This window comes from Ferruginibacter sp. (genome assembly GCF_028288465.1).
GTDB lineage: Bacteria > Bacteroidota > Bacteroidia > Chitinophagales > Chitinophagaceae > Ferruginibacter.
This window is the reverse complement of record NZ_JAQBNR010000016.1, coordinates 57,672-115,342: the sequence shown is the minus strand read 5'-3', so window position 1 is coordinate 115,342 and position 57,671 is coordinate 57,672. Positions and strand designations below refer to the sequence as shown.

Annotated in this window: 61 protein-coding genes (2 of these 61 cut by a window edge); 29 read left to right on the top strand and 32 right to left on the bottom strand. The window is 39.5% G+C overall.

Annotated elements, in window-relative coordinates; genetic code table 11:
- From JWR61_RS07415 to JWR61_RS07390, 6 genes are all read right to left on the bottom strand, one after another.
- A protein-coding gene (locus JWR61_RS07415; RefSeq protein ID WP_301927213.1) for a TolC family protein crosses the window boundary here: on the bottom strand, positions 1 to 591 show its 5' end (the start). 795 nt of this gene lie to the left of the window's left edge; the window shows 591 of its 1,386 coding nt (coding positions 1–591); its start codon is at positions 589 to 591; its stop codon lies off the left edge, out of view.
- Between the two features lie 11 nt (positions 592 to 602).
- Positions 603 to 824, bottom strand: a complete 222-nt coding sequence (locus JWR61_RS07410; RefSeq protein ID WP_301927212.1) for a hypothetical protein — start codon at positions 822 to 824, stop codon at positions 603 to 605.
- Between the two features lie 489 nt (positions 825 to 1,313).
- Positions 1,314 to 2,267: an NAD(P)-dependent alcohol dehydrogenase gene (locus tag JWR61_RS07405; protein ID WP_301927211.1), complete on the bottom strand. Its 954-nt coding sequence runs from the start codon at positions 2,265 to 2,267 to the stop codon at positions 1,314 to 1,316.
- 129 nt (positions 2,268 to 2,396) lie between these two features.
- Positions 2,397 to 3,224 (bottom strand): DUF5694 domain-containing protein, encoded by an 828-nt coding sequence (locus tag JWR61_RS07400; RefSeq protein ID WP_301927210.1) that lies wholly within the window; start codon positions 3,222 to 3,224, stop codon positions 2,397 to 2,399.
- A 111-nt stretch (positions 3,225 to 3,335) separates the two neighbouring features.
- Positions 3,336 to 3,950, bottom strand: a complete 615-nt coding sequence (locus JWR61_RS07395; protein WP_301927209.1) for a hypothetical protein — start codon at positions 3,948 to 3,950, stop codon at positions 3,336 to 3,338.
- A 45-nt stretch (positions 3,951 to 3,995) separates the two neighbouring features.
- Positions 3,996 to 4,820, bottom strand: a complete 825-nt coding sequence (locus JWR61_RS07390) for an alpha/beta hydrolase (protein ID WP_301927208.1) — start codon at positions 4,818 to 4,820, stop codon at positions 3,996 to 3,998.
- A 296-nt stretch (positions 4,821 to 5,116) separates the two neighbouring features.
- Here JWR61_RS07390 and JWR61_RS07385 point away from each other — a divergent pair, with 296 nt between their 5' ends.
- The 13 genes from JWR61_RS07385 to JWR61_RS07325 all read left to right on the top strand — a co-directional run bounded on the left by JWR61_RS07385 (position 5,117) and on the right by JWR61_RS07325 (position 15,913).
- Positions 5,117 to 5,566 (top strand): outer membrane beta-barrel protein, encoded by a 450-nt coding sequence (locus JWR61_RS07385; RefSeq protein ID WP_301927207.1) that lies wholly within the window; start codon positions 5,117 to 5,119, stop codon positions 5,564 to 5,566.
- A 335-nt stretch (positions 5,567 to 5,901) separates the two neighbouring features.
- Positions 5,902 to 6,969 (top strand): sensor histidine kinase, encoded by a 1,068-nt coding sequence (locus JWR61_RS07380; RefSeq protein WP_301927206.1) that lies wholly within the window; start codon positions 5,902 to 5,904, stop codon positions 6,967 to 6,969.
- Complete coding sequence (locus tag JWR61_RS07375; protein WP_301927205.1) at positions 6,962 to 7,657, top strand: LytTR family DNA-binding domain-containing protein; 696 nt, start codon at positions 6,962 to 6,964, stop codon at positions 7,655 to 7,657. The genes JWR61_RS07380 and JWR61_RS07375 overlap by 8 nt, the downstream gene beginning before the upstream one ends.
- Before the next feature lie 137 nt (positions 7,658 to 7,794).
- A complete protein-coding gene (locus JWR61_RS07370; RefSeq protein ID WP_301927204.1) occupies positions 7,795 to 8,445 on the top strand; it encodes a porin family protein in 651 nt (216 codons plus the stop codon).
- Positions 8,446 to 8,524: 79 nt separating this feature from the next.
- A complete protein-coding gene (locus tag JWR61_RS07365) occupies positions 8,525 to 9,256 on the top strand; it encodes a DUF4386 domain-containing protein (protein WP_301927203.1) in 732 nt (243 codons plus the stop codon).
- Positions 9,257 to 9,513: 257 nt separating this feature from the next.
- Positions 9,514 to 9,705 carry a hypothetical protein gene (locus JWR61_RS07360; protein ID WP_301927202.1) on the top strand — a complete coding sequence of 64 codons (192 nt, stop codon included), beginning with the start codon at positions 9,514 to 9,516 and terminating at the stop codon, positions 9,703 to 9,705.
- A 106-nt stretch (positions 9,706 to 9,811) separates the two neighbouring features.
- Positions 9,812 to 10,576: a hypothetical protein gene (locus tag JWR61_RS07355; protein ID WP_301927201.1), complete on the top strand. Its 765-nt coding sequence runs from the start codon at positions 9,812 to 9,814 to the stop codon at positions 10,574 to 10,576.
- Between the two features lie 81 nt (positions 10,577 to 10,657).
- A complete protein-coding gene (locus tag JWR61_RS07350; protein ID WP_301927200.1) occupies positions 10,658 to 11,506 on the top strand; it encodes an alpha/beta fold hydrolase in 849 nt (282 codons plus the stop codon).
- 503 nt (positions 11,507 to 12,009) lie between these two features.
- A complete protein-coding gene (locus JWR61_RS07345; protein WP_301927199.1) occupies positions 12,010 to 13,347 on the top strand; it encodes a S41 family peptidase in 1,338 nt (445 codons plus the stop codon).
- Positions 13,348 to 13,403: 56 nt separating this feature from the next.
- A complete protein-coding gene (locus JWR61_RS07340; protein WP_301927198.1) occupies positions 13,404 to 14,264 on the top strand; it encodes a CPBP family intramembrane glutamic endopeptidase in 861 nt (286 codons plus the stop codon).
- Between the two features lie 57 nt (positions 14,265 to 14,321).
- Complete coding sequence (locus JWR61_RS07335; protein ID WP_301927197.1) at positions 14,322 to 14,672, top strand: hypothetical protein; 351 nt, start codon at positions 14,322 to 14,324, stop codon at positions 14,670 to 14,672.
- Positions 14,673 to 15,013: 341 nt separating this feature from the next.
- Positions 15,014 to 15,538: a pirin family protein gene (locus JWR61_RS07330; RefSeq protein ID WP_301927196.1), complete on the top strand. Its 525-nt coding sequence runs from the start codon at positions 15,014 to 15,016 to the stop codon at positions 15,536 to 15,538.
- A 63-nt stretch (positions 15,539 to 15,601) separates the two neighbouring features.
- Entirely contained in the window at positions 15,602 to 15,913 is a 312-nt protein-coding gene (locus JWR61_RS07325; protein WP_301927195.1) for an OsmC family protein, read from the top strand.
- A gap of 142 nt (positions 15,914 to 16,055) precedes the next feature.
- Here the strand turns inward: JWR61_RS07325 and JWR61_RS07320 are convergent, their stop codons facing one another.
- The 10 genes from JWR61_RS07320 to JWR61_RS07280 all read right to left on the bottom strand — a co-directional run bounded on the left by JWR61_RS07320 (position 16,056) and on the right by JWR61_RS07280 (position 23,664).
- On the bottom strand, positions 16,056 to 16,394 hold the full coding sequence (locus tag JWR61_RS07320; protein WP_301927194.1) for a 2Fe-2S iron-sulfur cluster-binding protein: 339 nt from the start codon (positions 16,392 to 16,394) through the stop codon (positions 16,056 to 16,058).
- 2 nt (positions 16,395 to 16,396) lie between these two features.
- Complete coding sequence (locus JWR61_RS07315) at positions 16,397 to 16,786, bottom strand: group III truncated hemoglobin (protein WP_301927193.1); 390 nt, start codon at positions 16,784 to 16,786, stop codon at positions 16,397 to 16,399.
- 5 nt (positions 16,787 to 16,791) lie between these two features.
- Complete coding sequence (locus tag JWR61_RS07310) at positions 16,792 to 17,199, bottom strand: cytochrome C (RefSeq protein ID WP_301927192.1); 408 nt, start codon at positions 17,197 to 17,199, stop codon at positions 16,792 to 16,794.
- Position 17,200: 1 nt separating this feature from the next.
- Positions 17,201 to 17,461, bottom strand: coding sequence for a hypothetical protein (locus JWR61_RS07305; RefSeq protein WP_301927191.1), 261 nt, complete (start codon positions 17,459 to 17,461; stop codon positions 17,201 to 17,203).
- 37 nt (positions 17,462 to 17,498) lie between these two features.
- A complete protein-coding gene (locus JWR61_RS07300; RefSeq protein ID WP_301927190.1) occupies positions 17,499 to 18,503 on the bottom strand; it encodes a cytochrome c in 1,005 nt (334 codons plus the stop codon).
- A gap of 20 nt (positions 18,504 to 18,523) precedes the next feature.
- Positions 18,524 to 20,698 (bottom strand): cbb3-type cytochrome c oxidase subunit I, encoded by a 2,175-nt coding sequence (locus JWR61_RS07295; protein WP_301927189.1) that lies wholly within the window; start codon positions 20,696 to 20,698, stop codon positions 18,524 to 18,526.
- 45 nt (positions 20,699 to 20,743) lie between these two features.
- Positions 20,744 to 21,175 carry an Rrf2 family transcriptional regulator gene (locus tag JWR61_RS07290; protein ID WP_301927188.1) on the bottom strand — a complete coding sequence of 144 codons (432 nt, stop codon included), beginning with the start codon at positions 21,173 to 21,175 and terminating at the stop codon, positions 20,744 to 20,746.
- 324 nt (positions 21,176 to 21,499) lie between these two features.
- Entirely contained in the window at positions 21,500 to 21,667 is a 168-nt protein-coding gene (locus JWR61_RS28245) for a PDDEXK nuclease domain-containing protein (RefSeq protein ID WP_367881793.1), read from the bottom strand.
- A 366-nt stretch (positions 21,668 to 22,033) separates the two neighbouring features.
- Complete coding sequence (locus JWR61_RS07285; protein ID WP_301927187.1) at positions 22,034 to 22,558, bottom strand: hypothetical protein; 525 nt, start codon at positions 22,556 to 22,558, stop codon at positions 22,034 to 22,036.
- Positions 22,559 to 22,815: 257 nt separating this feature from the next.
- The gene (locus JWR61_RS07280) at positions 22,816 to 23,664 is read right to left on the bottom strand and encodes a universal stress protein (RefSeq protein ID WP_301927186.1); all 849 of its coding nucleotides are present in this window, start codon (positions 23,662 to 23,664) and stop codon (positions 22,816 to 22,818) included.
- A gap of 149 nt (positions 23,665 to 23,813) precedes the next feature.
- On the opposite strand from JWR61_RS07280, the gene JWR61_RS07275 reads away from it, so the two are divergent.
- From JWR61_RS07275 to JWR61_RS07265, 3 genes are all read left to right on the top strand, one after another.
- Complete coding sequence (locus tag JWR61_RS07275; protein ID WP_301927185.1) at positions 23,814 to 24,503, top strand: response regulator transcription factor; 690 nt, start codon at positions 23,814 to 23,816, stop codon at positions 24,501 to 24,503.
- Between the two features lie 152 nt (positions 24,504 to 24,655).
- Positions 24,656 to 25,879: a HAMP domain-containing sensor histidine kinase gene (locus JWR61_RS07270; protein ID WP_301927184.1), complete on the top strand. Its 1,224-nt coding sequence runs from the start codon at positions 24,656 to 24,658 to the stop codon at positions 25,877 to 25,879.
- Positions 25,880 to 26,055: 176 nt separating this feature from the next.
- Positions 26,056 to 26,217 (top strand): hypothetical protein, encoded by a 162-nt coding sequence (locus JWR61_RS07265; RefSeq protein ID WP_301927183.1) that lies wholly within the window; start codon positions 26,056 to 26,058, stop codon positions 26,215 to 26,217.
- 578 nt (positions 26,218 to 26,795) lie between these two features.
- Here JWR61_RS07265 and JWR61_RS07260 read toward each other — a convergent pair.
- The 9 genes from JWR61_RS07260 to JWR61_RS07225 all read right to left on the bottom strand — a co-directional run bounded on the left by JWR61_RS07260 (position 26,796) and on the right by JWR61_RS07225 (position 34,328).
- On the bottom strand, positions 26,796 to 27,818 hold the full coding sequence (locus tag JWR61_RS07260; protein ID WP_301927182.1) for an SLAC1 anion channel family protein: 1,023 nt from the start codon (positions 27,816 to 27,818) through the stop codon (positions 26,796 to 26,798).
- Between the two features lie 35 nt (positions 27,819 to 27,853).
- Positions 27,854 to 28,270 (bottom strand): nuclear transport factor 2 family protein, encoded by a 417-nt coding sequence (locus JWR61_RS07255; protein ID WP_301927181.1) that lies wholly within the window; start codon positions 28,268 to 28,270, stop codon positions 27,854 to 27,856.
- A gap of 32 nt (positions 28,271 to 28,302) precedes the next feature.
- The gene (locus tag JWR61_RS28240; RefSeq protein WP_367881794.1) at positions 28,303 to 28,419 is read right to left on the bottom strand and encodes a hypothetical protein; all 117 of its coding nucleotides are present in this window, start codon (positions 28,417 to 28,419) and stop codon (positions 28,303 to 28,305) included.
- A 259-nt stretch (positions 28,420 to 28,678) separates the two neighbouring features.
- Positions 28,679 to 28,984, bottom strand: coding sequence for a tautomerase family protein (locus JWR61_RS07250; protein WP_301927180.1), 306 nt, complete (start codon positions 28,982 to 28,984; stop codon positions 28,679 to 28,681).
- A 77-nt stretch (positions 28,985 to 29,061) separates the two neighbouring features.
- Entirely contained in the window at positions 29,062 to 30,066 is a 1,005-nt protein-coding gene (locus tag JWR61_RS07245) for a zinc-dependent alcohol dehydrogenase family protein (protein ID WP_301927179.1), read from the bottom strand.
- Positions 30,067 to 30,202: 136 nt separating this feature from the next.
- Positions 30,203 to 31,279, bottom strand: a complete 1,077-nt coding sequence (locus JWR61_RS07240) for an alpha/beta hydrolase (RefSeq protein WP_301927178.1) — start codon at positions 31,277 to 31,279, stop codon at positions 30,203 to 30,205.
- Positions 31,280 to 32,088: 809 nt separating this feature from the next.
- The gene (locus JWR61_RS07235; protein ID WP_301927177.1) at positions 32,089 to 32,607 is read right to left on the bottom strand and encodes a nuclear transport factor 2 family protein; all 519 of its coding nucleotides are present in this window, start codon (positions 32,605 to 32,607) and stop codon (positions 32,089 to 32,091) included.
- A gap of 20 nt (positions 32,608 to 32,627) precedes the next feature.
- The gene (locus tag JWR61_RS07230) at positions 32,628 to 33,434 is read right to left on the bottom strand and encodes an inositol monophosphatase family protein (RefSeq protein ID WP_301927176.1); all 807 of its coding nucleotides are present in this window, start codon (positions 33,432 to 33,434) and stop codon (positions 32,628 to 32,630) included.
- A gap of 57 nt (positions 33,435 to 33,491) precedes the next feature.
- A complete protein-coding gene (locus tag JWR61_RS07225) occupies positions 33,492 to 34,328 on the bottom strand; it encodes an oxidoreductase (protein WP_301927175.1) in 837 nt (278 codons plus the stop codon).
- Positions 34,329 to 34,769: 441 nt separating this feature from the next.
- Between JWR61_RS07225 and JWR61_RS07220 the strand changes: the two genes are divergently transcribed.
- Together JWR61_RS07220 and JWR61_RS07215 are read left to right on the top strand one after the other, a co-directional pair.
- On the top strand, positions 34,770 to 35,246 hold the full coding sequence (locus JWR61_RS07220) for a Dps family protein (protein WP_301927174.1): 477 nt from the start codon (positions 34,770 to 34,772) through the stop codon (positions 35,244 to 35,246).
- Between the two features lie 382 nt (positions 35,247 to 35,628).
- The gene (locus tag JWR61_RS07215; RefSeq protein ID WP_301927173.1) at positions 35,629 to 36,516 is read left to right on the top strand and encodes an AraC family transcriptional regulator; all 888 of its coding nucleotides are present in this window, start codon (positions 35,629 to 35,631) and stop codon (positions 36,514 to 36,516) included.
- A gap of 22 nt (positions 36,517 to 36,538) precedes the next feature.
- Here JWR61_RS07215 and JWR61_RS07210 read toward each other — a convergent pair whose 3' ends face one another.
- Positions 36,539 to 40,216 (bottom strand): sigma 54-interacting transcriptional regulator, encoded by a 3,678-nt coding sequence (locus JWR61_RS07210; protein ID WP_301927172.1) that lies wholly within the window; start codon positions 40,214 to 40,216, stop codon positions 36,539 to 36,541.
- A 528-nt stretch (positions 40,217 to 40,744) separates the two neighbouring features.
- A complete protein-coding gene (locus JWR61_RS07205) occupies positions 40,745 to 42,172 on the bottom strand; it encodes an aldehyde dehydrogenase family protein (RefSeq protein WP_301927171.1) in 1,428 nt (475 codons plus the stop codon).
- A 347-nt stretch (positions 42,173 to 42,519) separates the two neighbouring features.
- Between JWR61_RS07205 and JWR61_RS07200 the strand changes: the two genes are divergently transcribed.
- The 3 genes from JWR61_RS07200 to JWR61_RS07190 all read left to right on the top strand — a co-directional run bounded on the left by JWR61_RS07200 (position 42,520) and on the right by JWR61_RS07190 (position 44,224).
- Complete coding sequence (locus JWR61_RS07200) at positions 42,520 to 42,798, top strand: hypothetical protein (RefSeq protein WP_301927170.1); 279 nt, start codon at positions 42,520 to 42,522, stop codon at positions 42,796 to 42,798.
- Positions 42,799 to 42,936: 138 nt separating this feature from the next.
- Positions 42,937 to 43,857: an SDR family NAD(P)-dependent oxidoreductase gene (locus JWR61_RS07195; RefSeq protein WP_301927169.1), complete on the top strand. Its 921-nt coding sequence runs from the start codon at positions 42,937 to 42,939 to the stop codon at positions 43,855 to 43,857.
- Positions 43,858 to 43,882: 25 nt separating this feature from the next.
- Positions 43,883 to 44,224 carry a nuclear transport factor 2 family protein gene (locus JWR61_RS07190; protein WP_301927168.1) on the top strand — a complete coding sequence of 114 codons (342 nt, stop codon included), beginning with the start codon at positions 43,883 to 43,885 and terminating at the stop codon, positions 44,222 to 44,224.
- 145 nt (positions 44,225 to 44,369) lie between these two features.
- Here JWR61_RS07190 and JWR61_RS07185 read toward each other — a convergent pair whose 3' ends face one another.
- From JWR61_RS07185 to JWR61_RS07175, 3 genes are all read right to left on the bottom strand, one after another.
- The gene (locus tag JWR61_RS07185; protein WP_301927167.1) at positions 44,370 to 44,921 is read right to left on the bottom strand and encodes a DNA-3-methyladenine glycosylase I; all 552 of its coding nucleotides are present in this window, start codon (positions 44,919 to 44,921) and stop codon (positions 44,370 to 44,372) included.
- A 102-nt stretch (positions 44,922 to 45,023) separates the two neighbouring features.
- Complete coding sequence (locus JWR61_RS07180) at positions 45,024 to 45,938, bottom strand: AraC family transcriptional regulator (protein WP_301927166.1); 915 nt, start codon at positions 45,936 to 45,938, stop codon at positions 45,024 to 45,026.
- Positions 45,939 to 46,066: 128 nt separating this feature from the next.
- On the bottom strand, positions 46,067 to 46,873 hold the full coding sequence (locus JWR61_RS07175; RefSeq protein WP_301927165.1) for an SDR family oxidoreductase: 807 nt from the start codon (positions 46,871 to 46,873) through the stop codon (positions 46,067 to 46,069).
- 37 nt (positions 46,874 to 46,910) lie between these two features.
- On the opposite strand from JWR61_RS07175, the gene JWR61_RS07170 reads away from it, so the two are divergent.
- Together JWR61_RS07170 and JWR61_RS07165 are read left to right on the top strand one after the other, a co-directional pair.
- Entirely contained in the window at positions 46,911 to 47,075 is a 165-nt protein-coding gene (locus JWR61_RS07170; protein WP_301927164.1) for a hypothetical protein, read from the top strand.
- Positions 47,076 to 47,258: 183 nt separating this feature from the next.
- Positions 47,259 to 47,462 (top strand): hypothetical protein, encoded by a 204-nt coding sequence (locus tag JWR61_RS07165; protein WP_301927163.1) that lies wholly within the window; start codon positions 47,259 to 47,261, stop codon positions 47,460 to 47,462.
- A gap of 460 nt (positions 47,463 to 47,922) precedes the next feature.
- On the opposite strand, the gene JWR61_RS07160 is transcribed toward JWR61_RS07165, so the two are convergent.
- Positions 47,923 to 48,372, bottom strand: a complete 450-nt coding sequence (locus JWR61_RS07160) for a BLUF domain-containing protein (RefSeq protein ID WP_301927162.1) — start codon at positions 48,370 to 48,372, stop codon at positions 47,923 to 47,925.
- A 252-nt stretch (positions 48,373 to 48,624) separates the two neighbouring features.
- Between JWR61_RS07160 and JWR61_RS07155 the strand changes: the two genes are divergently transcribed.
- Positions 48,625 to 49,539: a DMT family transporter gene (locus tag JWR61_RS07155; RefSeq protein ID WP_301927161.1), complete on the top strand. Its 915-nt coding sequence runs from the start codon at positions 48,625 to 48,627 to the stop codon at positions 49,537 to 49,539.
- Between the two features lie 84 nt (positions 49,540 to 49,623).
- Positions 49,624 to 52,170, top strand: coding sequence for a glycosyl hydrolase (locus JWR61_RS07150; protein ID WP_301927160.1), 2,547 nt, complete (start codon positions 49,624 to 49,626; stop codon positions 52,168 to 52,170).
- Between the two features lie 77 nt (positions 52,171 to 52,247).
- On the opposite strand, the gene JWR61_RS07145 is transcribed toward JWR61_RS07150, so the two are convergent.
- Positions 52,248 to 52,427, bottom strand: coding sequence for a hypothetical protein (locus JWR61_RS07145; RefSeq protein ID WP_301927159.1), 180 nt, complete (start codon positions 52,425 to 52,427; stop codon positions 52,248 to 52,250).
- Between the two features lie 234 nt (positions 52,428 to 52,661).
- Between JWR61_RS07145 and JWR61_RS07140 the strand changes: the two genes are divergently transcribed.
- The 4 genes from JWR61_RS07140 to JWR61_RS07125 form a co-directional block, all read left to right on the top strand.
- Complete coding sequence (locus tag JWR61_RS07140) at positions 52,662 to 53,759, top strand: hypothetical protein (protein WP_301927158.1); 1,098 nt, start codon at positions 52,662 to 52,664, stop codon at positions 53,757 to 53,759.
- 16 nt (positions 53,760 to 53,775) lie between these two features.
- The gene (locus JWR61_RS07135) at positions 53,776 to 54,597 is read left to right on the top strand and encodes a universal stress protein (protein WP_301927157.1); all 822 of its coding nucleotides are present in this window, start codon (positions 53,776 to 53,778) and stop codon (positions 54,595 to 54,597) included.
- 16 nt (positions 54,598 to 54,613) lie between these two features.
- A complete protein-coding gene (ppsA, locus tag JWR61_RS07130; RefSeq protein ID WP_301927156.1) occupies positions 54,614 to 57,013 on the top strand; it encodes a phosphoenolpyruvate synthase in 2,400 nt (799 codons plus the stop codon).
- A gap of 135 nt (positions 57,014 to 57,148) precedes the next feature.
- Positions 57,149 to 57,671: the 5' end (the start) of a PAS domain S-box protein gene (locus JWR61_RS07125; protein ID WP_301927155.1), read on the top strand. 2,483 nt of this gene lie beyond the right edge of the window; 523 of the gene's 3,006 nt are visible here — the first part of the coding sequence; it begins with the start codon at positions 57,149 to 57,151; its stop codon lies off the right edge, out of view.

Sequence of the window (57,671 nt, the reverse complement as noted above, 5' to 3'; positions counted from 1 at the left end):
ATCCTGCAATAACTCACCGGCATTTTTATAAATTCCGATCAATTGCTGCGCCAGCAGATAATGATAATAAGCTACCTGGATATCTTTTATCAGTTCCCGCTTATACACATTTACCGCTGCCTGTTTTTCTGTAATTGCTTCTTTTCGTATCAGGTTAAAATACCTGATCTCCTGGTTTACCAGGGAAACATTTGTTTGAATCCTGGTATCCTGGAAAACAGGTTGCATCAAAGCGAATTGTTGATTCTGCACCATCTTAAAATCACTGGAAGCAGTTAATTTATTAAGACTTGCATAAGCACTGTTCAGCAAATCACCAAGGGGCAGATCTATTGACCGACCTCCTTTTGCTAAATTGTAATCACTTTGAAAACTAATGGTTGGTAAATAAAAACTCCTGGCTTCCCGGAGGGCAAGGTGCGATTTCTGAAGGTCGAACTGCTTCTCCTGCAAGGCTAAATTATTTTTTAAACCAAGCCTGATATATTGTTCCAGCGCCTTTCCAGGATTTGCTACTTGCTGGGCAAACAACATAAGGTAACCAGGCCAAAATAGGAGAATAATGACGCCCGTCAATTTTAAGGCTTTCATGATTTGTAATTTTAAAAGTGGAGTAAATCCGTTAAAAACAGCACCTTGTCAATATTTTCTTTCGGCGTTTTTACTTTGGACTGGGTGCTTGTTTTTGTTGGATCCTTAAAAAAATTCCCCGATGTATTATTTACAGGAACTGTTTCACTTCCGCGATTTAATTCAGCTGCAATACATACCGGGAACATTGCTAATAAACCCAAAACCTGGATTGCAAATACTACTTTTTTCATTTTTATTTTATTTAGTTGTTATTTTATGATGTAAAGGTAGAGCGGCTTTCAGCGGCCGGAAGGACAGGCTGATGTCAAAAACGGACAAAAAAAAATAAGCGTGTTGGGGAATAAAAAATATCCATTTTGAGATGGATATTTTTATGCAGATTGGATGGCAACTGGCAAATTGAAAAAGCTATTTATCGTTGGTACTAAGCGATGATATAAATCAGTGTAGATTAAATACAGGCCGGGGAAAAATAAAAAAAATCGAGGCGTTTATTATTGAATATTTCCTTCATTGCAGCTTTAATAATCCTTTCAATTTATTTTATCCAGACTGCACTTGTTGGTAAAAAATCACTTTTGGTTATTGATATTCTATATCGTTCCGGAGCTAGGAATATTGTTTTTAGCATGCACAATTATCTTAACACGAATGCCTGAAATTACTAATTGCACTGCTATGGTTTTTCTTCAGAAATAGATAGCGTATAGGTTTTTATATTAGACTTCGATTGCAACATTTCCTTTCTTATGTCCTTTGTCAACATAAGCGTGCGCTTCTGCAATTTGCTCCAATAAATAAGTCCTGTCAATTACTGGTTTCAATTTATCTGCTTCAATAAGCACCTTTAGAAAATTAATATCTGCTGCTGTATGACTGATTATACCGGTGATTACCTTTTTGCTACTTGTCATCGAAACCCAAAAGCCTTGCAGCATTTCTGACATTCCTGCGGCGCTAAGAATCATGATGCCATTTTTATTAAGTGATTTTAAACTTCGAAAAACAGGTATTGTTTTCAGTGTATCAAAAATGATATCATAAGTTTCCCCATCTTTGGTAAAATCCTCTTGTGTATAATCAATTACTTTATTTGCTCCGATCGATTTTACTAAAGCAATATTTGCAGTGCTGCAAACACCGGTAACATTGGCTCCAACTGACCTGGCCAATTGAACGGCGGCACTTCCCACTGCACCGGAAGCGCCTACTATAAGCACTTTTTGCCCTTTTTTTATTTTCGCTTTTTTTATAAAATGCAATGCTGTAACTCCACCAAAAGGAATTACTGCTGCTTCCTTGTGAGAAATGTGAGCAGGTTTTAAAGCCAAAGACCCATTTTCTGGCAGACATTTATACTCGGCATATGAACCAAAACTCATATCCGTATGACCAAACACAAAGTCACCGACTTTAAACTTTTTTACATCTTTCCCGATACTTTCAACTTCGCCTGAAAAAACACTTCCAAGAATATTAATTTTTGGCTTTATCAAACCGAAAAAAAATCTCACTGCAAATGGATCGGCTTTTCGCAATCTCACATCACCTGAATTGACTGCGGTGGCTTTAACCTTTAATAGAATTTCATTATCCTTTGGAGTTGGCTTTTCAACATCATTAACGTGGAGCACCTCTGGCGAACCATATTGAATGTAAACTGCTGCGTTCATTATTTTTGTTTTATTTAATTATTTAAATGGATTAAAGCAGATGAGTCATTTACTGCTTTCGTTGACATTGGTTAGAAAATATAAAATTACTTTTAGAGTCTCGCCAATCCCTATACGTTAGCTGAGATTTTATTGTAAGTAATCGTTTACTTTAAGCAATTTGTATTCCGGGGAAGCGTCGAAAAATGAATTCAGTAGGGTCATGTGTCCCGCACCAAAAATAACCAATACTCTATCCGCTGGTGTTGTGCTTATTTTTTGAATATTTCTGAAAATTCTCAAATTTCTATTGAACCACCAACCTGTAACAAAGTCTGGCCCAAAAAATTTATTGTCGGTGGTTTCATACTTGAAAATGCCAATCAAATAGGTTCCCAGATCTGAGTTGATATTTTTGGGATCATTTTTTTGTATGAGTTCTGCCTTGATCCCTTTTGTTTTGAAAATTGGTTTTGGAAAATATCGTTTTAAAGTATCCGCACATTGATTAAAATAGTTCATGAATTTTTTATTCTCCATGCTGTCCTTTCCGTCCAAAACTTTGTTCAGCGCCTCATAGTCTGTTCCCCAGGCGTTAACACAATTAAGTCTTTTCAGGTTCATCATTTTCGCAATCCTGAATCCAATTTGTTCTTCTTCACCCCGTTTTAAATTATAGTGACCTTGCAAATATTGATTATACAGTGAGTCATATTTAGCCTGCTTTTCCGGATCTTCTTCAATGGCGATAACGGTGGGTTTAAACTTAGCAATCCGTGCAACAATGTCTTCAATTTCCTTTTGATATTTAGGGTCAAGAACATCAATCTGGTCATCTGCGGTAGTTTTGATTAAGTCTAAATTGTGAAAAGCAAAATGGAATGACCCCAATGTCAATACCTCCACCTTTTTTTGTGGCTGTGCAAGTCCAGTAGCGATGAGTAGTGACAGTATCACAGTTAGATTAAGTTTCATCATGTTTTATTTAGAAGCGTTTTTAGAATTGGTTATAGTTACTCTTTCGGCAATTATATCAACAGGTAGTTTAGTTACTCAAATTCAGGCTCAACAAAATTGTTAGCACAGTTTTTATTTAATTTTTATGCCTGCACCAAACTCCAGAGCAATATTATTGATATTACCATCCACAGCTGAAATATTAGTGGCTTTAACAGGCCAGGGATAAAGAGGTACATACATGCGAAAACTGAAAAAATATTTTTTGACTCCCTTCTTCAGGCTGTACATCAATCCATAATCAGGACTGAAAGCATTTACGCCAGCACTTACATTTTTGTCATCGGGATTAACTAAACTTTCCTTGAAGGAAGTGTATTTTACACCAGCCATTAATAAAAATGTATTGGAGCTTCTTTTTGAATAGAATGTAGTACCTACGCCAAACTTTTGATTAACGGAATAATTGTGTTCGGTCTTGATACCATTAAAATTTCGCTGAAGTAAATTATTGATATTATAAGACGAATGTGAAGCAAAGGCAAGATGTTTCTTAGGATTCCATTGAACCAGGTTTGTGATGAGTAAATCTGTTCCAAAATTGGAATGGATACCAATGCCCGGCTCAATGGTTAATTGCTTTACTGCAAAGTGTTTTACTTTTATTGATTGTTTTTCGGTTTGGGCAAAACTATTGGTAAAGCTTAAAACTGAGAAAATGATGAATAATAATTTATGCTGTTTCATATAAATGATGTTTTGGAAATAAACTAAATGAATGTTGGCCTGGCGTTACCTGTTTTGAAAATAGAAATGGAGGCCTTTTTCTATATTGGGATTTCTTGACCCCAGGTGGTCTAAATTCCTTTCACGATTTTTTTCGAGTTTAATATCAAAATAGTTTTTTTGCAGTGCCTGGTAAAATGCCTCGAAAGGAGCTTGCATCCTTCCTGCATTTTCTGCTTCGCCGATGCCCATAAATACCAATTGTTTTCTTGTTTTGTTATCGTTCCGGTTATCCTTTTCCTGCCGTAAAGCAACAAGATCATCGAACCAAAATGAAGGGCTCAGTAAGATATAATTACCAAACAACTTATTATGAATACTGAAAGCATATCCACCAAATAAACCTCCATAAGAGTGACCAAGAATTACCCTGCTGGCTCTGGCAGTATCTACCTTATAATCCTGCTCAATTTTGGGTATCAATTGCGTTTCAATAAAATGCAGGAATTGGGGAGCACAGCCGCTTATTGAGTTGATTTTTGTTGGAGTGTAATCCAGGCTGCGGTCTTGCCCGCAGCCAATACCTACAACCAATACATTTTTAACACCAAGGTCATTTGAAATTTGTTGGCACTTGTTCGCTACGAAATCAAAAATTTCATCCCCGTCCAACACATAGATAGTTGCATATTTTTCCACCACGGGATTGTAATTGGAGGGTAACCCAACCTTAATTTGATAGGAGGCGCCGTTTGTAGCAGATTGTAAAATAAACTCTTTTGTTGCACCTGAGTTGAATGATTCTTTTTTGCATGAGCCAAGTAGAAAAAGCAACATAATTGCACATGCTGATGCAAAGATTTGTTTGAGTAACATTGCTTTATTTTTCATTTTTTATATTTAATTGGTTATCGTATGATGCAAAGCTACAGCGGCTTTCGTCCTTCGAAGGGACAGTTTGATGTCAAAAAAGGACATGCTGGAAAAATGCCGGTTGCAAACAGTAGATTATAAAAAATAGTGTTTGTGATGGAGCCTTTTTTTAATTTTTACCGGCGAGTAAGGGCAGTGGATTTTCCGTTTTCTGTTGGCACTGCTGTAAACGCAACTCCAGGCTAGCAGCAAAGCCTGCAACCTTTTCCTGCCGCAGAGGTACTTTAAACGCCTCTTCAAATTTTTATGTAAGCATGGGTTTAACAGCTGGTTCTGTAGTAACAACCAGCGGTCACGGCGTAAGCAAAGCGGTTTACCTGAATGATACTGCCAGCAATATCCAGTTTTATAACAAGGTCACGAGATACACCCGTTTATATTATGCAGACATACCTTTGCTGGCCTTCCTTAAAATGGGAAAACGATGGTCGGTTGAGGGTGGTCTCCAGGCATCGGTATTATTAAATACAAACAGTAAAGAGTCCATTGGTAAATATGATTTTCAGATGAGGGTGGCCAATGTGCCACAAAATACTTTTATCGGCGCCGCCGCGGCAGTACCTGAAAATAACTATCAGGTAACCCCGTTGAAAATGGATTATAGGTTTGCCGGAGGATTTAGATATCCGATGCATAAAATGGCGTTTGACCTGACTTATCAATATGCCTTCAGGCCTGCATTTCAAGGCAAACAAGTAACGTAGTTGACGGGGATTTTGTGCAAGAGTATTTGATTATTGAACATTGATTTTGAGGGGTTTGATTATATTGCAAAAAGAATCAATAAAAAAGTTTTTACTACGATATTCACTGGCTTGGCAGCATAAAAATATCTTTAAACAAGGCTTCCTGAAAGTTATACCTGCATCAGAGGCGGAGGCATTCAGGATATTTAAATGCTGAAAACCTTGCCCTATTTTGAACGGACCGGAGCCTTTTTGCAACAACTCATTTCGCAGACAAATACTGCCCGTTTGCATATCACTTGCGCTAAAGTGAAATTAAAAAGAGACCTTCATGTTCTTTAGGTACTTGAATTATGAAAAAGTCTTTTATTGTTTCATTACACATCGGCTTTTGGGCCTGCTATTTTATTTTGATTGTAATCATGCTAAGTGTTTACTACCGCAGCAGCCTGTATGCCAGTGCGCCAAACTCCCGCATGGTGATAGCTTTTAAAAATATCTTACTGTTTGCCTTTACACCTTCCTTTATTACATTTTATTTATACTATTTTATTTTGTTTCCCAAATACCTGCAGCAAAAAAAGTTTCTCCAGGCCATTGCTGTTGGTTTGCTTATATCCGTTTGTGCATCCATTGTAGCCTACATTTTCCACCGGTATTTAATTGAAACAGGCCGTGTGATCGACATGGACCAGGGTGGAAAAAACGGCCGGTCGACTGCTGTCAGGGTAATCATTATCATGACGTTTATTGGTTCGGTTTGTGGCATGGTTGCTTTGGTGATCAAGGGGTTTATCACGTGGTTCAACGAAATAAAATTAAAGCAGGCTTTAAAAGAAAAGAACCATGAAATGGAACTGGCGCTGATCAAATCCAAACTGGATCCGCATCTTCTGTTCAATACCATCAACAACATCGATGCACTCATTATAAAAGACGCTGTTGAGGCGTCCAACTATTTAAATAAGTTATCCGACATCATGCGGTTTATGTTGTACGAAACAATGGCCGACCAGATTCTGCTGTCGCAGGAAATTGAATACATCGAAAAATACATCGCCCTGCAAAAAATAAGAACAGCCAATCCCAATTATGTACGGTTTTTAGTAACAGGGCCAATTGGCAATAAGATGATTGCGCCGATGATTTTTATTCCATTTATTGAAAATGCTTTTAAGCATACCAATAATAAAAAACTGGCGAATGCCATCACCGTTCACATCGTTATAAATGATAAAACCATACAATTGGTATGTGAAAATAAATTTGATTCGAAACCGACCGTGCGGCCACCTGACAGCGGCTTAGGCAATGAGCTGATTCAAAAACGGCTGCAACTTATTTACCCGGAAAAACATGTGTTGGAAGTGCATAAAACAGCCGAATTGTACACAGTAAACTTAACGATAACCAATGGATAAATATACCTGCATCATTATTGAAGACGAACCGCTGGCGATGGAAAAAACAAAAGACTTTGTAAACAAAGTTCCCTTCTTAAATTTAAGCGCCACGTTCGACAATGCGCTGAGCGGCCTCACTTACCTGAACAACAACAAAGTAGATGTACTTTTCCTGGATATTAATATGGATGAACTATCGGGCATAGAATTGCTGGAAAGCTCCAAAATAACCAGCCAGGTTATTATCACAACTGCATACCAGGAATATGCTTTAAAGGGGTATGAGCTGCACATTACAGACTACCTTTTAAAACCATTTACATTCAATCGTTTTTTACAAGCCGTTAATAAAGCACAGGAAAATTTAAGCAAGCGGGTGGCTGAAAAATCATTGGATTTTATTTTTGTAAAAACAGAGAACCGGCTTGAAAAAATAATGATCAATGATATCCTTTACATAGAAGGCATGAGGGATTATTTACGCATTCATACGCCCGGTAAAAAGATCATGACCTTGCAGGGTTTCAGCGAGCTGGAGCAGCTGATACCAGCTCACCTGGTATGCAGGGTACACAAGAGTTTTATGGTGGCCATCAATAAAATAGAATCTATCGAACGCAGCAGGATTAAAATTGCAGATCAGTTGATTCCTGTTTCAGATACCTACAAAGAAGCCTTCCTTCAACTCATCAACAGCAAGCCCTAAAGCTTCCGGAATTTGGAAGATTAAAAAGCCCCGTTGGCAGACATCATTCTTCGCTTTGCATAGCTGAATTGCACGCCCACAGCCGTTCCTATACTTTTGCTTCAGTTAAATAATTAACCAACTTTAAAAAAATTATTATGAAGCAGAAATTACAAACAGTACTCGTAGCGGGTATGATTTTTTTGGCAGCAAATACATTTGGCCAAACCAACACTTACCTGGATTTGATGATCAATGTGGTAAGCACCAACCTCAATTATGGTGATGCCAACAAATCCCTGGCCGACTATAAAAAGTCAACCAATGGTATACAGGCGGGGGTATCATTCCAGGCAGGTATCACACCCGCATTTTCAATTGTTCCTGAGTTGTATTACATGAGGAAAGGTGGCAAATTAAAAGCAAACAATCCCATCACCACCAACGAGTCAAGCCTTCGTTTAAACACACTGGAATTACCGCTGCTGGCCCGTTTACACATGGGTAGATTTTACATGAATGCAGGACCATCTGTTGCTTATAACCTCAGTGGTAAAAACACCATGGGTGATCTGTCAACCAAACTCTCCTTTAACAATACCGGCGGAAGTTTTAAACGGTGGGATGCAGGTGTTCAGATGGGCGGTGGTGTTGAGTTTCCTTTCAAACAAAAAAGAATCGCCATTGACATTAGATACAGTTATGGTTTAAGCGACATTTCGTATGACAGGGAAATACACAACAGGGCAGTGATGGTGAGTGTGCATTTTTCCAAAGCATGGTTAACAAATCCATTGGGAAGAAATTAATATACCTCACAACCTCTTTTTATTCCAGTGTTGTCCATCGTTTCACAAAAAATAGTTGATCAATTTTTAAAATAGTAAAATGAATACTACTCAAAATATAGCCATCCGCATGGAAGCATCAACAGCAAGCGTGCCGATGACTTCGCTTTGGAAGAGGTCGCTCACTGCGGGCATATTATACATCCTCACTTTTGTATCTATCCCAACGCTGGCACTTTATGGCCCGGTGCATGCTGCGGATTACATCACGGGACCGGGCCCCGATACGGCCGTTATCATTGGAGCCATTCTCGAGATCATCGTGGCACTCGCCGGCATCAGCACCGCAGTGGTGTTGTACCCGGTGCTGAAGAAACAAAATGAAAGTGCGGCACTGGGTCTTGTTGCTGCACGCATCCTGGAGTCGGGTACCATCTTCGTTGGCGTGGCTTTTCTGCTGTCAATAGTAACCCTGCGACAAGCCGCATCCGGTACTGATGCGTTGGTCACCGGTCATGCACTTGCAGCGCTTTATGATCGTATCTTTTTACTCGGACAAAGTTTTATGCCGGCGATTTGCGATCTGTTGCTCGGTTTCATGTTGTACAAATCCCGCCTGGTACCAAAAGGACTTGCTGTGATTGGAATGGTGGGAGCTGTGCCGTTGGTGACAGGCTACGTCGCTATTCTATTCGGTGTAATCGGGCAACATTCGCCCCTGGCAGGATTGTCCGCAGTACTGGTTGCACTGTTTGAATTTTCGCTGGGCGTTTATCTGGTTGTAAAAGGTTTCAGGCCATCGGGAATCACTGCCAGCATGGAAAGTGAATGATATCATTTGTCTGTATCTGGCATCAGGCTGTCCCTTGAGGCGCTGAAATTTAGGGTAGTTTTGTATCATCAATTAGCGATCAAAAAACTTGAAAATAAACTTTAAAAAATATTCAACAATTGATAGTCATTATTGCAGGTTCCGGATCATTTGGATAAAACTTCAGCCGAATCCCATTCAACTGCCTGATTGTGCTATCGCTTGTATCCGGCTTTAAATAATTTTGTGACTTATAAAAAAATAAAAATAAACTCATCATGAAAAAAGTAACAAACTTTGATTTTGCCAACATAAGCAAAATACAATCAAATGAATTAACCACTACAGTAAAGGAAACTTTAGCTATAGATTTCGTTCCTGCTAAAAGCTTTACTGTGATTGATTTGTGGAATATCCGGCGCCACGGTAAAACCACAGTGAATAGCAGAAAGTTAGCTTCACTCCTTTGAGGCTGCAGCCGCAGTAATTATCATCCAGCACTTGTATTACCAACAACAATATATATTGTACCGATTATTTTAAAACGACTTTTTATTTTACGACAAATAATTTCCTATGACTGATAGCTTAGATAAAATAAAAAAGCAAATACTCTTTTTATCAACATATGCAATGGTGTCATCCGTTTTGCTAATAATTGCCCTGTTCTTAATTTTAAAAATGGACAGAAAGACAGAAAACTTAACAGTTGATGAACTAACCGCAAAGCGGATAAATATTGTTGAACCAAACGGGCATCCCAGGTTAGTTCTTTCCAATGTGGAAAAATCACCAGCAAATTTGAATCACGGAAAACCTTTTGGAATTCCGGGAGGCAACCGTGGTGGTTTAATATTTTATGATGACGAGGCCACTGAATGTGGGGGGCTTGTATTTTCAGGAAGAAAAGATAGTAGTGGAAAATATTTTGCATCAGGGCATTTTTCTTTTGACCAATACAATCAAAATCAGGTTCTGTATTTACAATATCTTGATGATAACGGGGACAGGAAAACAGGTTTATATGTAGATGATTGGCATAACAGTCCACCTTACCCGGAGTTTCGTCGTACATACAAGGAAGCAGAAAAATTACCAAATGGCCCCGAGAGAGATGCTAAACTCAAGCAACTACTGGAACCTGCTAATAGTGACCCTGCCTTCGCACATCGGGTTTTTATTGGCAAAGACGCAGCCAAATCGGCATTAATAAACTTAGCAGATAAAAAAGGCAAGACAAGGATTCAGCTTATTGTTGATTCTATTGGAGAAGCAAAAATAAATTTTCTCGACTCTACAGGCAAAATTGTTTATAGTTTACCCAATAAAGAGAATCACTAAAGAACAGCAGGCAATTTGCATACACCAACCTTTAAGTTAGCGGCAATTTTTGACATTCATTAATTTAAAAGAGGGAAAAACATGAAAAAAGAGAATAAAGAAAACTATAGGCAACTTCTAATCGACAAAATAGAAGGATTAGTTGAACAAAGAGAAGTAAATATTGGAACAATTAAAACCACCTACTTATTATGTGGAAATGGTAAACCTGTAATTTTCCTGCACGGAGCTGGTGCAGGCGCTGTTACCTGGTATCCATCAATTAATACTATCTCTAAAAATTTTCAAATAGTAGCACCAGATATAGTTGGATATGGAGAATCTGATAAACCTGATGCGCCTTATAATAGGCCATATTTTTCGAACTGGCTCAAAGATTTCATGAAAGAATTAAAAATATCGAAGGCTCATATTGTCGGATTGTCTCAAGGTGGCGCCATTGCGTTGAAGTTTGCCATAGACAATTCTGAAATGGTTGATAAACTTGTTTTAGTTGATTCTGCAGGTTTAGGAGCAAAAGTTTCTTTTTGGCCTTTAATTGGAACAATATGGATGAATAGTTTTCCATCATCAATGGCAAATTGTTTTAATTCGCGTTATATACTTCATAAACCCATAAACAGAGATCCGAACCATAGTAGCTACTCAATAGCCGTTCTCAAATATAAAGGAGGAAAAAATGCATTTAAGCAAGGACGTGGAACCGCAGTATCTAAAATATCAGAAGAATTATTAAAGCAAATAAAAAATGAAACACTTATCATTTGGGGGAAAGATGATAAGTTATTTTCTGCTGAATATGGTGAAGCAGCAGCTAAAATTATCCCAAATGCAAAGCTTCATTTAATTCAAGATGCTGGACATTTACCATTAATGGATCAACCCGAAATTTTCAATAAAATTCTTGATGATTTTTTAAAAAGCGAATAAAAAACGGCATACAATAAGCGTATTGCCAATAGTAGGAGTATACGTTGAAGTAATTGGCTGCATTTCGCTTTCAGCTTTGGTTCTGGCAGGTGCATTGTTTAAACTAAATATTGCAAACTATCCGGGAGCGGCAAATTGTTATGATGGGTTGGGAGATTGTACCTGGCAAAAGGGGATACATTAAATGCCATAGCAAGTTTCAAAAAAACGTTGTCGTTAAAGAACATTCCGGAGACAAAACAAAAGCTTGACACATTGTTAAAGGAAAAGAAATAGTCCCTTATAACAACAATATCGCCTGGCACATTTAAGTAAAACTTCAGATAAATCCGGTTCGACGACATTATTGTCCTACCCCTTTGTGTTCTGCTCCGATACTTTTAGAATTAATAAAATTTTAAAAAGAAGTCTGTAGAAACAGCTGCAAACAAGCCTCATAAAAGGTATGATTTACTTATACAGAAATACATTCAACCAGACAATAGTCACTAAAACTTATACAAATGAAACATTTTAAAATGGCCCGGCTGATTTTTCTGTTTGCTGTTACAATGCCATATACAGCCAGCGCACAAATCAGTAAACCGCAACCGGTTAACATCAGTGCGTTAATCAATTCCATCACAGACAGTTTAACCAGGCATTATATTTTTCCTGAAAAAGCGGTACTCATATCCAGCTATCTTCAATCGCAATTAAAGAAGAATGCTTATGCAGGCTTTTTGAATAATCCTGAAAAGCTTGCCGGACAAATAGGCCATGATATAAATGTTGTACACCACGATCCACACATGCAGGTAAAATTCGATCCCGGATTTATTCCGCAGCAGATTTCCAAATTGAGTCCTGAAGAAGTTCAGCATGTAAAAAAATACTGGAAAGAAAATAATTACACGTTCAAAAAAGTAGAAATACTTCCCGGCAATATCGGCTACCTGCCATTTGATTTATTTACAGACGATATAGAAGCTGCCAAGCCAACTATTAATGCTGCGCTTAAATTTTTAGCCAATACTGATGCGCTGATAATCGATTTAAAAAACAACATGGGCGGCAGTCCGCAAATGGTAGGTCAGCTCGAGAGTTATTTTTTTAAAGAAAAGACCCATATGAATGACCTGATTAACCGCACGAATATGGACACTACTTTTCTGTACGCAGACCCTGCCAAGTCTGACGGTATATATCTTTCTATGCCTGTTTATATTTTAACGGGCCAGCATACTTTTTCAGGAGCAGAAGATTTTAGTTACGGAATGCAGGTTGCGAAAAGAGCCATTGTGGTAGGCGAAACAACCGGTGATGGCGCAGATCCGCAAATGCCTTTTTCCGTTGGTCAGGGTTTCATTGTATTCATTCCATTCGCACGTTCGCTTAACCCTGTTACGCAAACAGACTGGGAAGGGAAAGGCGTAATACCGGATGCAAAAACTACAGCCCGTATGGCTTTCATAAAGGCGCAGGAAATAATATTCAGGAACCAGTTGTCATCAGCAACAGATCAAAAAGAGAAAAACAGATGTTTATACTACCTCAATGCGCTGTTGGTGGATGAGGCTGATCAGGGGCTTTCTTTAAAGGAATTACTGTCTTTTGCAGGAACCTATGGCGGCCTGGTAATTTACACGGACAAAAACAAATTGTATTGTAAAAATGATAATAACGGCGGTGCAGTTTCAGAGTTGAAATTTATAACCCACCATCTTTTTGTACTTGATAAAGATGCACAGGTAGAATTTGTGAAAAATAGCAAAGGAAAGTATGCTGATATAAAAATACTCGTGAATGATGGAAGCGTGTTTGAAGAAAAGAGAACCAATACTGCACATTTAATAAAGTAATTCTGGGTGACGGAGCCGAATTGCTGAACATATTTTAAACAACTAAAATGATAATCATGACAGCAACCATTTTCAAACAGCAACTATTACATTCTGCTTTAGTAAGAATAATTTTCGGCGTATTGATCTGCCTGGCAGCCGTAATTATCGGGCAGCAGCTATTTCAGCAAATACCCGGTATTCATTCGCTCAACACCAATCCGCGAAATCTGATCAAAGGTATCTTCGTATCCTTTTTGACAATCGGTAGCTATTGGCTTTTTTATCGTAAGTATGAAAGCAGAATTGTTACGGAGTTATCAACAAAAGGTATGGGGAAAAAATTATTGGCGGGCATCATCACTGGCAGCGGCTTACAATGCCTTACTATTTTAGTGGTGTATTTGTATGGAGGCTTCCGGGTGATTGCTGTCAATCCAGCGTCCACATTGATCATTCCTTTTACCGTTGCATTTACGGTGTCGATATTAGAAGAGATATTGCTTAGGGGAATTGTGTTCAGAATTACAGAAGAAAAATGGGGCAGCGTGATTGCCTTAACTATTTCGGGATTAATTTTCGCAGGATTGCACCTGGTTAATCCACATGTTACCCTGGTGTCTATTTTATGTATAACAGTGGTGGGTGTGTTGCTCGGTGCTGCCTATATGTATTACAGAAATTTATGGGTGCCCATAGCCATACACTTTGCCTGGAATTTTACACAGAACGGAATTTTTGGAGCCATCACTTCGGGCAATGAAAAAACCAGCAGTTTGTTAACAACAAAAATTACCGGATCCGAACTAGTGACCGGCGGACAGTTTGGACCGGAAGGATCAATACAAGCTGTGTCGCTCTGCCTTATTGCTGCCATCGTTATTATCAGGATACTTTATAAACAAGATAAAATAATTAAGCCGTCGCGTAACAACTAAGCGCTGTAAATTAGTTTGAACTTCGCAAGGCACTGCAAGTGCTGCAAAACTATCATCATGACAAATGAAATACTACTAAATCATTTTATGCAAAAAGTATGGAATAAAAAAGACATCAGTTCCATTGCTGAATTTGTGCATGATAAATATACCATTCACATCGACACCGGCGATCCATGGGAAGGCAAGGCGCTGAATCATGCTGAGTTTGAGACGAGGCTGCATTATTCCTTCAGTTCTTTTCCGGATATTCATTCCGCCATTCACATTTCCTTCAATATCCTGCCTGTATTGATGACCTGCAGAGGGTTTGCTTACGCAATCTGCTTGCCAGATAAATTACCGGCAGTTAATTTCATAAAACTACTATTCGTCGTTTTAAATGGTGTTAATAAGCCTTTAAGTTAATGTTAAGCAATGAGGCGTAAATAAAACTTGCGACGAGACTTTGGTAAAAGATCATCATGCATTGAACAGGTCGTTGCTATCGTACCGGAAGGAAAATAAGGGAACAGGAGATACCCGACACAACAATCGGATCTCTTATCATTGCTGTTTTTCAGCTAGTCTTTCCATAACTGCGTTTACAAGTTTTGTTTTTAAATTTGACTGTAATGGTTAAAGAATTTTCAAGTCTACCTGTACGAAAATTGCATCAGATAATGAAGCAAGTACTGTAAACAAATGTTACTTTAATATTTAGAAAAAAAGAAAAGCAGGGATGATTGCTGCCTTTTCGCCAAAAAAGGATGGTTGGTCCTTTTATCTATATCGATCACATGGGGCCTGTAAAATTAAATGAACGGGAGAATTTCGATGTGCTTCCTCAGCCGCATATCGGGCTATCAACTCTTACCTTTTTATTTGAAAACAGTATCATGCACCGCGATACGCCGGGAAATGCAGTTGAAATAAAGCCGGGCGGTGTAAACTGGATGACAGCAGGAAAAGGTATTGTCCATTCTGAACGTACACCCGGATACCTGCGCCATTCGGATAAAACAATGCCTGGCCTGCAAATCTGGATGGCATTGCCAAAAGAACTGGAACAGATGGAACCTGAGTTCTTTCATATTGACGCCAAACAGATTCCTGGATGGACACAGGATCAGCTGCAATTTAAATTAATAGCAGGGGAAGCATTTGGCCATCAATCTGCCGTTCCCGTGTACAGCGAGCTTTTTATGATAGAGATAAAAAGCAGCCAAAGGCAAACGGTAAATATTGGCCATAAATTATATGGCGAAGCACAAATGGATGGCGCAGACATTTGATAAAATAAAGGGTGACGAAAAAGAATTTGTTCCTTATCCATCATTCAATAAAAAATAACAAGTATGGCAAAAGTTACAACCAACAATGGCAAAGAAAATTACCTGATGGAAATACAAACACCATCCGGTATTAAAGTGGTAGCCGATGAACCTATAGAAAAAGGAGGCCAGGACAAAGGCTTCTCTCCAAAAGAATTGCTGGTTGCTGCTTTGGCAGCTTGTACGAATGCTACCGTAAGAATGTACTGTAATCGTAAAGGTTGGGAACTTAAAAATATAAACCCCGATGGAAACTTTCAAGGATTCTATTATCTTATCAAGGAAGAAGTTTTTAGGGCAGGTCACACCGGCAGCATAAAACAAAATATATCCTGACCCTATAAAACCAAAAAACCTTTATTGTCGGATTAAGTACTGTCTATTACAAATTACATTGATACTACCTTTAAGTTTACTTTCCCAGAGATCCGGGAGTAGATATCGCTTCATTTCTTTTTGATATTTTCTATTGATAAATTTAATACTCATCACCTGTAATCTCAATCACTGCTCCATTGAGGTCTTCGCTAATCAATATCTGGCAGGATAAACGGACAGCTTCATCCGCTAATCCTGCTTTGCCAATAGTAGCTGCTTCATTTCGCTCCATCGAATTGGCATTGCCTTTTAATCCAACTGCTTTAACCATGCAGGTGGCACAGCGTCCCTGGCCGCCACACTCGCCAAAATTTTCCAGATAGATGGTATTGTTAAGCAGCATCATCAGGTTCCTGTATTGGTGCAAATAAGTTTTTACAACATGTGCTTCACCTGCATTTATGAGGGTAATTGCTATTTCTTTTCTTTCATCATTCATTCCTACACCAGGTTTTTAATACCAACCTTTTTATAATGTGCTATTTTTATTTCAAACATTTCTGCCATTTTTTCCGCACGCCATTTTGCTTCTGCTGCTTTTTCGCCGGTAAATAATTCGTCCACAGTTGGAACAAACAACTCCATCCATTTTAAAAAATGTTCGTGACCAACAGGTAATTGGGCATGTGGGGGAAAGGGGCTACCAAAATAAGTATGTTCTCCCAGTAAAACGGTTTGCCAAAAACGGTACATTTTTTCAAGGTGTTCCGGCCAGTGATTTTGAATGCGTTCATTAAAGATCGGACCCAACAGTTCATCTATCCTTATTTTTTCATAAAAACGATCCACCAATAATGTTACATCTTCTATAGTAAGTATATCTTGCTTCATTGTGATTAAGGTTTCAGTGATAAATAGGTGAATAGATAATATAATGCCCACCCCGCAAAACCAATAATCAGTATCCATACCCAGGAAGGAATACTTTTAGGTGTTTCACTACCCTCTATTAAAAATATTTTCTGGTCGCCTTTACCGTAAGCATTTATCATGATGGGCAACACTCCATCCACCACCGCATTTTCCCGGATGCCCTCCACTTCAATAGCAGGGCCGTTTCTTACTTCAAAAGGTATTAGCCTGATGCCTTCTTTACCACTCGGGTCTTTGCTTACAATTTTAAGCGTATGCTTACCATCAACTAATTTTCTGGTATCCAGTTCAAAATTTACCGGTGAAGTAAAGGCTGCAACGGGCTGTTCTTCATCATCTATAAAAACAACTATTTTGCTTTTATCTTCCATGTTAGTCAATATTTAATATCAAATGTTTGATGTGTGTAACTGATTTCTCGCCGGGCTTTACCAACCATTTTATCGAATAGAAAAGCGTGGCGATAACGATAATAGTTGTTACCGAAATGATCAGGAAATCCCAATTACTTTGGGGACCTGTACCATGTGTAATGCCTCTTAAATATCTTGGCTGGGCTATTTCACAAGCAGGGCAGGCGAAAGCCAATAACCCTGTTATCAACATAGAAACGATCAGCAGTATCTTTTTCATTATAATCAATTTAATGTTATGTACTTATTTGCTGCTTTTACTTAGGAGCCTGTAATTTCACAAAATCCATGATCTTCTTTATTTCTTCTTCCGTTACTTTTTTAGCATTGTTACCCCAGGTGCTACGTTCGTGATTCACAATGGCCGTTACTTCTGCAGAACCTAAACTGGCATTTGTGCCAACTGGTGGCATCACGCCAAAGCCTGGTCGTCCACTGTAGCCGTTCATGATGATACCGACATATAATTCCAGATTATCCCCATTAACAACAGGGCTGCCTTTTAATGGAGGAAATGCACCGGGCAATCCTTCACCATTTGGCTGATGACAACTCTGGCAATTAGAAGTGTATAATGTAGCGCCATTCAGTTCTTTTGGAGCTGCATTTGCACCTGCCGGCTTTTCTTCCCGTTTATACAAAAAATCGGGTGGGGGCGTACCATCGGGCAGTTTAACCTGTTTAAGTGATTGCAGGTAAGCAATCAAATAAAGTACATCTTTTGTAGCTACTACTTTCCCTTCCTCACCGTTCATGTAAGCTGCCGGAACATTTACTATTATATCGCTTTTTAGAGGTTGTTTTTTAATAGTAAATAACCATGAATAAGCCGGCATGATGGACTCTTTTACAACGGTTCTCGGATTAAATAAATGCACTAAATTCCAATCCTTACTTGGTTGCCTGTTACCTACATCTGTAAGGTCGGGCCCGGTGCGTTCAGTGCCCATCAATGTAGCCGTATTGCGCCAAATATCTGTACGATGTATGTCTGCATAATCTGCTGCTAAACCCGGCCTCGCTGCCCACATTTTATCCATATCCACATTGCGTACCTGCTGCGTATGGCACGCTACGCAACCATTGGCAATGTAAATATTTTTACCTTTTACTGCATCTGCACTAAGGGGCACAGCGCCTGGTAAGGGACTGTTGTTTTTCTGATTATTCAGCGCAGGGAGAATGGCTACTAACACCGTTAGTCCTGCGAAAAACAGGAAAGCGGTTCTGAAAAGCTTTTTATGATTATTGAAAAATTCCATTTGTACTGTATAAAAATTGATTAATCATTTTGTGTTTCGGCCGGAATTATTTGTACTAATTTTTTCAGCGCTGCTTCTTTTACATCAACCGCTTCATGCCTGCTGATCATCTTATAAAAATTATAAGCAAAGAAAATATGGGATAACCACATCAGGCTGCCGCCAATAGCCCGCCACAACCAGTAGGGAGCCATGTGTACTACCGAGTCAATAAATGGTTTCCCTGCAATCCACATTTGTCCTCTAAGTGTGCTGCCAATCATGAGTGGTACGGTGTAAAACATCAGGCCAATTAATGCTAACCAAAAGTGAGCGCCCACTGTTATTTGCGGAGCTTCTTTGCCGGTGAGCCTTGGGATCACTGCATACATGCCTGCCCAGAGAAAAAAGCAAATGATGCCATACATGGTAAGGTGAGAATGGGCTACTGTAAAGTCTGTGAAATGCCACATCAGGTTGGTAGAACGAAATGCTTCTGCAGTGCCCTGTAGCGAACCGGTAAAGTAAAATATGATACCCACCAGGAAAAAGGGTAGGGTATAACTGCCGGCAATTTTATGCCAGGCTCCTTTAAAGGTCATAATAAAATTAGTGGTTCCTGCTACTACAGGTATTACCATACCAACGCTGCCCACAATAGCTACAGTTTGCAACCACCATGGGATAGAACTGAAAACAAAATGGTGGGTACCTATCAGCGTATAAAATAAAATTTGTGTCCAGAATGCAAGGATACCAAGACTGTAAGAATAGATAGGCCTGTTTAATTGCTGCGGAAGCATATAGTAAACGATGCCTAATGTAAAAAGCATAAACCACATACCCACGCCCTGGTGCATGTAATAGCCTTGAATGATTGTTTCTCCAAGGCCATCCTGCCAGATGGGAACATAGGCTACAACAGTAATGGTTAATGCAAACATGATAGCAGAAACGATATACCAGTTGGAAATGTAAATTTCTTTCGTTTGTCGTTTTGCAATGGTTTGAATAAAATTGATCAGGGTGAGTATTAGCCCAATTCCAAATAATAACATTACCGGCCAGATGTATTCCCGGTATTCGCCCCCGCCATTATTGATACCTGCCATTAAAAAGGTGGTTCCCAAAATAACCGCGGCATTAATCAGGCAGAGGGCATACCACCCTTTTTTGATACTTGCCAGGGGCGCATTGCTTACCATGGGAACAATATAATAACCAAGCCCGAGCATTCCCAGCGATGCCCAACCCCAAAACACTGCGTTGGTATGAACAGGACGAAGCCGGCCAAAACTTAACCAGCTTACATGGTCAACATCTGGTGCAACAAATTTAATACCGACGTATTCACCAATGGTGGTGCCGAACAACAGCCACAACGCGGCACAGCCAAAATACCACAAAATGAGTTTGGATAATTGCGGGTCGATATTGGGACGCTTCTGTGCTTTCTTTTTGCGTGCGATAAAATTAATGTAGCCTTCCGTCTCAACATTACTCACCAGTCCCTTTGTATCTGCCGGTTCCTGCTGACCCGATAATTCATGATGCGTCAGATTATAGTCCAGTGCAGCTTTTCTTTTTGCCAGTGCCTCAGTTGCTTCTTCCCCGGTTAATGTAGCCAGGTAGCCTGCAAATAGATCTGCTTCTTCAAGGTCTTGCCTGTTACGATGCTTCCGCAGTATATTGGATAACTTTACAACCATCAGTACAAGGCCTGCCAGTATAGGAATCATAATCAGCGTAATAGTGATCAGGATACCACCTTCGTTGAATATTCCTCCATTTGTTACCTTAGTTTGCGCAAACAATGAATGTTCCGGAAACAATGTTGCCAACAGCGTAAACACAACTAGCAAAACAGCTTTGATACTACCTGGATTTTTACTTCTATCTTTCTGCCGGTGCGTGGTCTGTAAGATTTTTTCAATCTGGTTACTATTCATATTTTCAAGGTGCTTTTCAAATTGATGCGTATTATTCCCCATCTTTTTATTCCTGATTTTTGCAACAAGTGCCCTGGCTTCAAAAGAAAGAAGGAGTACAGCAACAAGAACCGCCAACAGTACGATAACCAATAAAACAATGAGGGCGGTATCATCCGGAGCAGACGCAGCCCCGGCAGATTGTGCCTGAACCAGCACGGGTAATAACAAATATACCACAGCAACCTGCAGGCATTTTTTCCACCATTTTTTTAAACTAGTTTGCATATAAAATAATTTAAGACCTTTTACTCCTCTACTATATTAAAAAGATTATCTCTTTAAATATTTTTCTCCTAATTCCAAAGAGGTATTATAATCGCCCAGTTTGGCATTTTGCATCATCGCTTTGATTTGTTTTCTAACAACCACAAACTCATCATGAACAGGACAGGGCATTTTTGCTGAGCAACTTTTTAATCCTAAACCACAGCCCGTAAATAATTTATCCCCATCAATGGCATTAACAATATCTGCAAGACTTTTTTTCAAACCTGCATTGTCCAGGTAAAATCCTCCCGTAGGCCCTTTGGCAGATAAAACCAATCCTTTCTTTCCCAGGTCCTGTAGAATTTTGGCAATAAAAGGCTCCGGCGAATCAATCGCTTTGGCAATCTGCTTTACGCCTACTTTAGTTTTGCTTTTTGATTTTTGCGCTACAAAAAGCATTGCCCTGATAGCATATTCACAGGTTTTAGATACCATTTTGCTGTTTTATTCAGGGCAAAGATAGAAAAGAATTTGTAATAAAAGAGTTTAAACTCTTCTACTTTTACATATTAGCCTTTACTTTTTTTAAACCGTATAAATTTTTATTTTTCATAGCATTATTTGAAATTTAAACCAACATATTAACTTTTACGCTTAATAAAATCACTTATTAACTAGCAGCTTGAATTAAATAATATTCTTTTTCTAAATGCATGTAGATTTCATTCTTATCAATATCTCTCGTGAAATTACTTTTCAAATATTCTGAAAGTTCTCTCTTGTACTAAGCCTGATGACAGTTTAGCTGGGATTTTAATATTAATAACTACTCAATGTAAGGCGTAGCCATAACAAATTATTTTTTTCCTTGCAAAGCAAAATGACAACACTTGAATTGTCTTGCGTTAGTTTTACTTTTTCATCAAGTATATTTAGATAGAAATTTAATCGCCCGGCATCAGCAGGTTTGAATTTACCCTTCTTCAAAAGCAACTAAGCATTGTAATGACGGTTAAAAAATAAGGGATCAATAGGAAATTCATCATCATGTAGTGCAAATACGATGTTGATTGCCAATAAGACAAAAGCCTTTCCCCATCTGAAGAATAAAGTTGCGGAGAAGGCTTTGGATTTTCAGCCAGCGTAGTTTCAAAATTATTGAGTAATCTGCCTTACTTGCATGCACTTTTCTTCGGGAGTCACTTTTGCTCTGTTTGTTTATTAAACGCCAGCAAATTATCAACTTCAATTGGTGCATCCATAAGACGATTTCCTTATGGGGAATTGAAGCGCAGCTTTGTTATCTTTTCTTTCGTGTGTATGTTTTAGAGCATCGGTTCGCTGTATTCCATTTCAACGAATTATATGATTTGTATATGATAAGCCCTCAATAGGAATGGGAAAAATAAAATCTTGGAAAATACTGTGAGCCGCCTTCTTCACATGCGTTGCATACCTTTCAAAACTTTTACCCAATGCCTGAGCATATTCTTTATCCAATTTATTTATAACCAAACTAACCTTTTCCATTTCCTTTTTGAGTTCATTTCTTTTAGCGTCATCAAAGGGAAAATATTTTTGTATTGCTTCTTCAAATGCTTCTTTAAATTCTTTTTCCACTTCAGCATAATAGGAAAGTAATATAGGCATTGCTGTAAAAGTTTTTAAGTGAGCTAACTTGATAGCGTCTGCTTTTTGAGATTTATTTATTTTTACTTCATTGGATGAAACCGATGCAAGTACTGATAATAAAACCGGAGCTTTAAATAAAATATCTCTGTCTTTTTTTGACAATATTTCTAATTGTCTGATCATAATATTGGGATTTAAATAAACAATTTTTTTGCATCCTGTTAAAGCTGGATCATGCTGCTTCATTTTTAATGGGCATGTCGTTTCAAAAATCATTCCTGGTGATTACAATTTACATTGGCACTGTTAGGGGCCGTCAATTAGAAGTAGGAAGATTAGAAAAAATCTTTTCCTGCCAATTTTGGATGTCCGTTAACCATTTAGCTTTAGCGGGAATTTAATCAATTCATTTTTGTTGGTCATCGACCCCTGTAAATTCTCTTGCTCGCTGGCCAGATTAACAATCAACATCTTTAACAATATCTTCCATTTAATTTTGTCTCTCATTTATCATGCAATGGTTCTACAAACAAAATTTTTAATTTAGAAGAGGGTGGTATTATTTCATTTATGTATTTTCCGGTGAGTGACGAAATTTTAGTCTCTGTTCCGGGATTAACAAACATCATATCAGCCCCTATGCTTTCAGCATACTGCAAGCTAGCTTTTGGTAAATTGCTGCTATTTAATAAATGGTATTCAATTTGATTATTAAAACCAGTTTTTAAGATAGTATACGTTTCGAGAAGTGCATTTCTTTTCGTATTATCAGCTCCCATTTTATCCAGCAAGGCTACAAGATATATTTTGGCTCTAAATTGTTTTGCAAATACATATATCAAATCTATTTTTCGTTTGGGGATAAAGGATTGGATCGGGACAACAATGCTTTTTATTTTTGTGTTAACAGAATTTTTACTGACTGTCAGTATAGGGCAATTTGTAAATTTTGCAAGTTCATTGGGACAAAGGGGTTTAAAAAATGCAAAGAAATTATAATTGCTTTTTTTGCCTATAATTATGAGTTGTGGATTTATCTTTTTTGCTGTTTCTATAATTTTATCGTGAACGATACCCTTAACAAGGTGTATCCTGACTGTACTTTCCGGGATAGTTTCTTCAATTGCCTGTTTCCATTGCTTTAATTTTTTCATCATTTCATCATAAGAGTCGATATCCTTAGCTGTTACACTTTCAGTATCAAGTGGAAAGCCTGTTGATTTTATTACATGCATCAAGTGAATGGTTGAATTACCTATGCATGCCAGCTCAATCGTTTGTTTTATAATGGCCGGCGTATTTTCACTAAAATCAACAGGAGCCAGAATAGTATTAAATAAGTTGAATAACATCTTAACAGATATTTTTAATACAAGGTAGAACCACCTTATTAAATTGGCATTAAAGAGGTATTAGAATACTATTAGAACGCTAAGGTTGTAACTGGTTACTAAAATCATATGAAGTAAATTGTATTAATTAATAAAAAGTTTTACTAATTATGGAAGCCAGGAAAATATTGATTGTTGAAGATGAAAAGAAGATTGCCGATACACTCAAGTCTGGGCTTAGTGAGAATGGATTTCAGGTAGAAGTAGCTTACGATGGTATCCTTGGCTATCACCAGTTTTGTAGTTACGAGTTTAATCTTATTATTCTCGATATAGATCTTCCGGGAATGAATGGTTATGAACTATGTAAAGCCATTCGTTCCCGAAACCTTCACATCCCTGTGCTTATGCTTACTGCAATGATTACCCTGAATGATAAAATTGAGGGATACGACTCCGGGGCCGATGACTATATGATTAAACCATTTGAATTTAAAGAATTGTTGTTAAAAATAAGGTCGTTACTTAAACGTACTTTGAACCAAAGTCTGCCTGCTGGAAATGTATTGACTGCAGCAAATCTTGAGATGAACCTGGATAGCAAAGAAGTAAAAAGGGATGACAGGATGATTATTCTGACTGCCAAAGAATTTCAATTACTGGAATATCTGCTGCGGAATAAAAACAGACTTGTTTCAAGAGTTGATATTGCCATTAACGTGTGGGACATAGATTTTGAAACCAATACCAATGTGATTGATGTTTACATAAGTTATCTTAGAAATAAGGTAGACAAGGGTTTTGGTACTAAATTAATTCAAACACATGTGGGTATGGGCTATATTTTAAAAGATCACTAATGCATGTAAAACTTAAGATAACACTCTTATTTACTATAATAGTGTTTGTGTTGTTATCATCAATATGCGCATTCATTTATTATACTTCCAGCACAACCAGGTCCAAAAATATTAAAGCCTTGTTGACAAGCCGGGCTTTAACTGCATCCCATATGCTTAGGCAGCATGACACATTGGGACTGAATTTAATAAACAAAACAGATTCTTTTTCTATACTTTCTGTAAAAAACAAAATAGTGCAGGCATATGATTCTTTAAATAAGAGAATATATAATTACACAGACAATGAAGCTGATACTTTACAAATTGGGAATGATGCATTAGGTAAGTCCCGGGCAGGCAATATAATTTTGTTTAAAAGTGGTGCACGGGAGGCAGTTATTTACTATGATGAAAAAGACCGTATAACGGTTCTTGTTGCAGCGTATGACGAACAAGGAAAGAAGGACTTGCAACACCTAACGTATATTCTTTGGTTAATTTTGATTGCCGGTATATTGACAGCTTTTGCATCAGGTTATTTTTTTTCAAAAATATTACTTCGGCCAGTAAAGAAAATTGCTGATGAAGTAAACAGCATTACGGCCCATAATCTGGCACATAGGTTAAAATCTGGAAATGCAAATGATGAATGGAATTATTTAAGCGAAACGCTTAATGACTTATTAAACCGCTTGCAGGAAAGTTTTGAAATACAACGACGTTTTATCTCTGTTGCTTCACATGAATTGTCTACTCCCTTAACCTCTATTTCCAGCCAACTGGAAGTGTCATTGCAAAGAGAAAGACTAACCGAAGAATATCGCAAGGTGATAGGATCGGTTTACCAGGATGTGCGTCATCTAAGTAAACTGACGCAAACACTATTAGAATTTGCAACTGTATCTGGCAATGCCGGCGGATTGGAATTGAATTTAATCAGGATTGATGAGGTATTAATGCGCCTTCCGAGTGAAATGACAAAAATGGATAAAAGCTATACTGTAAAATTAGCATTTGACCATTTACCAGAAGATGAGGCAGGCCTGCTGGTATTCGGTAATGCCGAATTGTTATTCACTGCGATAAAAAACATTGTTTCGAATGCTTGTAAGTACTCTCCTGACAGGCTTGCAAAAATAAAATTATCTGTTACTCAATTAATAATCGCGATATCTGTTGAAGACGAAGGAAAGGGTATTCCGGAAAATGAATTGCAAAATATATTTCAACCTTTTTACAGGGCCGAAGATAGCCGGTCCACAATTGGTTTTGGTGTGGGTTTACCATTAGTAAACCGCATTATTAAATTGCACAAAGGACAAATAAAAATTAGCTCCATAGTGGGTAAGGGCACTACCTTTTATATACAATTACCTGTTGCCGGAAATACCTGAAGGCCATAATTTTCTAATCACTTTCTAATTTATTCTTAATCCCGTCCTAATGCATGCTTTGTACATTGTGCAGCATAATGGCATTGGAATGCGAATTTTGTGAAATAAAAGGCAATGAAACGAGCCTATAAAAAATTGATATTTTTTATAGGCATAAATAATTATAAATAAATTTTATGGACAGAGATTTTGATGTCAGTGAAGAGTATAAGAAAGACCGGGATGTGAAAGATGAAAACAAATATCTCTGGATAGGCATCACGGCTATGACAGTGGCAGCTTTCCTTGATTGGGAATTGTTTCAATGGATTTATACAGTAATAAGGGCAAGCCATTAAGAAGGACTAAGCAAATAGACTGTAAAGATCTGAATACTATCGTTCTACTTTATTAAATACTAATGAATGTGCCTGCAGATCGTAGTAAATCGACGCCAACAGTTTTGGATAGTAATATGGTGGTCAGCTCATTTGGGAGTCGGGCCTGAAAAATTTCTTGAAGCAATAGCTAAATTAGGAATAAGGTGGAGATAATCAGAAGCCGAATCAAGTCACAGTGACACTACTTTCAGTACACTGTTGCTTTGGTACGGAAGCTACTATCCCTTCGTTGTTCTTTAAATTAATGTTTATTGATAAAATTAAAATTCATCTCCTTCAATTCAATCACTGCTCCATTCTTTGCAACGGGGAATGCTTGCTGAGCTAGATAAAATGATCTGTTTGCTATGATAGGACGATGTAATCGTATTTAAATGCGTGTGTGCTTCAAGTAGGCAGTCCCATGAAAAGTATTCGATATTCCCATACGAATTTACACGAACCAGTTGGAGCTTGCCGGTGCTATTTTGGTTTAAATGGGATGCCGCAATTCTCCGCCTAATCCTGGATCAAATGTGCCTGCTTTTCCGCAAGTCTTAGCGCATCGATGTTTGTAATCCTTTACTGGCATTTTCCGCTGTACTGTTGTTTAAGAAAAGCCGGTTGGTTATAATGCGGTAAAAAGTGATGGTCAGCAGGTATAGCAATGTCAGTGTCAGCAGGGGTAACAAAACTGCGGGAATCCACTGGACCGGAACTGGTGTGGGATGCGAAGCATACCTAAAGGACGCAATAGTTATTGCTGCTAATGGAAAACTTACTGACCACCAGGATACCCTGAATGGACAGCATTTGGGTAATAAAAAGATTCTGCGGACTAATAACACGAGTAAAAAAAATCCTGAATAATACAGTACTGATCCCATGATATCCCGGGTCCCGGTTAAAGCTTCATAATCCGAATAGCCTATCGCAAAAGGAAGTAATAATACCAGAAGGGTAGGCTGCAGCGCTTCGGGTAGAGGGGACTGAAAAAATAATCTTGCAAAGACAATGGGCAGGATAATGATCGCCAGGAATACCCCCACTGCAAAACAATACAAACAGATTTCTCTGGCGCCAGCGATATGTAACTGACTTCCCACAATAGGAACATCCAGCATCCCCACCACCGGTAGTAACCAGGATGGCTGTGCATCAGATGTATTTTGCTGAATCCTCATCCATTTGCCTAATACCAACAGTGTGAATAGTATGATCAGCGCTACACCTGCTGACCAGACAACTGTGGCAATTCGTTCTGAAAAAGGCAGTACAATACCGGGCAACAAAAGCAGGCTCACAATAAAAGTGGTAAAGAAAGGAGAGGATACCGGGTTATTAAACTCATTGATCACTGTTGATGGGTATTTAATCAATTTCACCAGATAGGCAGTGAATAAAGCAAGGAAGAGAACAATAGTTAACAGGCCAATGGCTTTGCTCATCCAGTGCGGGAAGCCCCATTTTGCTTCTGCCAACCTCCAGGAAAAAGTTAATCCAGTCATTCCCAGAATTCCGCCAAAAAGGCTAACGGGAAGAAACGAAATAAAACTTGTATTTGATTTGGTGGAACCCATCTGAATTGTTTTGATTGGATGTCTTTTGGCCGCTTTTATATTTTTATTTTTCTTTCGCTTTCCTGTATCTCCAGTTCATTGATACTTGCATAACGTTTGGTCATTAAACCATTCTCATCAAATTCCCAGTTCTCATTCCCATAAGCCCGGAACCACTGTCCCTCGGTATTATGGTATTCGTATTCAAACCGTACGGCTATCCTGTTATCCGTATGCGCCCAGTACTCTTTCACTAATTGATAATCCAATTCCCGCTTCCATTTCTCAGACAGGAAAGTCACAATTTCGGCTCTGCCATTAATAAATAAATTCCGGTTTCGCCATTCGCTGTCCTCGGCATATGCTTTTGAAACCCTGACCGGCTCTTTACTATTCCAGGCATCCTCTGCCAGTTGTATTTTTTGTATCGCCTTTTCCAATGTAAAAGGCGGAAGGGGGTGTCGTTGCTCCATGGCAGATATTTTACTTAATACTTTTTGATAAATTAATAGTTGGTCTGCATACATTGTATATCCCCTGACCGGGCTAGTATAATCGTTGCCCCTGTTTTATGAATCCATTCGTTGCCTTCCGCATGATCGAAATGCCAATGGGTGTTGATCAGGTATTTATTGGCTTAGTACTGATGCCTTAAGAATTGCTCCCGCTGTAATAACACCAACGCTGCGTATAAAACCACCACGGGAAATTTTATTTGTTTGTTCGTTATTCATAATCTGATTTTTGATTTTCACCATCTTTATGAAATCACTGCAGTGCGCTGCTGCTTATCCTGTAGGTGTTAGTCCCAACCTTCCATACAAAAGGAAGTTCTTTAAATAAGCGCCTCCTGCTGCCGGATGGACGCAAGAATGATGGAATTATTTTTTTTCACTCACCGGAACCGCTGCAGCCCATTCCGGACGGGTTACCGGGTGACCGTTCAGCATTTCAACAACAGAACCAGAGCGTCTTAACGTGTCTTCCAATGACTTTGGACCCTGGAATGGACGTCCCCCAATATGCCAGCCATCAGTATGAAGTTCTTCAATTAACACCCATACTACTTCACGGAACGCTTCAGATCCTTCGAATTTTACCATAACATCGGTAAGTGCTGCTGCAAGAGCATGTTTTTCTTCGGTGGTAAATACTCCCTCTACCAACGTAACTTTTACAAAAGGCATAAAATATTTTTTTAGTGATTAATTTGATGATTATTATTTTGGGGCTGCTATTGATCTGAAATTTGTTATTGTCTTTTTTAGTCAATATCAATTACAATTTTTCCAAGGTTCTTTCCACTTTTCAGCACACCATGTGCCTCTTCAATTTCTTCCAGACTAAAATTTCTGGGGTCAACGAGCACTTTCAATTTTCCTTCCTCGGCAAGCTTTGTTGCCTCCCGCAATATTTCCCCGTGATGCGCCCTTCCGATTCCTGTTAATAATGGAAGTAAGGTAAAGACACCAGAATAGGTTGCTGCCCGGAAAGAAAGCGGGGCAAGCTTATGGGTACCCCATCCAAGACAGCTTACCACATGACCGGTATATTTTTTTACAGCATGAAAAGAATTATCAAGTGTGGCTCCGCCAACTGTATCATAAACAATATCAAAACCTTCACCACCGGTTAATGCTTCCACATATTGTTCAACGGCGAGGGTTTGGTAGTTTATCGTTGTCGCTCCGAAATGGCCAATTGTTTCTTCCTGTTCTGCCGAAATAGTCGTGAAAACTTCCGCTCCGAAGGCCATAGCAATTTGTACAGCCATATGGCCAACACCACCAGCACCACCGTGTATCAGTACTTTTTGTCCCGGTTTAATTTTTGCCCGGTCCACTAATCCCTCCCATGCAGTAATAAAGATCAAGGGGGTGGCAGCAGCCTCTTTCATTGTAAAATTCGAGGGTTTCCTGGCAATTAAGTCTGCGTCTACGACGGCGTACTCTGCCAGTGATCCGGGGACATTTCCAATACCTCCTGTCATTCCAAAGACTTCATCCCCAACTTTAAAATTGGTAACGGCATGGCCTACTGATTCTACAATGCCCGCTAAATCTATCCCCAGTATGGCGGGTAATTTTACTTTGGCATGAGGAGCATTGCCGCTGCTGATTTTTACATCCAGAGGATTTGTTCCGCTTGCTTTAATACGCACAAGAACCTGACTATCTCCTACGGATGGACGCTCTAATTCCGACACTTTAAAGGAGCTTTCATGTGCTTCTAAAATAGCCGCTTTCATTAATTTATTATTGTTACCCATAACGGTAGTTTGTGAAAATGGTGATGATTATATTTTGGATTAAAAGGTGTTTTATCATGCCCTTTATCAGGTGATGCAACAAGAATCGGACGTTGATTTTAGCGGGCATGATGGCTAATACCTTAGTAACAGCGCTTTATTTCAGGTATTTCTTCAATTCCGCCGCCGCCTGAATAAATGCAGATTGTGTTGCGGGCAAGTCAGCCAAGCCATTGAGCAGGCCAAAGTCATGTATAGTGCCATTGTAACGTACAACAGTTACGGGTACACCTGCCTCATCTAATTTCCTCCCATAGGCTTCCCCTTCATCACGCAATACATCATTGCCTGCTACCTGTATCAGCGCAGGTGGTAGGCCTTTTAACTGTTCAATTGTAGCCTGCAGGGGAGCGGCATAGATTTCTTTGCGTTGCTTGGGATCTGTGGTATACATGTCGTACATCCATTTCATCACAGAAGTAGTGAGGAAGCGGTCTTCACCAAACTGTTTGTACGACGCGGTCTCAAAGTCTGCATCAACTATCGGCCACATCAGTATTTGTACTTTGATTGCCGGGCCATTGTTTTCCTTTGCCTTGATGGCGGTTACCGCACTCATATTTCCTCCCACACTATTGCCGACAATTGCCATGTTTTTGCCATCGACATCTATTTCTGCACCGTGTTCGGCCACCCATTTTGTGGCAGCATAAATCTCATTTACCTGTGTGGGATATTTGGCATCTGGAGTAGGGGTATAGTTTATAAAGACGCCTGAATAACCAGTGAGTACGGTAAGGTCTCTTACCATTCTTTTGTGGGTGGGATAATCTCCCAGTACCCATCCGCCGCCATGGAGAAATATAAATACCGGTAAGATGCCTTTTACACCTGCAGGACGAACTATATTCAGTTTAATGGTATGTCCGTCAGCAGTGATGGTTTTTTCGGATTCATCGATACCTGAAAGATCAACCTTAACCGAAGCCTGTGCATTAACCAGCACTTTCCTGGCCTCCTCTGGACTTAAAGTTTCCAACGGTTTTCCTCCACTTGTATTCAGGGCTTTTAAAAATGCTTTTGTTTTACTGTCAAGTAAAGGATCGGTTGCATAGTCAGCAACTGCAATTTCATTTTTCATTTCAGTTTTGTTTTGTTGTTTGGAATTTGATGGTTCGCTATTGGTGCAACCCATTGCACACAGGGCACCTGCTACTATCATGTACTTATTCATATGCGATGATTTATTTTTATCCAATTGTAAGTAGTTCTGAATCTGGCTCTGATGTTTGAGCAGAATACCTTAAACATAATACCCGGTTGCTGTTGTTTTCTTTCCCATGTAAAGATCAGCCGTACTGTTGGTTTTCATTTTTCCGTAATATTCAAACTATTTGATTTTTTAGTCCAGTTTGCTGGTCTTAAGATGTGCATCAATGTATGAAGGGGATTCTTTGCAGGAGGCACAATAAAGCTAACATACAAAAGCGTTAGTTTATGAATATTGCATGTTTGTTTTCAGTTTTACAGCCCTCTTACCGGTGCATTGGATTTTTCAAAACAGTCACAGGTCCTGTATAATTTTAAGGGATTTTTTTGTATGATATTTATAGTATGTCAATTGAATTATTCTGGATACCTGGATAGTTTTGGTTATGGGTAAAGTTTAAGCGCAGCATTTGTTTTACAAAACCGGATTACTCATTTTACCTGATGCTCCCGTGCAACTTCATCTAATATTGCTAGTCAATTTTTACATTGGTTCCGCCTAATAAGCGAAAGTAAAATCATCCTGGAGGCAGTCTACAGGAAACAGTGGGAATCCTATTTAAGCTGGCCTTGTAGAAAATAGAAGGCTGTTTGTTATTTGCTTTGATATTTGTCCGAAGAAACAAAGACTACTGAAGTGATGAGCAACAGGTGCATCAGCTTTCTGCTAATACCACGATAATTATCATTACGATTATTCGCTAATAAAAAATCCCTGCGACGGTCCGTAAAAAGGAGCGGCTTCAGGGATTCGGTAAAAATGGCTTGCTGACTTTATTGTCCGGGAATTACGAAAGTCATATCGTGGTAAATTCTGTGAGAGGTAATCTTCCATTCCCCATTTGTTTTAATTAGAGAAGGTTTGTAATAACCGGATTCAGTCGGAGTTATTGTACCCATCAAACCAAGTGTGCCTGCCTGCCAGCCGCGTTCAGGCCTACAGGCTCCAACACAATCAAACCTGATAAATTGAGCATCCATAAAAGCCTCTTCACCATTTACTGAAATGATGTGATCGTGTGTTGTGTGATGACTCCAGCCTCTTACAGGATGCGGTTTCATCAGGTTGGAAATGGCATTTGCAATTTCTTCTTTGCCTGTTAACACAAATAATTGTACAGGGTTCCCGCTGTTGAAAGAATAGATTTCAACTTTACCATCCTCAGTAAAAAGACTGCTTAAAGATGCCCCGTCAAGTGCATCTGCTGCTCTGACATATTTCGCAAGTACCTGTTGAATTGCTCTTTCATCACTCATTTGATAAGCGCCGGTTATTTGATTTTTTTCTATCATTTTTTCTTTTTTATTTATTTTTAATCTTGTTCTCTTAAAGTGTTTACCAACTTTAATAATACAGGAGAGTTGCCTACCAATAAACTATCATCACCCCATTGCCAGTCGTCCCCTTTCATATTTAATATGGTTGCCCCGGCTTCTTTTGCTATTAGTATTCCGGCAATCCAATTGTAAGTATCTAAACCCTCCTGGCAAAACAGATCGATTCTGCCTGCTCCTACATTCGCAATTTGTAACCCGCAGGGCCCGTAATTTCTAACCGCACCATATTCATTCAGTAATTTTACTACAAGAGCGCCTGTTTTTTCATTTAAACCATCAATACTGTTTTGTAAAGGAGGGTGATTGAAAGATGCCAGCATGTACTTCGGCTCAGTTTTTTGAGCTATTGCTAGCTGTACATTATTCAAAAACGCACCCTGGTCTTTTTCTGCCCAAAACATTTCCTTATGTATTGGGTCGTATATTATCGCCAGACCCGGTTGCCCATTTCTGATTAGAACCAGATTGATAGTCCAACCCGGCAAATGCTGCATATACTGTACTGCGCCATCCATTGTATCACAAATCCAATATTCAGTTAAATCATTTGCTTTTTTTTGTTTTTCGAAATTCAATTCATCGTTAACCCAGGGAATTCCGGGATAATATTTGTAAATATTATCCTTCATATAACTCAGGCATTTTTGTTCGATTGTATTAAATAACAGGCGAAATTGGGCTGAACCTGCAGGTATTCTTTCTTTCTTAAAATCCATGGCAAATTCATCTCCGATGGTTTTAACTATATCTAAAATTATGGGTACGTTAATAGCTTGCTTCATCTTTCGTTTTATAATATTCCCTGGTGTCAAAATTCACAAGGATGCTGGTTTTTACATTTAATTAATATCTGTAGAAGTACTAAGGTGTCGCCATTTTTTGTCAGCTGCCATTTTAACCAGGTCATTTTGTTCTGCTGCATTCACTGCATCACTACCGAGTAATAATCGCAAGGGCGGTTGTTCCATCTGCGTAATCTGGAGTATAATATTGGCAGCTTTAGCCGGGTCGCCGGGTTGTTTGCCATTATAGTCATGCTGAAATCGGGCTGTTCGGCCAACTGTATTTTCGTAATCTGCTAGACCTTCTTTTATGATAGCAGATTTACCGGCAAAATCTGTACGGAAACCACCCGGTTCAATTATTGTAACCTTGATACCTAGTGGTGTAACTTCTTTTGAAAGGACTTCAGAAAATCCCTCCACTCCCCATTTTGCAGCCGCATACGGTCCTCTTCCTATTGGCCCTATGCGGCCACCCACAGAAGAGAATTGAATGATATGTCCGGACCTTTGTTTACGCATAAAGGGAAGGGCAGCTTTAGTAACGATGATAGTACCGAACAAATTGGTTTCAATTTCAGCACGAAATTCAGCGATGCTGGTTTCTTCAATCGAATTGATATTACCATAGCCTGCGTTATTTACCAATACATCTAATCGTCCGAATGCACCAATGGCTGTTTTAACCGCAGATTCGGCATCTGTTTCGCTCTTTACATCAAGTGCACATACTCTTACTTTGTCTCCAAAACGTTCTGCCAGATCTTTAATTTGTTCAGGATTTCTTGCCGTTGCTACGAGCTCGTTACCTGCAGCAAGTACAGCCTCTGAAAGTGAACGTCCAATGCCACGTGAACATCCTGTTATTAACCAGACCTTTTTTAAATTTGACATAAATTAATTAGTTTATCTATAGCCAATAATAATTCTACCAGAAGATTTTACGATCACTTTACTTCCCGAATTGGGATACTGTTATTAAAACGAACCATAGTGTGAATATAATTTTTTACATTGCCCGGCTGCCTCTACTGGGTTGCTTTTTGTATCTCTGTTACCATTGCCACCCCTAAGGATAAATTCCGTCTACAAAATTGGCGATTATGAATGAGGCGTATTTGACTGTGGCAGTCATTTTCATTAACCTGAAGATTCACCAAAGTTGATTGCCCGCTTTCACAATGGTTAAAAAGCAGTCAATAGGGTGAACCAAAAAATCAACATAAAATAATGAAATAGTAAAGTCATCGCAGGAGCTTCATTTTACCTTGCGACAATTATTTGCTATTCCTAAAAACTTCATCATCTTTTAACAAGCAGCATCAATAGAAAAATATGAAACCAAATCTTGGCATCCCGGAAAACCATTTACAGGTAATTAGTCTTGAATTGAATAAATTACTGTCAGACGAATTCATTTTGTACACCAAATCAAGAAACTATCACTGGAATATTGAAGGCTCAAATTTTAGCGAAATGCATCAGTTTTACGAGAGGCAGGTGAATGAAATAAATGTTATGATTGACGATATTGCTGAAAGGATCCGCACCATTGGCTTTTATGCTGAAGCAAGGCTGGAAGATTACCTGAAGCTGACTAGCCTGATAGAGCAACCTTTCACTAATTCCCAGAATGATCAGTTAAAAAATTTATTGGGTTCACACGAAACCATAATCAATAATCTCCGGAGGCTTGCTACACTCTTTGCAGATAAGCACAAAGATGTGGGAAGCAGTGATTTTGCAGTTCAATTGCTGGAAAAGCATGAAAAAATGGCCTGGATGATAAGGGCGCATCTTAGCGGACATTGAGTAAATGCTGCTTTGAAGTTGGTCAACCACTGTAAAATTTTTATCGGATGTCAGGAAATGACATCCGATTTTGCTATTATAAATTGCTCCGTTTCTTACCCGCCAATACTCATCCCCTTCAATAAGTATCATCCGGCTTTGTTTGCGATTTTCCTCTTTCGATATTTAACTACTGAATAGTGAAATGGCGAAATATCGCTATTAAAAAAACCTTGTGTTTTATATATCTAACAGGTAATCAACAATTTATAGCCTGGCATCCGTTTTGAAATTACTATGCGGTCATTTGAACCCTCAGCTTTTTTCAACAATTGCAATAACGCATTTTAGCTATTAATTTGTTGTGGGTATTCGGGAACTATTGAACTATTAAAACTCAACTATGTTACAACAGGAATCGTTCAGGCAGTGCGGCGCTGGAGCCAGTCTTTTTAACTTCGGTATGAATAGTATTGCCTTTCACGGAGAAGCGGCAGTGAGGCATTACAGCTTCGATCAAGGTCAGTCGGACCGGGTGTTTTGCGATGATAATATTTTACTGGTAACAGTAAATGGAAAGCTTAATTTGAATTATGGAAAATCGAGCTATGCAGTTGGTAAAAATCAGATGGCATTTCTTAAGAATAATCTGATGGTGGACTTTCGGGCAGAAACGGATCAGCAGAAAGGGGGTAAAGTTGAATTTATTGTTTTTCTAATCAGTCATGAATTAATTAAAGAGTTTACTAAAATTACCCAGTTATCTCAGATCATCAATGATGAGGCCTCAGAAATATTTGTCAGTTTACAGAATAGCCACCTTCAGTTATACATCAATTCTCTTACTCCTTATATTGGAGATGCCGCTAAAATTGAAGGCAGCCTGCTGCGCATTAAGTTGCTGGAATTATTGTTCTGCCTGGCCAGTACCGATACACAGATGCTGGACCTTTTACTTAATCTCAAAAAAAGTTACCGCCCCAATATCACCACTGTGGTGGAAGATAATTTGTTGAATCCGCTATCAATCAATCAACTTGCCCGCCTGTGTGGAAGAAGTTTATCGAGTTTTAGAAGAGATTTTATTTCAACTTATAACATGCCTCCTTCGCAATGGATACGTGAAAGGAGATTAAGAAAGGCCAAGGAATTTTTAGTGACTACCAGAATGACGGTAACTGATATTTGTTATACCCTGGGATTTGAAAATATTGCACATTTCTCCAGGTTATTTAAATCTGAGTTCGGACATTCTCCTTCAGAATACCGGATGCAATTAGCGTCTGCATAGCAATGTGGTGATCAGGTAGTGGTTAGCCTCTGTGCTCTTTACGGATACCTAATTTTTTTATCCGGGAATTAAGTGTGCTGGAAGGTATTCCCAGGATGTCTGCAGCTCCGCCTTCACCAGCAATTCTACCATTGACATGTTGAAGAATTTTTAGAATATATTCTTTCTCATTTTCAAAGATCGTCTGGATTTTAAAACTTTCTGATCCTGACTCAGTTACCGACCTGGATTTTTTATTTGGAAGATCTAACTCTTTAATCGTATCACCTGTAGTAAGCAGTACGCTTCGCTCGATCAAATGTTCCAGTTCCCTGATATTACCAGGCCAATCATATTGCTGTAATTGCTCCAGTGCTTTATTGCTGAAGTTGGTTATTTTCTTTCCTGCTTTTTTAGAAAACCGCGTAATAAAATGCGAAGCCAGTTGCGGAATATCTTCACGCCTTTTTCTGAGTGCCGGAAGTTGAATCGGAAATATATTTAGCCTGTAAAACAGATCGCTTCTGAATTTGCCTTCTTCCATCAATTTTTCAAGGTCACGGTTAGTAGCTGCAATGATGCGTACGTCGGTTTTGATGGTGGTTTTACCTCCAATACGTTCTATTTCTTTTTCTTGCAGCGCTCTTAATAATTTTACCTGTAACTCTAATGGCATTTCTCCAATTTCATCCAGGAATAAAGTACCATTATTAGCCAATTCAAATTTTCCGATCCTTCTTTCAAATGCCCCGGTAAAACTTCCTCTTTCATGACCAAACAATTCACTCTCAATTAAATTAGCTGGCAGCGCAGCACAGTTAATTTTAATCATTAATTTATTCTTCCGTGGCGATGCATTATGAATGGCCCTTGCAATAAGTTCCTTTCCTGTGCCCGTTTCACCTAACAACAAAACAGTGCTATCCGAAGAGGCAACCTGCGATACAAGCCTGAATACAGTTTTAATTGCGGCACTTGTACCGACAATATCGCTATGGTTATTTGATGTTTCGATTTCCTGTTGCAGGTATAAATTTTCTTCTTCCAGTCGTTGTTTATACCTTTTTATTTCTTCTAATTGTTTTTGAATTTTTTCGTTGGCAACAATATTTGCTGCTGCTATAGAAAGCTGGTGAGAAACGGCGGATAAAATATTCAGTTGATTGGCATCAAATCCATTTTTCACTTTTGCAAACAACATAAAAAAACCAATAGTATTTTTATCCTCTTTCAATGGCGCAAGTAGCATTTCAACGCTTCCAATGGCATAGTTTCTTTTTATGAAATCCGGTGCTTCACTGAATTTTTGCAGGTCCAGAATTACAAAACCCTCTGCAGCCAATTCGAATGCGCCGTTCTTGAGTGGTATGTTGGCGACAATAACTTGCTTATAGTCCCAGTTTCCCGGGCTTTCTCCCTGTGGCTCCAGTAAGTAGGTTATGCACGTTTCTTTGTCTTCATTTATACAAGCTATCATGGCGTGTGAAAACGAAAAAAGCTTTGTCAGCTTAGTATTAATGAGTTGAAGAAAACTCAACTTGTCATGAATGGAGGCGATGGCATTGCTTAATTCCAGCAGTTTTGTCTTTTCGCTGGCGCTCTCACGAATTTTCTCAGCCGCCAGAATATTTGAAATTGCTACAGCCAATTGCGAACAAATTCCCTTAAGCAGGTTACTCTTTATATCGAATGCAGCACCATTCTCAAGTATTAACTGTGCAGTTCCTATGTTAACGCCACCGGCCCGCAAAGGGGCTAGTACTATCTGCTCAATTCCTGCTGCAGCTAAAAAATCAACATATGCCGGTCTTTCGGGCCTATTGATCAAATCGGATACTTCGTACAAGATCGGATCTTCAGAATTCATCACCTCCTTAAACAAAGCCTCATGTGCGTCAAATTTTGCATTAACCATGTCGGCAAAATCAGGGTTGCTCCCTATGTGTTCACCGACATCTACTAAAAAAATACTGTAGGTTTCTCCTCCTTCGTCTATTTTTGAAAAGCCTAGCTGTTGAATGGCAAATAACTGCTTTATTTTTCCATTCACCACTTTAAAAAGATCTCTCCGGCTTTGTACCGCTGCAATTTCGTTGCTAAAAGAAAGCAGGAGTTCTTTTTCCTGGTTTCGTGCGAGTATCTTTTTATTTGCCATAATGTTAGATACGGCTATGGCAATCTGGGAACAAATACTTTTAAATAAAGGTCGTTGTATATTAATGTCACTTATCCCATCCTTTTTGAAGTTCATTATTGCTATATTCTCCTGGCCATGTCTGATTGAAACACCGGCCATTTGTCTCAGGTTGATAGACGCTGCGGCTTTAGCATAGGTAGGAGGCGTGTCAGATCTAAACCAATCCTGAACATTAAAAATGACCAACTCTTCGGAAGCAAGGATGGTATTAAACACACCGTCATTAACATCTGTATCAATCTCCAGTAGTTTCAGAAAATCGGGGTGTCGGGCAAATTCGGCGTCAGGGTCAAATAAAATTGGACGATGTGTCCTTTTATCCGTACTCAACGCATGTATAACGTAGTCCTCTATACCAAAAAGTTCCCTTAACTGCGTCTTTAAAATTTTGGCTAATACTTCGGTATCCCTCACTGACGCAATGGCGTTGCTGAATTCCAATAACCTGGATTTCTCCTGTTCCCTCGATTTAATCTTTTCATTAGCCAGGATATTGGACACTGCAACAGCCAGTTGATCACTAACCCCTTTTAAAAGAATTTCTTTTGTTTCAAATGCATCTCTATCTTTAAAATGAAAATTTACAAATCCTATGATATACCCACCTACCCGAAGTGGTACGGTGACATAATAGACAAAGCCGGCTTTTTTCCAAAAAGCAACATAATCCGGCATGTCCGGTTCCTTTGAAACATCTTCTACATCAAACAAAACGGGTCCTGTAGCGTTCATTACACGTGTAAAAATCGGATCTGTAACACTGTACCTCGCAGATGTAACAGAGTCAAAATCCGAAATACTCTTTGTTTGATCACCAAATTCCAACACAAAGGCGCTATATGTTTTGCCATCCTCATCAATTTGTGCAATACCAAACTCATCAATTGAAAAAAGCTCTTTAATTTTCGTATTAACCAACCGGAATAAATCCTCCCTGTTCTTTAATGCTGCTATCTCATTACTCAACAATAGCAGGGTTGTTTTTTCTTCTTCTCTTTTTGCAATTTCTTCATTGGCAATTATATTGGCCGTTGCAATAGATATCGGATAAGATATCTTTTTGAGAAGATCAAGAACTTCCGGATTAAAACAATTTTTTTTCTCTGATAATAAAACAAAAAGCCCTATAGGCTCGTTCCCCTCAATCAATTTGAATGTAACAAATTCTTTTATACCAGTACGGTGAATAAAAGAAACATGTTTATTTCCCTCCCGCAAAAGTATTTCAACATCCTGTACCAATGGCTCATCCCTTCCAATGTAATCATTCTTTACAGGATATTCCATGTCCAGTTGTCTCGCAAATTCTGCATTTTCTGCTCTGCCTTTTTGCGCATGAAAAATATAAGGCCGGTAAGTCTTTGTATCCTTATTATAACGAAGAATGAAGCTATCATCAAAATCAATGTATTGTTTTAAATTGTTTCGTATAAGATATAACATATCCTCCTTGCCGCGTATGCGGACAATCTGATTATTTAAAGCATAGAGAATTTTGTCCTGATTTTGTTCTTTATTCAGCATATCCTGCCCTGAATTATAACACTAATTTAAATGATCATGGACTGGTAAGCAAAAAAATGAACACCCGTGGAAATAATCTTAAGTTTTTAATAATTTATAATTGCAGATTATTGGGTTAGTGTTCCGGTCTTGACCAAAAATGGAATAGCCCATCCCGTTTGAGATGGTCTATTTCACGCCCTTTAACCAACGGTTGACTGACACCGCACCACTTCCCTTAACCACAACAATAATAAGTGGTGAAAGCAACATCACAAATTATTGTATACCTTCTCCATTTTTATGGTTATTCCAGTTCATCAGTCTTTCCTGGTTCTCTAAAATCTAGCAGGAGTTATTTTAACACAGGATTTGCCTCAAGGAATATCAGAAAAGTTTCCTTAATTTTTTATTTTTATCAGTCTTTCGTTTATTGCATTTCCCATCTTCCGGGAGACTAACAACGAATCAATATAATTCTTAAATGCCCGGCTGGTTTTTAACAGTAATAAATTGTTGAATTATTTATTTGCCATAGTCCGCCTTACGCTAATTGCTAACTTCAAATATAGCTTTTGGTTCTAAAAAAGCTTCCAGTCCGAACTTACCAAATTCTCTTCCGATACCAGATTGTTTGAAGCCTCCGAATGGAGCCCGTGGCTCATCTACAAATCCGTTAATAGCGACTCTGCCCGCCTGGAGCTTTTCGGCGATGGCTTTCGCTCTTTTAATATCTGCACCTGCTATATAGGCGTGCAGGCCATAAGCGGAATCGTTGGCTATCCGGATGGCGTCAGCATCATCTTTATAGGTAATAACTGATAGAACAGGACCAAAAATTTCTTCTGCAGCGATGGTCATGTGGTTGTCGACTTTTACAAAGATGGTTGGCTTTACAAAGTTTCCTTTCTCCAAACCTTCCGGATGCCCCAAACCTCCGGTCAATAATTCCGCTCCTTCTTCTATACCTTTTTTTATATAGGACTGAATCCGTTCGTATTGTTTTTTTGAAACAATCGGACCGATGGCTGAATCCGGGTCTGTTGACGGACCTACCTTCATTGCTTCAATCCCTTTCTTTAACGCTTCAATTATTTCTGCCTCCCTGCTTTCAGGAATCAATATACGTGTTCCTGCTGTACAGGATTGCCCGCTATTTTGCAGTCCTACCTGCAACACAAAAGGAATGGCATTTTCCAGTTGCGCATCATCCATTATTATGGATGGTGACTTTCCTCCCAATTCCAGGGTCACTCTTTTCATGCTATCTACGGCTTGCCTGGCAATTAATTTTCCTATAGCTGTTGAACCTGTGAAAGAGATTTTATTAATGCCCGGGTTACGGGTGATCTCGCTGCCTACAACATCGCCGGTTCCCTGCAAAACATTGATTATTCCCGGGGGAAGGCCGGCATCATAGAATATTTCAGCCATTGCATTATTCTGCCGGGCACTGAGTTCACTTGGTTTCATTACAACGGTGCATCCGGCAGCAAGGGCGGTAGATGCTTTTACGCACATAAACCAAACACTAATATTCCATGGACTTATTAAACCGGCAACGCCAACGGGGTCCAGTATTACCCCGGTACCTTCTTTTAAATTATAACGGAATGTTTCAGGATTTACCTGCTCCCTGGCTACTAACCAGGATCTCGCAGCATCCTGTAAAGCGAATTGGGCAAACCATTGCGGTGCGCCATATTCATTGCTGATAATCTCCAGTAAATGGTCCAGCCTTTCAGTCATTTTATCATGAATCCTTTGCAGGTAATCCCGCCGGGTCTCTAAACTGGCTTGCGAATAGATTTTAAATGCGGCATTAGCAGCGGCTATTGCATTTTGTGTATCTGTTTCATCTGCTAAAGTTACCCTGGTGATGATTTCTCCCGTAGCAGGATTTTCAAGCTCTAATTGCTGTGTTCCGTGAGGCGTAATAAATGTTCCATTAATGAATTGTTTATCTATTATTTGCATAATCTGTGTTTTTGTTTATGCAAAACTCTGCTAAAACTTATTGCTCTACTTTGTAATAAGGCTCAATTTACTTTGTTATAAAGTTCAATGTCAAATGACCTCAATTGATGATTCGATATCTGAAAGAGATTTAAAATATTCAGCCACTCCTGCAATTGCATTCAGTCAAATGGTTGCTGTATTTAAAAAACAACATGGCAGATCGCTACATTTCGTCAATGGTTTCGCTTAATCGCGAAATATCATTTTTTTTAAATGCAGGTTTATTTTATAAGTACATGACTCTTAAAGTCTTAATGAATGGCATTCAAATTGACTTCAGCATTTGCATTAAATGCTAGTGCGTCATGGAAAAGAAATTAGCAAAACATGCTGTAATTATTGATTTACATGAAAGAGGATTTACCAGTGATTTCCAGTTTGCAAAACAGGGGTTGTGGTGGATCCAGGAAAAAATTTATGTAAACGAGCCTGATGTATCGGTTCTTGAATCCTACCGCTTTGTGAGACAGGGTAAAGCCATTATGCATACTTCCATTATTATGGGTATTCAAATTTTAAATCATCTCGAAAAGGGAATTTTAATTTATCAGGTAGTGAGTAAACTATCAAATGACACCGGGTGATGCAACCGGATATATTCAAAAATAAAATGCAAATACTTTTTCATCACATAAAGTGTGGTATTAAAAATGCTCGAGTAGTAAAAGATATTTTATTAGCGGTAATTATTAAAGTCCCAGCAAATTTAAACATTCATAATTATGACATTAATAAAAACAAATTTCGGCTTCCACTCGACAGCAGATGAAGTTATAAATGGGATTGACTTGACAGATAAACGAGCCATTGTAACAGGCGGTGCATCAGGGATTGGAATAGAAACCGTAAAAACTCTGGCAAAGGCAGGTGCGGAAGTAACAATTGCTGCAAGAAATGTTGAAGGGGGAAAAAAGGTTGCGGATGAAATAATTTCGACCACAGGAAATAATAAAGTACACGTTGCTCAACTTGACTTAGATAACCTTAGCTCAATAAATAATTTTGTTGACAACTGGAAAGGTGCATTGGATATACTGGTTAACAATGCAGGCGTAATGTCAATACCAGATTTGCAAAAAACATCAGAAAGTATTGAAATACAATTTATGACAAACCATCTTGGGCACTTTGCATTGTCTGTTGGATTACACAATGCTTTGCAAAGTGCAGGTTCTGCAAGAATAGTAGTGGTAGCATCAAGTGGACATCTATTTTCGCCTGTTCTGTTTGACGACATAAACTTTTTGTTTAGACCTTACGACCCTTTGGTTTCCTATGGACAAGCAAAGACGGCTTGCGTTTTATTTGCTGTTGGTGCGACTGAACGTTGGTTAAAGGACGGAATTACTGTAAATGCTTTGAACCCAGGAGCCATCTTGACAAATCTTCAAAAACACGTTGGTGGAAAGCTTCGTTCGGCACCAGAACTTCATAAAACGCCGCAACAAGGAGCAGCAACTTCAATCCTGCTAGCAACTTCACCGTTGCTTGATAATATTGGTGGGCGCTATTTTGAAAACTGTAACGAAGTTGAAACTGTTACAAAACGACCTGGCAATTATGAGGGAGTTGCAATGTATGCACTTGACAAAGGAAATGCAGACAGACTATGGAATATCTCAATGAAAATGATTGGTAAATAAAACCATTAATAACTAAAACAAGCTTATGAAAAAAGTACAAATTGAAACCATTATCAAGGAATTTATAAATACTGCCAATGAATTTAATATCGATGCACTACTTACACTGTTTGCTAAAGATGCAGTGATTAAGGATGTCTCTGTGGGCGAAACGTTCAGGAACACCACGGGTGTCCGCAGGTATCTCGAACGTTTTTTTATTGATTACCATACACAAACCAGGGCAGAATCTTTTAAGATCATTACCCCTCAACACGCCATCGCACTTGTTGATTTTACCGGAGATTTTGGCCATGAAACCGGAGGTCTTGAATTCACCGTTAACAATGACGGCCTTATTAACACCATTGAGGCCTATCTGGATTGATGAAGAGCAAATAAGATACTTCTTCCACCAATAATGACGGGGGCTTTTACCCGGGCAAAATCACAGTTGATGGTTTCTAAACAGGAATGACCGCAGCCAAACCATCGCCTGTAACTTATTATAACCTGTCAATAGACCGATGCAGTTATTTGCTCGACCAGGCGGGCTTTGCTTTCATTATTTTTTTATATACCGGGCAACTTTCATTGTGCGCACCCTGTACGTATCCTGTGCTCATCAAAAATTCATTTACAATTTCACCACCCGTAAAACGAAATGTTTTTTTAAACAGTTGCACCCATTCTTCCTTGCTTTTCGGATGATGGTGGTCAAGCCATTTTTCAAAAGAGCCAAATTCTTTTTGCAGGGAAATAATGACTTTTGCATTTTCAATCGCTGCATTTACTTTTAACTTGTTTCTGATGATCCCCGGATCGGCTAAAAGCCTTTCCCTGTCCTTTTCTGTATAAGCTGCGATTTTGCTGATATTGAAATCACTATAGGCATTTCTAAAAGCAGTCTCTTTTTTCAAAATAGTTTCCCAGCTTAAACCTGCCTGGTTGATTTCCATGATGAGCCGGCCGAACAATTCGTTATCCTGGTGGATAGGAAAGCCATAATGATTATCGTGGTAATTTTTATGCAACAGTCTTCTTTCTTCGGGTTGCATGTGATCAATGTAACTGCAGTAGGACATCTTTGATTTATTTTAATTGCCTGTTACCCTTCAGGTTTGCCAGGTGTCTGATGATGAATGTGGTGGTCAATTATCCGGCCGCTTTAAGTATTGGCCGGCCTGCTAATTGTGATGAAATGATTGTTTAAATGCCGTAGGAGTAAAATTGGTTTTTTTCTTGAACAGTTTATTGAAGGATTGGGGATGTTCAAAGCCCAGCAGATAGGCTACTTCAGCCACCGTAAGGTTGTTTTTTGAAAGATACTCTTTCGCCTTTTCAATTAATTTATGATGAATAAACTGTTGCGTATTCTGGCCGGTTAGGTTACGCAGCAAATCAGTCAGGTAACGGGGAGAAAGGTGCAATTGTTCTGCTGCAAAATGTACAGTGGGAAGTCCTGTTTTCATCGAAGCGTCGTCCTTGAAATAGTCATGGAGTAATAACTCCAGTTTAGTCAGCACATCGTGGTTTACTGCCTTGCGGGTGATGAACTGGCGGTTATAAAACCGGTTGCTGTAATGGAGCAGTAATTCTATCTGGGTAATGATAACGTCCTGGCTGAAATGATCCAGCCTTTCCCCAAGTTCCTCCTGGATTTTATGGAACACCCCCAGTATGGTTTCCTTTTCCTTGTCTGACAAATACAGCGCTTCGGAAGCGGAATAATTAAAAAAACCGTATTGTTTGATGGTCGTATTTAACGGATAAGGCCGGATAAAATCCGGGTGAATATGCAGGGACATACCATCGTAGTTGGCTTCTTCATCCTGCATCTTTAAAATTTGTCCCGGTGCCACAAATGACATTCCTCCCTCCTCAAAATCATAATATCCCTGCCCGTAACGTAGCTTGCCACTGAAATTTGTTTTAAAGGATATTTTGTAAAAATCTAAAATGATTCTCTGTTCAAAATCCTTTGGGTCAAACACGGCCTGTCCGTAATTTAAAATGCTGATCAGCGGATGCAAAGGCCTTGCCTGACCCATTGCCTTATGCAGTTCAGTTATTGAACGGAATATTTTGGGTTGACTTTTCATTTATATGCAGTATTTACTGTTACCAAAATTAGGAAATGTTCTGTAGCGACACTGATTTCAGCTGATGGTGCATTGGCAGCTTTTGATTTTAAGACTGCCTGTTTGCCTGCATCCCGGCTGCGGGAAATTTAAAAGCTGAACATCGCTTTAATATTTTGGACCTGCGTTTCCACTCCATTCTCCATGCGTTCCTGGTACATTTCTATGGTATCTTTTCCGGCAATGTAACGGAGCTGATTTTTGTTATCCGTAGCAGCTTCATATACCACCTGTGCAACATCTTCTACTTTCGAATACTCCGCTATTTTCTCCGCACTGTAACCTTTGCTTACCTCTATCGTGAGCTGGTTATAGGCATCATGTTGTCCAAAGTCAATGGAGCGACCGGCAAAATCAGTTTGCATACCTCCCGGCGCAATCAGCTTTACCTGTATCCCAAACTGTGCAAGTTCATAAGCCATACTTTCTGAAAAGCCATCTATTGCAAATTTGGTAGCACTGTAAATGGAACAGGTTGGATAACCCATCAGTCCGAACTTTGAAGTGATATTGATAAAAATGCCATTCTTCTTCTCCCGGAAATACGCAGTAAATGCTTTTGAAACCCTGATCACACCCAACAGGTTGGTTTCTATCTGTCGTTGAATTTGTTCATCACTAAATGCTTCCAGGGGGCCTATTAAACCGTATCCTGCATTATTGAGTACTACATCAACAGAATACTTTTCCGTTACACTTTTAACGGTGGAATTGATTTGCTCCAGATTGGTAACATCCAGCGGCAGCAATATGACATCGTCTGATTTATCCAGTGTGGTTTCTTTTTCCGGATTACGCATGGTGGCGATAACCTGCCAGCCTTTACTTTGAAATAACAGTGCAGCAGCCTTCCCCAAACCTGTTGAAGCTCCTGTAATAAAAATGGTCTTTTGCATTATGGTATAGTTTATTTGGACTGCAAATTTCCGGCGTATGAGTAAGGAAGATGTTGCCGTTTTGCAGCTTTTATTAGCCAAAATGACGGCTGACTATTTTTTAACAATAAAAATTTGCAAAAGGCTTTTTCCAGAGTGTCCAAAAGTGATTGTGCAACAGCCGAATGCTTTGTCTGCTTTTTATTATGGTTTATTCAGCTGACCGTGCAGCAAATAATTGTCCTTTTGCCTGGGCAATAAGGTCTGCACTTGCATACACTCAGGCTGACAGTCTGTTTCCAAAAAAAATCTCCACTCGGCAAAAAATAAAATCCCTGATGGGGAATTATTTTTTTGAAAAACCTTGTTTCTTCTCGCTAGGCTTACAGATGGTCACTATCGGTAAATGAATGAAGCATTTTATCAGATTGATATTTATACACAACTAAAGTTTACAATCATGGAAATGACAGCAAGAGTAACAAGTGATGGTACAATCAGAAGCCTGCAATCAGGAAAACAGGTTGTGAATTTTAATGTAGTCATAACGACAGCTACAGATCAAAAGCCACAGGAGAAGCCTTCAATTAAGCTGGTTACCTATGTATAATGTAATTACTAGCTAAATTGCCGTGCAGCAGTATTTCTGACTAAAGACAATTTAGCTGGGATTTCCACAGATACCAAAACTTACGCAATTATAACTGGAGTGGTACATAGTGCAAAAATCAGTACTGAATTCTACTGGTTGATTTTTAAGCCGGATAAAGAAGAAATATTTTTTTGAGGCATAAAAAAAGGGCTAACTGTTGAAACAGTGCCCCGATTTAATCCGTACCCTATGAAAACTGGTTGCAAAGTAAGGAATATGTTTTACTAATGTGTTACTATTGAAATATTTTTTTTTGAAATGGTTCTAAGCGATACTGATCAATTATACTGAAACCACCATCCTTGCTACTGTTTTTCATGATGATAAGGAAGAAGAAACCAGTTTGCTTGGGAACGCTTCGCCTGCCCCGGCAGGGAATTGATGCAAATAATTTAGCTACAGCAATTGGTACAAAAGCTCAATTAGGCTTTTTCGCTCTGTCGTTCAATTCCCCTTCCAGCATCAGTTTTGTCAGATGAAAAAATAATTTAATGGTCTGTGTGGGTTTCTCAGCCAGTTCACTGAGAGCAATCAGGTTTTGTTCAAAGAGAAAATTTCTACGGCCATTGGCTTCTCCGTTAAAACCGCAGTAAGCCATGGCCCAGTTACTGAAAATGCGTTCGTCCGCTTCTTCTTCCGACATCATTATTACGCTAAAGTGCCTGCCATCGTGTTCAATTTTTTCATACATTTTTTTTACGGTCAACTTTTTGCCTTCCAGTATCTGAATAAATTCATCATTGTAATAGATCAGGCAACCGGTAATACCATTGGCCGAGTTAAAATTCCGGGATGTATTTAAAATCGCTTTTATATCCGCCGGATGCAATCCGGGACTAGCTATTGAGCAATAAATAAGCTGGTACATAATTTAACGGGTATTTGAAAAATACTTTTTTCGCAAGTGCTTCAGGCTTTTTGCTGTCGTATTGTTGTATGATAGAAGTAAAAATACCAGAATCAAATAGATTTTTTTATGACAAAGGTTAACCGGGTACTTGACAGCAGTCATAGCCTTGTTTCATTTACAAAACTTTTCGTTTCTTTACTACATTTTTCCGCTGAGATTTACCCCTTGTTTTACTTATTTTTACCCAAATAAATTCTTTACACATTCATATTGTCACCCAATCAAAAAAACTTTTATACAGGTGTATTACTGGCGGTTCTTACAACCCTTATCTGGTCGGGTAATTATGTTATTGCCCGTGGTATTTCAACCGAAGTGCCCCCGGTAGGCCTGGCATTTTACCGGTGGGGACTAGCCTCTCTGTGCATTGCACCCATTGCCTTTAAAAAATTTAACCAGGAAAAACATATCATTTTTCAGCACAAACAATACCTGTTGTGGACAGCACTAACCGGTGTAAGCATTTTTAATACCTTTATTTACCTGGCTGGTCATTATACTTCGGCCATCAACCTGGCGTTGATTGGTACTACTTCGTCCCCGGTTTTTATTACTTTGATGGCGGCCTTTTTTTTAAAGGAAAAAGTGAGCAAACTAAGAATGACGGGGATGATCATTTGTATCACGGGCATTTTATTTTTAATTAGTCACGGTAGCCTTGCGGCGCTGTCCCATTTTAAGTTTGGTAAGGGAGATGTCTTAATACTTATCAGCGCATTTACATTTGCCATCTACAATATCCTGGTAAGAAAAAAGCCTGCAGGTATTTCGCCAATGGTGTTTCTTTTCGCCATATTTACCGTTGGTACTTTGTGCCTTTTACCGTTTTATATTTTTGAAACAGTGCACCAGCCACCGGTGAAATGGAATGCTCATATCCTCTTAATCATTTTGTATCTTGGTATCGGCAACTCTATCATCGCCTTTTTTTGCTGGAACGCATCTATACAAAAACTCGGCGCATCGGGTACTGCTTTATTTGGTAATTTGATTCCGATATTCAGCACCATTGAGGCCGTACTGTTTTTGGGTGAAGCATTTTCTACCATTCATTTAATAAGTGGGTTACTGGTAATTGGCGGTTTGGTAATTGCCAATATTACACCGGCCATGTTTACAAGATAATTTATGCAGCAGGGGTAGTTACCTAAATAAAATCAACCAGTTTTTCACCAGCAATCCTTACATTCAATCATAAATAAAATAGGCATGTCTTCTAACAACGTATTGTCAGTCAAAAAACACATTTCATCTTACCTGGCTATTTTAACCTGTTTTATAATGCTATTGGGAACGGCGCAGGCACAGTACAAAAAATCACCCGACGCCACTATTTTTACAAGTCCGGAGATGGCTTTTTTGCACCCCCCGGCCACAGCTAAGCCCGGCGTATTGTGGATGTGGATGGGTACCAATATGAGTAAATCCAATATTACCAAAGATCTGGAAGCATTAAAGGAAGAAGGCTTTAGCAGAACCACCATGTTCAGCCTGGCAGACGTGGTAAACCCGTGGAGCGCTATCATTGGTAAAACACCCACACCTCAATACATTTCATGGACGGAACCGTGGTGGAAACTGGTCCGTTTTGCGGCGCAGGAATCCAAACGGCTGGGGATGGATTTTGGCATGTTCAATGGCTCCGGTTACGAGAGCAGTGGCGGCCCATGGATTACACCTGAGCTTTCCATGCAGGAAATTTGCTGGAGCAGCACACCAGTGAGCGGTGGCAATAATTTGTTGATAAAACTGGAAAAACCGGCGGTTGATCCAAGAGCCAATATGCCTTTCCCTGTTTTTAATCTTGAAAACGGGTTGACTGAAAAACCCGTTATTCCCGGCAGAAAAAATTATTACAAAGACATTGCCGTGCTGGCCTTGCCAGCCAGCGGTATAGTACATCTCAATGAAATATATGACCTTACTGACAGGATGCAACCGGATGGAAAACTGGATTGGAATGCCCCGGCAGGCGACTGGACCATTTACCGTTTTGGACATACCACAATGGGCGCCCTCATTCAGCCGGCGCATCCAAAAGCAGTGGGACTGGAGTGCGATAAAATGAGCGAAGCGGCAGTAAGTTTTCATATTGATCACATTATAAATGAAATAAAAAAGCACCTGGGTGATTTAATAGGTACCGGATTTACTCACGTACATTTCGACAGTTACGAAGCGGGTGAACCGACATGGACACCAAAAATGAAAGCAGAATTTTTAAAGAGAAGAGGGTACGATTTAACACCCTACCTGGCCACTTTCGCAGGCCGGATTATCAACAGCCGCCAGGATTCACTTCGTTTTAAAAATGATTTTGATGCTACCATAAAAGATTTGTACCGGGATATTTATTATACCACCATATCCAAAAAATTAAAAGCAACGCACCTTACTTTTTTGAGCGAACCTTATGGTGGCCCGTGGCGCCAGGAAGATGTGATACCGTTAGTACATCATGTGATGACGGAGTTCTGGACGGAAAAAGGTGTATACGCACCCTATGAACTGGACCCCACGGTAGCCGCTTTAAGAAAATCGGATCACAACCTGATTGAGTCGGAGGCGTTTACGGGACAGCCGGCAGACAGCAAATGGAGCGAAAATCCGGCCTGGCTGAAACCCATTGGTGACGCGGCTTTTTGCGCCGGCGTTAACCGCATGGTGTTGCACCGTTTTGTGCACCAGCCCTGGGATGAACATTACAAGCCCGGTAATTCCATGGGGCAATGGGGTACTCATTTCGACCGCACACAAACGTGGTGGAAGCCTGCCAAAGCCATGGTGGCCTACTGGCAACGTTGCCAGGCATTATTGCAGTGGGGCAGGTTTACTACGGCGGAAAATGATTTTGCAGTTACTACCAATGACAGCATTAAAGTAAAATCCATTCATCGTCGTGATGACAATACTGATATTTATTTTGTAGCCAATACGGCCAGGGAGGCAGGGAGTGCCCAATGCAGGTTTAAGATAGCAGGTATGCAGCCTGAGTTATGGGATCCGGTTACTTCCACCATGCGTCCGTTACCGCAGTTTGAAATAGCCAATGGGTTTACTGCTGTCAATTTGCCTTTTGATAAAGCCCAGAGCTTTTTTGTAGTGTTCCGTAAAAAACTGATGTCTTCGGCTCTTGCAAAAAAATCCAATTTTTCCACCATAAAAGATTTGGCAAATATAGATGGTGCATGGCAGGTGAAGTTCGATGCAGCCTGGGGAGGGCCGGCCAAACCTGTTGAATTTACAGCGTTGCAGGACTGGACTTACAATGCTGATGAGGGAATAAAATATTACAGCGGTACGGCTGTTTATACAAAAACATTTGATGCGCCTGCTGTACAATCTGTCGGAAATAAGTCAACCATCTATCTTGACCTGGGCCTTGTAAATCATATTGCCCGTGTACTGTTAAATGGAAAAGATTTGGGCGTTATCTGGACTGCTCCATGGCGCACCAGGATACCTTCTGCCTTATTAAAAAAACAAGGTAATCAGCTGGTGATTGAAGTAACCAATGTTTGGGCCAACCGCTTGATAGGAGATGAACAGCAGCCGGCTGATTGTGAATGGTTGCCTAACCAGTATTTTTATAACAGCGGTTACCAGTTAAAAGAATTTCCTGACTGGTTTTTAAACAAACAACCAAGACCTTCCAAAAAGAGATACTGTTTTACTACGTGGAATTATTTTGATAAAGATGCACCGCTCGTGTCTTCGGGTTTGATTGGCCCGGTGCGAATTGTAGCCGGAGAGTAATGTGCAATATTTATTATCGCCTTAGCCAATAAAGTGAAGTTGGATATAGTCATGACAGAATGATTTTGAAATTTCCACTAAGGGACAACCCTTCTGTCTTTAAGGGAAACAATCAATTTTATCGCTGACCAGGTTTCATCTACCGAACATACCTTCACATCCACGAATCCATTGTTCAACCTAATATTCCTGATGATATCTCCGGTAATATCGGTTTCAATTTGAGCTGCTTTTTCTGGCCATGAAATCCAGATCATGCCGCATGGAAATATTTCATTTTGCGGCGATGTATGTAATACATTACAATACAGCGTTTAAAAGGTGGATTTTTAAGAAGACTGCAGTGTTGTAACGCAAATTAAAGAACTGCATTTTTCGGAAAGCCGCCGCAGCTATTTATTAAAGCTGAGGACTGTCAAGATTTTGAATGATGACTGTCAATGTTTTGGGGCGTATCAGGTATTATTTTAGTTGTCTAAAACAGTATGAAAATGAAAACGCAAATAATGCCGGAAATACAAACTGTACTGAACGCAGTACACTATCGCCCTGCAGTTTCAATTATACTGCCGTTTGAACCTAAAATGGGGCTGAAAAATGAAATAACCCATTCCTTAAAAGTTGCTGCCGAACAGGTGGAAGCGGAGTTGGAAAAAAATTACCCTGAAGAGATGCGGGAATTAGTGATGCAGAAATTAAGTTCCATTATCAAATCCTTAAATTTTAATACACATAAAAAGAGCATCGCTATTTATGTATCGCCACTGTTTGAAAAAGTATTGTACCTGGATATAGCCGTACAGGAAAGAGTTGTGGTAGATGACTCATTTGAAATACGTGACCTGGTATACAGCAAAAAGCAAATTCACAAATACCTCGTGTTGCTGCTGAGCAGTAAAGAAAGCAGTATTTACATTGGCAACTCTACCACCTTTATCCGCATTTTGGTGAATGCAAGCGAATCGTCCAAAGCGCTTGAAAATGATTTGCCTGAGCGGGTAGCCAATTTTTCTGACATGGAAGAACGAAAGGAAATTCAGATGCATAAGTTTTTGCACCAGGTAGATAAAACGCTGGATATAATATTGAAAGCACACCAGTTGCCGTTGTTTGTATTGGCAACGGAGCGGATTGCCGGGCATTTCAAAAAATTAACCAAACATGCAGATGCGGTGGTTGATTATGTGCATGGTAATTACGAAAGTGCTACAATGCCGCAATTGAAAGTATTGCTGGAGCCCTACGTAGCTGACTGGAAGCAAGTGATACAAAAAGATATTCTTAACCAGTTACAAAATGCAGCGGGCAATAAAAGGCTAGCCATTGGCATGCGCAATGTATGGCGGGAAGCCACCAACCGAAAAGGCAGTTTGTTGGTGGTAGAAAAAAATTACATGTACGCGGCAGAGCATGGAGGCAAAGAAGAAGACATTGGCAAAGCGGGAAAAACACTGAATTCATTTTCTTATATAAAAGACGCTGTGGATGATGTGATTGAAAAAGTGTTGGAGAATGGAGGTGACGTTGAATTTACAGATGAAGGACTGTTGAAAGAATATGATCACATTGCACTGATACAATATTACTGATTACTAAAATATTTTTATGAAAACGATTATTGTTGCCACCGACTTTTCACCGGCTGCAGCCAACGCGGCCAATTATGCTGCTGACATGGCATTGGCAATTAAAGCAGATTTACTTGTATTGCATACCTGGCAGGTGCCCGTAATTTTTACCGAAGTGCCGGTAACAGCCGATATAGATAAATGGCTGAAGGAATCGGAAGTAAATATGAGTGATTTAAAAACAGTCTTGTTTAAACGCACCAATGGCAATGTAAAAATTGCAGCTGAAATAATCGAAGGTGATTTTTTTAGGGAGTTGAAAAATCTGTGCGAAAGCATACGTCCTTACGCGGTGGTAATGGGAAGCCAGGGAACCACGTCCGCTGAGCGGTTGTTGTTAGGCGGCCACACTGTGCAGGCGATGAAGAATTTATCCTGGCCATTGATAGCGGTTCCACCGGGAGTTGCATTTTATACCATTAAAAAAATAGCGCTCGCCTGCGATTGCGATGACGTAACCGACACTGTACCGGTAGATGCAATCAAACAAATGGTAAACGACTTTCATTGCGAACTGCACGTTTTAAATACAGGTAAGCAAGAAGTGTATAATTCAGATACTGTATTTGAGTCGGGTATGCTGAGGGAAATGCTGAAAGGGCTCCACCCTGTTTTCCATTTTATTACCAATGAAAATACCGACCAGGGTATTTTAGATTTTGCAGATCAAAATAACATTGATTTGCTGATGGTACTGCCCAAACGTCATTCGCTGATTGATAAAATTATTCATAGAAGTCATACCAAACAATGGGTGTTGCACAGCCATGTTCCGGTGATGGCCTTACATCATTCCTGAACCAAAACAATATCCAATGAAATTATATATCAAACAATTTAAAGAAACAAGCATCGGCGACGTAAGCATTGTTGGAGGTAAGAATGCTTCGCTTGGCGAAATGTTTTCAAAACTCTCCGCAGAAGGTATTGCGGTTCCCGACGGGTTTGCCACCACTGCTGAAGCATTCAACGAATTTCTTACACAAAACGCATTGCAGGCACATCTGCAAAGCCTGATGCAGCAGCTGGATAAAACGACGTATAATAATTTGCAAAGTATCGGTGCGGAAGCCAGGCAATTAATACTCGATGCTGAGCTGCCGGAAGAGTTAAAACTGGCAGTGCTGCAGGCTTACAAAGCCCTGTGCGGGGAAAAGGAAATTGAAGTTGCTGTGCGCAGCAGTGCCACGGCAGAAGATTTGCCGGAAGCAAGTTTTGCAGGTCAGCATGAATCGTTTCTTAATATAACAGGCGAAGCTGCCTTACTGGCCGCTGTAAAAAAATGCTTTGCATCATTGTATACTGACAGGGCAATCAAGTACCGCGAAGACAATGGTTTTGCGCATGAAAAAGTGGCCCTTTCCGTTGGGGTGCAAAAAATGGTGCGCAGCGATAAAGCCTGCTCCGGCGTATGTTTTACGCTGGAGCCTGAATCTGGTTTCAGGGATATCATACACATCAGTGGGGTATGGGGCCTGGGCGAAAATATTGTGCAGGGTACCGTAACACCAGATGAATTTTTTATTTTTAAAACAACCCTGTTGCAGGATAAAAATGCCATTGTTCAAAAACGCCTGGGTGAAAAAGCGAAGACGATGATTTATGGCGATGAAAAAAATCCTGTTATAAATATTGCTACACCAAAACAACAACAGGAGCAATTTGTACTGACCGATGAAGAAATTACCAGGATTGCCAACTGGGCGCTGATCATCGAATCTCACTACAAAAAGCCGATGGATATTGAATGGGCAAAGGACGGCAATACCGGCGAAATGTTCATCATACAGGCCAGGCCGGAGACCGTGCATTCACAAAAAAATCCTTTGCTGGTAAAAGAATATAAACTGGTCAATAAAGGAGAAGCATTAACATCAGGCGAAGCCATCGGTTCAAAAATAGCAACCGGCATAGCAAGAGTTTTGCAATCGCCTGCAGACGCATTTAAATTGCAGCCCGGCGAAATTGTGGTAACTGATTTAACCAGCCCTGACTGGGATCCGATTTTAAAAAATGCGACTGCTATCATCACCAATAAAGGCGGCAGAACAAGTCATGCTTCCATCGTTGCAAGAGAACTGGGCGTGCCGGCCATTGTAGGTTGCGGCAACGCTACTGATACCATTGCAGATGGCGAAATGATTACCGTTTCCTGCTGTGAGGGAAAAACCGGATTTGTTTACAAGGGAAAGCTTACCTACAAAGAAACAGCGCTGGATTTTTCAGACGTTCATAAGCCGGAAGCTACGGAAGTGATGCTGATTGTGGGAGACCCGGATAAGGCATTTAAATTATCTTTTTATCCAAACGATGGCGTGGGCCTGATGCGGATGGAATTTATCATTACACATGCGGTGCAGGTACACCCGATGGCATTGGTAAAATTCAATGAACTGAAAGACCCTGCCGTAAAAGAAAAAATAGAAGCGCTGACCCATCACTATCAAAACAAGGAAAAATATTTTGTTGATAAACTGGCGGAAGGCGTGGCTACCATTGCTGCAGCTTTTTATCCTAAAGATGTAATAGTGCGGATGAGCGATTTTAAAACCAATGAATATGCCAACCTGGTTGGCGGAAAGGATTTTGAACCGGTGGAAGAAAATCCAATGCTGGGCTTTCGCGGCGCATCACGTTATTACAATGATTTATACAGGGATGGTTTTCGCCTGGAATGTGAAGCGATTTGCAAAGTGCGGGATGAAATGGGTTTAACCAATGTGAAAGTGATGATCCCTTTTTGCCGCACCATCAGCGAAGGAAATAAAGTAATTGCTGTAATGAAAAAGTACGGGCTGGAGCAGGGTGTAAACAACCTGGAAATATACGTGATGGCAGAAATACCAAGCAATGTGATATTAGCGGCGGAATTTGCAACAATATTTGATGGCTTTTCTATCGGCTCCAACGATTTAACCCAGCTCACACTGGGTATCGACAGGGATTCTTCCATCATCAGTGACTTGTTCAGTGAGCAAAATGAAGCAGCAAAACAAATGGTTGCTTTAATGATACAACGGGCCAGAACTGCGGGTGTAAAGATTGGGTTGTGCGGCCAGGCGCCCAGCGATTTTCCGGAGTATGCGGCCTTCCTGGTAAAACAGGGTATTGACAGCATCTCCTTTAACCCTGACGCCTTGCTAACGGGAATCGAAAATATTCTTGCCGCAGAAAAAAATGACAGTATGCAACTCCATCATGCAGCAATGTTATAGCAGTACATTGAAAAAATATTTTAAAATAAAATACACAACAGGAAAAATTGAAACTGATTTATCCATAACAGTAAAAACATAGAATATTCGGGAAGGCTATAAAATAAGTATTCAAAAAGTTGTATTTTGTTTTAGATGGAAAAAGTTGAAAAGCAAATTGATTTCAAATCATTGTTTGAATCTGCACCGGGATTATTCCTCTTGCTGCTGCCAGATCTAACCATTGTGGCTGTAAGTGATGCCTATGCCGCTGCCACACTTACAAAACGGGAAGAAATAACCGGACGACATTTATTTGACGTATTTCCTGTTAACCCAGATCCGGCACTTGAAGATGCTGTTTCGAATATTACAGCAGCAATGCATTTTGTCGTTAAGAATAAAGCCTCGCATGCCATGCCTGTTCAGCGCTACGATATACGCAGACCTGATGGCACTTTCGAAGAAAAATACTGGAGCGCTGTTAATAAGCCTGTCTTAAACGCCAGCAACGAAGTGGCTTATATTATCCATCGGGTAGAGGACGTAACTCCCCTTGTACAACTGCAAAAAGATCATATTAAAAAAGGTGAAGTAACCAACGATCTGCAGAATCAATTGCTGGAAATGGCTTCTGCACTGGTGATTGCCAATAAGGAACTTGCATTTCAAAATCTGC

Bases quoted from the DNA above. Each gene is read 5' to 3' on its own strand.
- JWR61_RS07325 (WP_301927195.1), top strand. From the start codon at position 15,602: ATGGCAAAAGTTACAACCAACAATGGCAAAGAAAATTACCTGATGGAA.
- ppsA (WP_301927156.1), top strand. From the start codon at position 54,614: ATGAAATTATATATCAAACAATTTAAAGAAACAAGCATCGGCGACGTA.
- JWR61_RS07220 (WP_301927174.1), top strand. From the start codon at position 34,770: ATGAAACCAAATCTTGGCATCCCGGAAAACCATTTACAGGTAATTAGT.
- JWR61_RS07215 (WP_301927173.1), top strand. From the start codon at position 35,629: ATGTTACAACAGGAATCGTTCAGGCAGTGCGGCGCTGGAGCCAGTCTT.
- JWR61_RS07230 (WP_301927176.1), bottom strand. From the start codon at position 33,434: ATGAAGCAAGCTATTAACGTACCCATAATTTTAGATATAGTTAAAACC.
- JWR61_RS07210 (WP_301927172.1), bottom strand. From the start codon at position 40,216: ATGCTGAATAAAGAACAAAATCAGGACAAAATTCTCTATGCTTTAAAT.
- JWR61_RS07260 (WP_301927182.1), bottom strand. From the start codon at position 27,818: ATGGGTTCCACCAAATCAAATACAAGTTTTATTTCGTTTCTTCCCGTT.
- JWR61_RS07350 (WP_301927200.1), top strand. From the start codon at position 10,658: ATGAAAAAAGAGAATAAAGAAAACTATAGGCAACTTCTAATCGACAAA.
- JWR61_RS07390 (WP_301927208.1), bottom strand. From the start codon at position 4,820: ATGAAAAATAAAGCAATGTTACTCAAACAAATCTTTGCATCAGCATGT.
- JWR61_RS07360 (WP_301927202.1), top strand. From the start codon at position 9,514: ATGAAAAAAGTAACAAACTTTGATTTTGCCAACATAAGCAAAATACAA.
- JWR61_RS07300 (WP_301927190.1), bottom strand. From the start codon at position 18,503: ATGGAATTTTTCAATAATCATAAAAAGCTTTTCAGAACCGCTTTCCTG.
- JWR61_RS07410 (WP_301927212.1), bottom strand. From the start codon at position 824: ATGAAAAAAGTAGTATTTGCAATCCAGGTTTTGGGTTTATTAGCAATG.
- JWR61_RS07250 (WP_301927180.1), bottom strand. From the start codon at position 28,984: ATGCCTTTTGTAAAAGTTACGTTGGTAGAGGGAGTATTTACCACCGAA.
- JWR61_RS07305 (WP_301927191.1), bottom strand. From the start codon at position 17,461: ATGAAAAAGATACTGCTGATCGTTTCTATGTTGATAACAGGGTTATTG.
- JWR61_RS07270 (WP_301927184.1), top strand. From the start codon at position 24,656: ATGCTTAGGCAGCATGACACATTGGGACTGAATTTAATAAACAAAACA.
- JWR61_RS07160 (WP_301927162.1), bottom strand. From the start codon at position 48,372: ATGTACCAGCTTATTTATTGCTCAATAGCTAGTCCCGGATTGCATCCG.
- JWR61_RS07235 (WP_301927177.1), bottom strand. From the start codon at position 32,607: ATGATAGAAAAAAATCAAATAACCGGCGCTTATCAAATGAGTGATGAA.
- JWR61_RS07285 (WP_301927187.1), bottom strand. From the start codon at position 22,558: ATGAAGCAGCATGATCCAGCTTTAACAGGATGCAAAAAAATTGTTTAT.
- JWR61_RS07170 (WP_301927164.1), top strand. From the start codon at position 46,911: ATGAGTAAGGAAGATGTTGCCGTTTTGCAGCTTTTATTAGCCAAAATG.
- JWR61_RS07165 (WP_301927163.1), top strand. From the start codon at position 47,259: ATGAATGAAGCATTTTATCAGATTGATATTTATACACAACTAAAGTTT.
- JWR61_RS07315 (WP_301927193.1), bottom strand. From the start codon at position 16,786: ATGAAGCAAGATATACTTACTATAGAAGATGTAACATTATTGGTGGAT.
- JWR61_RS07370 (WP_301927204.1), top strand. From the start codon at position 7,795: ATGAAGCAGAAATTACAAACAGTACTCGTAGCGGGTATGATTTTTTTG.
- JWR61_RS07375 (WP_301927205.1), top strand. From the start codon at position 6,962: ATGGATAAATATACCTGCATCATTATTGAAGACGAACCGCTGGCGATG.
- JWR61_RS07365 (WP_301927203.1), top strand. From the start codon at position 8,525: ATGAATACTACTCAAAATATAGCCATCCGCATGGAAGCATCAACAGCA.
- JWR61_RS07395 (WP_301927209.1), bottom strand. From the start codon at position 3,950: ATGAAACAGCATAAATTATTATTCATCATTTTCTCAGTTTTAAGCTTT.
- JWR61_RS07275 (WP_301927185.1), top strand. From the start codon at position 23,814: ATGGAAGCCAGGAAAATATTGATTGTTGAAGATGAAAAGAAGATTGCC.
- JWR61_RS07355 (WP_301927201.1), top strand. From the start codon at position 9,812: ATGACTGATAGCTTAGATAAAATAAAAAAGCAAATACTCTTTTTATCA.
- JWR61_RS07145 (WP_301927159.1), bottom strand. From the start codon at position 52,427: ATGATCTGGATTTCATGGCCAGAAAAAGCAGCTCAAATTGAAACCGAT.
- JWR61_RS07405 (WP_301927211.1), bottom strand. From the start codon at position 2,267: ATGAACGCAGCAGTTTACATTCAATATGGTTCGCCAGAGGTGCTCCAC.
- JWR61_RS07205 (WP_301927171.1), bottom strand. From the start codon at position 42,172: ATGCAAATAATAGATAAACAATTCATTAATGGAACATTTATTACGCCT.
- JWR61_RS07290 (WP_301927188.1), bottom strand. From the start codon at position 21,175: ATGGTATCTAAAACCTGTGAATATGCTATCAGGGCAATGCTTTTTGTA.
- JWR61_RS07255 (WP_301927181.1), bottom strand. From the start codon at position 28,270: ATGGAGCAACGACACCCCCTTCCGCCTTTTACATTGGAAAAGGCGATA.
- JWR61_RS07385 (WP_301927207.1), top strand. From the start codon at position 5,117: ATGGGTTTAACAGCTGGTTCTGTAGTAACAACCAGCGGTCACGGCGTA.
- JWR61_RS07195 (WP_301927169.1), top strand. From the start codon at position 42,937: ATGACATTAATAAAAACAAATTTCGGCTTCCACTCGACAGCAGATGAA.
- JWR61_RS07245 (WP_301927179.1), bottom strand. From the start codon at position 30,066: ATGGGTAACAATAATAAATTAATGAAAGCGGCTATTTTAGAAGCACAT.
- JWR61_RS07380 (WP_301927206.1), top strand. From the start codon at position 5,902: ATGAAAAAGTCTTTTATTGTTTCATTACACATCGGCTTTTGGGCCTGC.
- JWR61_RS07200 (WP_301927170.1), top strand. From the start codon at position 42,520: ATGGAAAAGAAATTAGCAAAACATGCTGTAATTATTGATTTACATGAA.
- JWR61_RS07330 (WP_301927196.1), top strand. From the start codon at position 15,014: ATGGTTGGTCCTTTTATCTATATCGATCACATGGGGCCTGTAAAATTA.
- JWR61_RS07240 (WP_301927178.1), bottom strand. From the start codon at position 31,279: ATGAATAAGTACATGATAGTAGCAGGTGCCCTGTGTGCAATGGGTTGC.
- JWR61_RS07310 (WP_301927192.1), bottom strand. From the start codon at position 17,199: ATGGAAGATAAAAGCAAAATAGTTGTTTTTATAGATGATGAAGAACAG.
- JWR61_RS07295 (WP_301927189.1), bottom strand. From the start codon at position 20,698: ATGCAAACTAGTTTAAAAAAATGGTGGAAAAAATGCCTGCAGGTTGCT.
- JWR61_RS07340 (WP_301927198.1), top strand. From the start codon at position 13,404: ATGACAGCAACCATTTTCAAACAGCAACTATTACATTCTGCTTTAGTA.
- JWR61_RS07400 (WP_301927210.1), bottom strand. From the start codon at position 3,224: ATGATGAAACTTAATCTAACTGTGATACTGTCACTACTCATCGCTACT.
- JWR61_RS07150 (WP_301927160.1), top strand. From the start codon at position 49,624: ATGTCTTCTAACAACGTATTGTCAGTCAAAAAACACATTTCATCTTAC.
- JWR61_RS07185 (WP_301927167.1), bottom strand. From the start codon at position 44,921: ATGTCCTACTGCAGTTACATTGATCACATGCAACCCGAAGAAAGAAGA.
- JWR61_RS07320 (WP_301927194.1), bottom strand. From the start codon at position 16,394: ATGAATGATGAAAGAAAAGAAATAGCAATTACCCTCATAAATGCAGGT.
- JWR61_RS07140 (WP_301927158.1), top strand. From the start codon at position 52,662: ATGAAAACGCAAATAATGCCGGAAATACAAACTGTACTGAACGCAGTA.
- JWR61_RS07180 (WP_301927166.1), bottom strand. From the start codon at position 45,938: ATGAAAAGTCAACCCAAAATATTCCGTTCAATAACTGAACTGCATAAG.
- JWR61_RS07175 (WP_301927165.1), bottom strand. From the start codon at position 46,873: ATGCAAAAGACCATTTTTATTACAGGAGCTTCAACAGGTTTGGGGAAG.
- JWR61_RS07265 (WP_301927183.1), top strand. From the start codon at position 26,056: ATGGACAGAGATTTTGATGTCAGTGAAGAGTATAAGAAAGACCGGGAT.
- JWR61_RS07225 (WP_301927175.1), bottom strand. From the start codon at position 34,328: ATGTCAAATTTAAAAAAGGTCTGGTTAATAACAGGATGTTCACGTGGC.
- JWR61_RS07345 (WP_301927199.1), top strand. From the start codon at position 12,010: ATGAAACATTTTAAAATGGCCCGGCTGATTTTTCTGTTTGCTGTTACA.
- JWR61_RS07280 (WP_301927186.1), bottom strand. From the start codon at position 23,664: ATGTTATTCAACTTATTTAATACTATTCTGGCTCCTGTTGATTTTAGT.
- JWR61_RS07335 (WP_301927197.1), top strand. From the start codon at position 14,322: ATGACAAATGAAATACTACTAAATCATTTTATGCAAAAAGTATGGAAT.
- JWR61_RS07190 (WP_301927168.1), top strand. From the start codon at position 43,883: ATGAAAAAAGTACAAATTGAAACCATTATCAAGGAATTTATAAATACT.
- JWR61_RS07135 (WP_301927157.1), top strand. From the start codon at position 53,776: ATGAAAACGATTATTGTTGCCACCGACTTTTCACCGGCTGCAGCCAAC.